The 57,671-nt window shown below is 40.9% G+C and carries 48 protein-coding genes (2 of these 48 cut by a window edge); 28 read left to right on the top strand and 20 right to left on the bottom strand.

The features are described 5' to 3' along the window. From rbsC to FBF75_RS07690, 8 genes are all read right to left on the bottom strand, one after another. Positions 1 to 265, bottom strand: the beginning of a protein-coding gene (gene rbsC, locus FBF75_RS07725; RefSeq protein WP_008343271.1) for a ribose ABC transporter permease RbsC. 689 nt of this gene lie to the left of the window's left edge; 265 of the gene's 954 nt are visible here — the first part of the coding sequence; the start codon lies at positions 263 to 265; its stop codon lies off the left edge, out of view. 1 nt (position 266) lies between these two features. Then, complete coding sequence (locus FBF75_RS07720; protein WP_136944598.1) at positions 267 to 1,748, bottom strand: sugar ABC transporter ATP-binding protein; 1,482 nt, start codon at positions 1,746 to 1,748, stop codon at positions 267 to 269. 15 nt (positions 1,749 to 1,763) lie between these two features. Further along, positions 1,764 to 2,156: a D-ribose pyranase gene (rbsD, locus tag FBF75_RS07715; protein WP_007497529.1), complete on the bottom strand. Its 393-nt coding sequence runs from the start codon at positions 2,154 to 2,156 to the stop codon at positions 1,764 to 1,766. Next, a complete protein-coding gene (gene rbsK, locus FBF75_RS07710) occupies positions 2,153 to 3,031 on the bottom strand; it encodes a ribokinase (protein ID WP_129547925.1) in 879 nt (292 codons plus the stop codon). The genes rbsD and rbsK overlap by 4 nt, the downstream gene beginning before the upstream one ends. Then, a complete protein-coding gene (locus tag FBF75_RS07705; RefSeq protein WP_008343265.1) occupies positions 3,028 to 4,014 on the bottom strand; it encodes a LacI family DNA-binding transcriptional regulator in 987 nt (328 codons plus the stop codon). Before FBF75_RS07705 ends, rbsK begins: the two co-directional genes overlap by 4 nt. A 117-nt stretch (positions 4,015 to 4,131) precedes the next feature. Continuing rightward, positions 4,132 to 5,274: a Ger(x)C family spore germination protein gene (locus FBF75_RS07700; protein ID WP_025208103.1), complete on the bottom strand. Its 1,143-nt coding sequence runs from the start codon at positions 5,272 to 5,274 to the stop codon at positions 4,132 to 4,134. Further along, a complete protein-coding gene (locus FBF75_RS07695) occupies positions 5,264 to 6,361 on the bottom strand; it encodes a GerAB/ArcD/ProY family transporter (RefSeq protein ID WP_136944597.1) in 1,098 nt (365 codons plus the stop codon). The genes FBF75_RS07700 and FBF75_RS07695 overlap by 11 nt, the downstream gene beginning before the upstream one ends. Further along, a complete protein-coding gene (locus FBF75_RS07690; protein WP_046344641.1) occupies positions 6,351 to 7,832 on the bottom strand; it encodes a spore germination protein in 1,482 nt (493 codons plus the stop codon). The genes FBF75_RS07695 and FBF75_RS07690 overlap by 11 nt, the downstream gene beginning before the upstream one ends. Positions 7,833 to 8,579: 747 nt before the next feature. Here FBF75_RS07690 and pgsB point away from each other — a divergent pair. From pgsB to FBF75_RS07670, 5 genes are all read left to right on the top strand, one after another. Then, positions 8,580 to 9,761: a poly-gamma-glutamate synthase PgsB gene (gene pgsB, locus FBF75_RS07685; protein WP_007497522.1), complete on the top strand. Its 1,182-nt coding sequence runs from the start codon at positions 8,580 to 8,582 to the stop codon at positions 9,759 to 9,761. A 15-nt stretch (positions 9,762 to 9,776) separates the two neighbouring features. Continuing rightward, positions 9,777 to 10,226: a poly-gamma-glutamate biosynthesis protein PgsC gene (gene pgsC, locus FBF75_RS07680; protein ID WP_007497520.1), complete on the top strand. Its 450-nt coding sequence runs from the start codon at positions 9,777 to 9,779 to the stop codon at positions 10,224 to 10,226. Between the two features lie 18 nt (positions 10,227 to 10,244). Then, positions 10,245 to 11,411, top strand: a complete 1,167-nt coding sequence (locus FBF75_RS07675; protein ID WP_024718710.1) for a CapA family protein — start codon at positions 10,245 to 10,247, stop codon at positions 11,409 to 11,411. Then, complete coding sequence (edmS, locus tag FBF75_RS19650; RefSeq protein ID WP_008343253.1) at positions 11,408 to 11,578, top strand: extrachromosomal elements maintenance protein EdmS; 171 nt, start codon at positions 11,408 to 11,410, stop codon at positions 11,576 to 11,578. The genes FBF75_RS07675 and edmS overlap by 4 nt, the downstream gene beginning before the upstream one ends. 106 nt (positions 11,579 to 11,684) lie before the next feature. Beyond that, a complete protein-coding gene (locus FBF75_RS07670; RefSeq protein ID WP_017360003.1) occupies positions 11,685 to 12,908 on the top strand; it encodes a C40 family peptidase in 1,224 nt (407 codons plus the stop codon). A 56-nt stretch (positions 12,909 to 12,964) separates the two neighbouring features. Here the strand turns inward: FBF75_RS07670 and FBF75_RS07665 are convergent, their stop codons facing one another. Together FBF75_RS07665 and FBF75_RS07655 are read right to left on the bottom strand one after the other, a co-directional pair. Further along, positions 12,965 to 13,846 carry a Cof-type HAD-IIB family hydrolase gene (locus FBF75_RS07665; RefSeq protein ID WP_169476078.1) on the bottom strand — a complete coding sequence of 294 codons (882 nt, stop codon included), beginning with the start codon at positions 13,844 to 13,846 and terminating at the stop codon, positions 12,965 to 12,967. Between the two features lie 364 nt (positions 13,847 to 14,210). Then, the gene (locus tag FBF75_RS07655; RefSeq protein ID WP_017360001.1) at positions 14,211 to 15,176 is read right to left on the bottom strand and encodes an LCP family protein; all 966 of its coding nucleotides are present in this window, start codon (positions 15,174 to 15,176) and stop codon (positions 14,211 to 14,213) included. A 270-nt stretch (positions 15,177 to 15,446) separates the two neighbouring features. Between FBF75_RS07655 and FBF75_RS07650 the strand changes: the two genes are divergently transcribed. Further along, on the top strand, positions 15,447 to 16,811 hold the full coding sequence (locus tag FBF75_RS07650) for a sugar porter family MFS transporter (protein WP_136944595.1): 1,365 nt from the start codon (positions 15,447 to 15,449) through the stop codon (positions 16,809 to 16,811). Positions 16,812 to 16,947: 136 nt separating this feature from the next. Further along, a complete protein-coding gene (locus FBF75_RS07645) occupies positions 16,948 to 18,345 on the top strand; it encodes a bifunctional glycosyltransferase family 2 protein/class I SAM-dependent methyltransferase (protein WP_136944594.1) in 1,398 nt (465 codons plus the stop codon). Positions 18,346 to 18,544: 199 nt separating this feature from the next. Here FBF75_RS07645 and FBF75_RS07640 read toward each other — a convergent pair whose 3' ends face one another. The 5 genes from FBF75_RS07640 to kduI all read right to left on the bottom strand — a co-directional run bounded on the left by FBF75_RS07640 (position 18,545) and on the right by kduI (position 23,967). Beyond that, positions 18,545 to 19,690 carry a Ger(x)C family spore germination protein gene (locus FBF75_RS07640; protein WP_136944593.1) on the bottom strand — a complete coding sequence of 382 codons (1,146 nt, stop codon included), beginning with the start codon at positions 19,688 to 19,690 and terminating at the stop codon, positions 18,545 to 18,547. Continuing rightward, the gene (locus FBF75_RS07635) at positions 19,687 to 20,787 is read right to left on the bottom strand and encodes a GerAB/ArcD/ProY family transporter (protein ID WP_017359997.1); all 1,101 of its coding nucleotides are present in this window, start codon (positions 20,785 to 20,787) and stop codon (positions 19,687 to 19,689) included. The genes FBF75_RS07640 and FBF75_RS07635 overlap by 4 nt, the downstream gene beginning before the upstream one ends. A 3-nt stretch (positions 20,788 to 20,790) precedes the next feature. Continuing rightward, entirely contained in the window at positions 20,791 to 22,257 is a 1,467-nt protein-coding gene (locus tag FBF75_RS07630) for a spore germination protein (RefSeq protein ID WP_017359996.1), read from the bottom strand. 104 nt (positions 22,258 to 22,361) lie between these two features. After that, on the bottom strand, positions 22,362 to 23,135 hold the full coding sequence (gene kduD / locus FBF75_RS07625; RefSeq protein WP_039165356.1) for a 2-dehydro-3-deoxy-D-gluconate 5-dehydrogenase KduD: 774 nt from the start codon (positions 23,133 to 23,135) through the stop codon (positions 22,362 to 22,364). A gap of 4 nt (positions 23,136 to 23,139) precedes the next feature. Next, the gene (gene kduI / locus FBF75_RS07620) at positions 23,140 to 23,967 is read right to left on the bottom strand and encodes a 5-dehydro-4-deoxy-D-glucuronate isomerase (protein ID WP_017368169.1); all 828 of its coding nucleotides are present in this window, start codon (positions 23,965 to 23,967) and stop codon (positions 23,140 to 23,142) included. A 258-nt stretch (positions 23,968 to 24,225) separates the two neighbouring features. Between kduI and FBF75_RS07615 the strand changes: the two genes are divergently transcribed. The 12 genes from FBF75_RS07615 to FBF75_RS07560 all read left to right on the top strand — a co-directional run bounded on the left by FBF75_RS07615 (position 24,226) and on the right by FBF75_RS07560 (position 38,477). Next, positions 24,226 to 25,236: a LacI family DNA-binding transcriptional regulator gene (locus FBF75_RS07615; protein WP_136944592.1), complete on the top strand. Its 1,011-nt coding sequence runs from the start codon at positions 24,226 to 24,228 to the stop codon at positions 25,234 to 25,236. 86 nt (positions 25,237 to 25,322) lie between these two features. After that, entirely contained in the window at positions 25,323 to 26,339 is a 1,017-nt protein-coding gene (locus tag FBF75_RS07610) for a sugar kinase (RefSeq protein WP_017368167.1), read from the top strand. Beyond that, complete coding sequence (locus tag FBF75_RS07605; protein ID WP_050826670.1) at positions 26,311 to 26,919, top strand: bifunctional 4-hydroxy-2-oxoglutarate aldolase/2-dehydro-3-deoxy-phosphogluconate aldolase; 609 nt, start codon at positions 26,311 to 26,313, stop codon at positions 26,917 to 26,919. The genes FBF75_RS07610 and FBF75_RS07605 overlap by 29 nt, the downstream gene beginning before the upstream one ends. Positions 26,920 to 27,028: 109 nt before the next feature. Then, positions 27,029 to 27,484, top strand: coding sequence for a GNAT family N-acetyltransferase (locus tag FBF75_RS07600; RefSeq protein ID WP_017368165.1), 456 nt, complete (start codon positions 27,029 to 27,031; stop codon positions 27,482 to 27,484). Positions 27,485 to 27,554: 70 nt separating this feature from the next. Further along, complete coding sequence (locus FBF75_RS07595) at positions 27,555 to 28,556, top strand: sugar-binding protein (RefSeq protein ID WP_058213534.1); 1,002 nt, start codon at positions 27,555 to 27,557, stop codon at positions 28,554 to 28,556. After that, positions 28,553 to 29,995, top strand: a complete 1,443-nt coding sequence (locus tag FBF75_RS07590) for a sensor histidine kinase (RefSeq protein ID WP_058213535.1) — start codon at positions 28,553 to 28,555, stop codon at positions 29,993 to 29,995. Before FBF75_RS07595 ends, FBF75_RS07590 begins: the two co-directional genes overlap by 4 nt. Next, on the top strand, positions 29,989 to 31,410 hold the full coding sequence (locus tag FBF75_RS07585) for a response regulator transcription factor (protein ID WP_058213536.1): 1,422 nt from the start codon (positions 29,989 to 29,991) through the stop codon (positions 31,408 to 31,410). Before FBF75_RS07590 ends, FBF75_RS07585 begins: the two co-directional genes overlap by 7 nt. 99 nt (positions 31,411 to 31,509) lie before the next feature. Then, positions 31,510 to 32,778, top strand: a complete 1,269-nt coding sequence (locus tag FBF75_RS07580) for an ABC transporter substrate-binding protein (protein WP_052320924.1) — start codon at positions 31,510 to 31,512, stop codon at positions 32,776 to 32,778. A gap of 58 nt (positions 32,779 to 32,836) precedes the next feature. Further along, complete coding sequence (locus FBF75_RS07575; RefSeq protein ID WP_169476076.1) at positions 32,837 to 33,808, top strand: carbohydrate ABC transporter permease; 972 nt, start codon at positions 32,837 to 32,839, stop codon at positions 33,806 to 33,808. Beyond that, complete coding sequence (locus FBF75_RS07570) at positions 33,805 to 34,626, top strand: carbohydrate ABC transporter permease (protein ID WP_007499907.1); 822 nt, start codon at positions 33,805 to 33,807, stop codon at positions 34,624 to 34,626. The genes FBF75_RS07575 and FBF75_RS07570 overlap by 4 nt, the downstream gene beginning before the upstream one ends. Before the next feature lie 146 nt (positions 34,627 to 34,772). Next, positions 34,773 to 35,723 (top strand): mannose-6-phosphate isomerase, class I, encoded by a 951-nt coding sequence (gene manA / locus FBF75_RS07565; RefSeq protein WP_007499909.1) that lies wholly within the window; start codon positions 34,773 to 34,775, stop codon positions 35,721 to 35,723. A 123-nt stretch (positions 35,724 to 35,846) separates the two neighbouring features. Next, positions 35,847 to 38,477, top strand: a complete 2,631-nt coding sequence (locus FBF75_RS07560; protein WP_136944591.1) for an N-acetylglucosaminidase — start codon at positions 35,847 to 35,849, stop codon at positions 38,475 to 38,477. A 17-nt stretch (positions 38,478 to 38,494) separates the two neighbouring features. Here the strand turns inward: FBF75_RS07560 and FBF75_RS07555 are convergent, their stop codons facing one another. Next, positions 38,495 to 39,682 carry a CDP-glycerol glycerophosphotransferase family protein gene (locus FBF75_RS07555; RefSeq protein ID WP_136944590.1) on the bottom strand — a complete coding sequence of 396 codons (1,188 nt, stop codon included), beginning with the start codon at positions 39,680 to 39,682 and terminating at the stop codon, positions 38,495 to 38,497. 11 nt (positions 39,683 to 39,693) lie between these two features. Beyond that, on the bottom strand, positions 39,694 to 40,464 hold the full coding sequence (locus tag FBF75_RS07550; RefSeq protein WP_007499915.1) for a WecB/TagA/CpsF family glycosyltransferase: 771 nt from the start codon (positions 40,462 to 40,464) through the stop codon (positions 39,694 to 39,696). A gap of 368 nt (positions 40,465 to 40,832) precedes the next feature. Here FBF75_RS07550 and tagD point away from each other — a divergent pair, with 368 nt between their 5' ends. From tagD to FBF75_RS07535, 3 genes are all read left to right on the top strand, one after another. After that, positions 40,833 to 41,222, top strand: coding sequence for a glycerol-3-phosphate cytidylyltransferase (gene tagD, locus FBF75_RS07545; RefSeq protein WP_008343212.1), 390 nt, complete (start codon positions 40,833 to 40,835; stop codon positions 41,220 to 41,222). 97 nt (positions 41,223 to 41,319) lie between these two features. After that, positions 41,320 to 42,786, top strand: a complete 1,467-nt coding sequence (locus FBF75_RS07540; protein ID WP_017368157.1) for an alpha-glucosyltransferase N-terminal domain-containing protein — start codon at positions 41,320 to 41,322, stop codon at positions 42,784 to 42,786. Between the two features lie 47 nt (positions 42,787 to 42,833). Next, positions 42,834 to 45,110, top strand: coding sequence for a CDP-glycerol glycerophosphotransferase family protein (locus FBF75_RS07535; RefSeq protein WP_136944589.1), 2,277 nt, complete (start codon positions 42,834 to 42,836; stop codon positions 45,108 to 45,110). A gap of 109 nt (positions 45,111 to 45,219) precedes the next feature. Here the strand turns inward: FBF75_RS07535 and FBF75_RS07530 are convergent, their stop codons facing one another. Then, positions 45,220 to 47,757, bottom strand: a complete 2,538-nt coding sequence (locus FBF75_RS07530) for a glycosyltransferase (RefSeq protein WP_017368155.1) — start codon at positions 47,755 to 47,757, stop codon at positions 45,220 to 45,222. 291 nt (positions 47,758 to 48,048) lie between these two features. Here FBF75_RS07530 and FBF75_RS07525 point away from each other — a divergent pair, with 291 nt between their 5' ends. Further along, positions 48,049 to 48,876 carry an ABC transporter permease gene (locus FBF75_RS07525; RefSeq protein WP_017368154.1) on the top strand — a complete coding sequence of 276 codons (828 nt, stop codon included), beginning with the start codon at positions 48,049 to 48,051 and terminating at the stop codon, positions 48,874 to 48,876. A 19-nt stretch (positions 48,877 to 48,895) separates the two neighbouring features. Beyond that, complete coding sequence (gene tagH / locus FBF75_RS07520) at positions 48,896 to 50,500, top strand: teichoic acids export ABC transporter ATP-binding subunit TagH (RefSeq protein ID WP_017368153.1); 1,605 nt, start codon at positions 48,896 to 48,898, stop codon at positions 50,498 to 50,500. 27 nt (positions 50,501 to 50,527) lie between these two features. Here tagH and galU read toward each other — a convergent pair whose 3' ends face one another. Continuing rightward, on the bottom strand, positions 50,528 to 51,409 hold the full coding sequence (gene galU, locus FBF75_RS07515; protein WP_008343198.1) for a UTP--glucose-1-phosphate uridylyltransferase GalU: 882 nt from the start codon (positions 51,407 to 51,409) through the stop codon (positions 50,528 to 50,530). A gap of 263 nt (positions 51,410 to 51,672) precedes the next feature. Here galU and wecB point away from each other — a divergent pair, with 263 nt between their 5' ends. Then, positions 51,673 to 52,812, top strand: a complete 1,140-nt coding sequence (wecB, locus tag FBF75_RS07510) for a non-hydrolyzing UDP-N-acetylglucosamine 2-epimerase (protein ID WP_017368152.1) — start codon at positions 51,673 to 51,675, stop codon at positions 52,810 to 52,812. Between the two features lie 33 nt (positions 52,813 to 52,845). On the opposite strand, the gene tagU is transcribed toward wecB, so the two are convergent. Beyond that, entirely contained in the window at positions 52,846 to 53,766 is a 921-nt protein-coding gene (tagU, locus tag FBF75_RS07505; RefSeq protein ID WP_035389693.1) for a polyisoprenyl-teichoic acid--peptidoglycan teichoic acid transferase TagU, read from the bottom strand. 182 nt (positions 53,767 to 53,948) lie between these two features. Here tagU and FBF75_RS07500 point away from each other — a divergent pair, with 182 nt between their 5' ends. The 3 genes in view from FBF75_RS07500 to FBF75_RS07490 are tightly spaced (at most 25 nt apart) and all read left to right on the top strand, a layout consistent with a single transcriptional unit that may run on beyond the window. After that, positions 53,949 to 54,272: a hypothetical protein gene (locus FBF75_RS07500; RefSeq protein ID WP_035701604.1), complete on the top strand. Its 324-nt coding sequence runs from the start codon at positions 53,949 to 53,951 to the stop codon at positions 54,270 to 54,272. A gap of 25 nt (positions 54,273 to 54,297) precedes the next feature. Next, a complete protein-coding gene (locus FBF75_RS07495; protein ID WP_008348301.1) occupies positions 54,298 to 56,406 on the top strand; it encodes a SpoIID/LytB domain-containing protein in 2,109 nt (702 codons plus the stop codon). 22 nt (positions 56,407 to 56,428) lie between these two features. After that, positions 56,429 to 57,671, top strand: partial view of an N-acetylmuramoyl-L-alanine amidase gene (locus FBF75_RS07490; RefSeq protein WP_008348299.1) — the 5' portion only. It continues 248 nt past the right edge of the window; the window shows 1,243 of its 1,491 coding nt (coding positions 1-1,243); the start codon lies at positions 56,429 to 56,431; its stop codon lies beyond the right edge, outside the window.

The raw sequence follows: 57,671 nt of genomic DNA, 5'->3' as shown, positions 1-57,671 counted from the left end.
CAATAAAGCCGGCAGTCAGAGCACTAGACAGCGCTAGAATGGCACCGACAGACAAATCAATTCCTCCGGTTAAAATAACAAACGTCATGCCAAAGGCAATGAGGGCGTTAATGGAGATTTGTCTGAGTAAGTTTAAAATGTTTAATGGTTCTAAAAAGGCCGGATTTAAAATAGAAACAATGGCAACAAGGATGATGAGTCCTAAGAATGGCCCAAGCTTTTGCATGATGTGATCAAATCGTCCATTTGAAGTAAGTGGTTTCATGTTACTTCCCTCCTGTAGCTAGTGTCATAATTCGTTCTTGTGTAGCTTCTGTTTTACTTAATTCGCCGCTGATAGTTCCTTCATGAATGACAAGCACTCGATCGCTCATCCCAAGAACTTCTGGGAGCTCAGAGGAGACCATCAAAATCGCAACGCCTCGATCCGTCAGCTCGTTCATGAGCTGATAAATTTCTCGTTTCGCCCCAACGTCGACACCTCTTGTCGGTTCATCTAAAATCAGCACCTTCGGCTGAATGCCGATCCATTTGGCGATGACGACCTTTTGCTGATTTCCACCGGACAGGCTGCGTGCAGAGATTTCAGATGAAGCGGTTTTGATCGTGAGTCGTTTGATGAGCAGGTCAACAAAGTCCTGCTCGTTTTTCTTATCGATCAGCCCCTTTGGAGAGAAGCTGTCTAAGTTAGGCAAGCCGATGTTTTCCCGGATGGATGCATCCAGCATCAGTCCTTCATCTTTACGATCCTCCGTGATAAAACCGATGCCAAGTTTGACTGCATCACTTGGTTTTTTAATGACAGCCTTTTTCCCATGAACCCAAATTTCTCCTTGATCCAGGGGATCGAGTCCAAAGAGCGACCGCATCATTTCCGTCCGGCCAGCACCCATTAGGCCTGCAACACCGACAATTTCTCCAGCTTTGACGGAAAAACTGACATCTTGAAAGCGGCCTTTCCTCGTTGCTTGCTTCACTTCTAGGACGGTATCACCAGTAGAAGGTGTGCGTTCAGGGTAACGATCGGTTAATTCGCGGCCGACCATTTTTTTGACGACTTCATGGAAATTCGTGTCCGGTATCGCTTTCGTATCGACCGTTTTCCCGTCACGCATGATGGTTATTCGGTCACAGATGGCGAAGATTTCTTCCATACGGTGAGAAATGTAGACGATGGAAACGCCATCTTTTTTGAGTGATTCAATGACCTGAAATAGCTTTTCAATCTCACGGTCTGTGAGAGCAGCTGTTGGTTCATCCATAATAATGACCTTTGCATCGGTCATTAACGCTTTCGCAATCTCAATCATCTGCTTTTGGCCGACAGAACAGCTTCCTGCCTCTTGATCGAGCGATAGGTTGACAGACAATCGGTCGAGCTGCGCTTGGGCGAGGGTTTTCATTTTCTTGGTGTCTAGGAGACCAAGTTTTGTATAGATTTCTTTCCCGATAAATAAATTCTCGAGTACCGTCATATCAGGCCATATATTCAGCTCCTGATGAATGAAGGCAATCCCGTTCTGCTCGGCTTCTTTCGGGTTTTTGAAAGCGGTTTCTTTTCCGTCGATTTGAATCGTTCCTTGATCCAGTGAATAGAGTCCTGTCAGCAGATTCATTAACGTTGATTTTCCTGCCCCGTTTTCACCCATTAGTGCATGGACTTCACCTGTGACGAGGTCAAAGGAGACCCCGGCGAGAACGGTGTTTTTTCCAAAGGCCTTATGGATGTTATGCATTTCAATGTTCATAAGTGGCTCCTCCTTTTAAAAGATGACACCGGCATGAAGAATGCAGTTTGCGTATGGGGTGGCTTCACCCGTGCGAATCACTGCTTTTGCCTGTTTGGTCATGTCTTTGAACGTCTCGTGATCGACTTCATTTAACGGATGTGAGAACGCTTTCTTTAGAAATAAATGATCTCTCTCATTGGCTTGTTTGATTTCACTGGCGATTGTGATGTGTTCAACGGCCATTTCCTCAAGAAGGAGGGAAGTAACCTCCTGAAAGGATGGTGTGCCGATGGATAATGCAAGGTCGATTTTGACCGGGCCTTCTGGAATGGGCAGGCCGCAGTCTGCAATGACAATCGTATCTGTATGACCAAGGTCAGCAAGCACCTTGGCGATATGACTATTTAAAATACCATTTTTCTTCATTTCTTATTCTCCAATTCTTCTCTTGCTGGCATGCCGCCTTGGGCACCAAATTTTGTGACTGAGATAGATGCGGCTAAGTTAGCAAAGGCAAGTGCGTCGTATAGGGATTTTCCTTCTGTTAGTGCTACAGCTAAAGCGCCGTTAAAAGTATCGCCAGCGCCTGTAGTGTCGACGGCTTTCACAGGATAGCCCGGTACCAACACTTCTTTTGATCCGTCAAAGTATCGAACACCACTTTTTCCTTCTGTAATGAGTAATTTGTTTGGATATTGGCGCAAAGCCTCTGCTATGGTGAGTCCATCAAACATAAGAGCTGCTTCGTGTTCGTTTGGCGTGATATAGGCAGCTTGATCTAATATTTGCTGAGAGACTTTGCGAGCTGGTGCGGGATTTAAGATGACTGGAATCCCTTTTTCGCTGCAAATGGCGCAGACGGCTTCGACTGTTTCTTCAGGAATTTCCTGCTGGATGAGGACGATTCCGATATTTTCAATAGAAGAAAGAGCATCTTTTACATAATGAGGTGTTACCTCATTGTTTGCTCCTTTGACGACAACAATGCTGTTATCTCCTTCAGCTAAAATGATATGAGCTGTTCCGCTTTCCATTTCGGTAACCGGTTTCATATAGGTGGTGCGAACACCTTGTGCTTGCAAATTGCTCATAATGTCCTGACCATACGCGTCATCACCAACTCGGCCGATCATATATACATCTGCACCGAGCCTTGCGCTTGCTACTGCTTGATTGGCTCCTTTTCCCCCAGGAACCGTTTTAAATGATTCGCCTAGGACGGTTTCTCCTGCACTAGGACGTTTATTCGATGTGACAACTAGATCCATGGAACAACTTCCTACGACAACTATTTGACTCATTGTGAATCCACCTTTCTTGTGGTCTCTCGTTCAATAAAAGAGACGGGCATTTGAATAACTGCTTGATCTATAGGCTGTTTTTGAATGGCTTTAATGATCAGCTTTGCGGCTTCTTTCCCCATATCATAGGCAGGCTGCCGGATCGTTGATAGAGATGGGAAGAGCAGTTCGCTTTGCGGAATATCATCAAATCCAATGATTTGGACGTCTTCTGGAATGGCTTTTCCAATTCGAAGTGCTTCGTGTACGACGGCTGCTGCGACGATGTCATTGCTGGCAATGATGCCATCTGTTTCAGGGTACAGCTTGAAAAGAGCCTTGGCGCTTTTTCGGGCTTCCTGAAAAGAAAAAGAAGCGTTAGACATCACATGAAAGTTAGCACCTTCTTCAGTCAGAACATCAAGTGCGCCTTTGAATCTTTGCCGCGCCGTTTGAAGATGAGCGGGCCCTTTTAGCAATGTGATCTGCTGACTGCCGCGTTTGATTAATTCCATTGCAGCCATTTTCCCGCCTGCCGTAGCATCTGCAAACACAGAAGGCGCATTTGGAACGGTACGATCTAAGAAGACAACAGGCAGTTCATCATCATTGTACAAATCCGATTCAGGTTCGTTTGTGACAGCGATGACACCGACCACCTGGTTTTGCTTAAAGGTTTGTAAATAGGCCATTTCCTTCTCCCGATCTTCATCACTGTTTCCGAATAATAAGCGAAAACCGTTTGCATGAATCTCATCCTCAACGCCTCTAGCTAGCTGAGGGAAGAAGGGGTTTGTGATATCAGGTAAGATGAGACCAACTAATCTTGATTCTCTTTTAAAAAGGGATCGTGCCACTTCATTGGGGAAGTAGTTTAGCTCCTGCATCGCTTGTGTCACACGGGTTTTCGTATCAATATGGACGTATCCAGTATCGTTAAGCACGCGTGAAACAGTCGCAACAGACACTTGAGCAGCTTTTGCAACATCTTTAATTGTAGCCAATGGAGTGCCTCCCTTCTTTGATGTGTAACCGTTTACATAGATAGATTATCACGAAAGCATTAAAAAGACAATCTTAAAAAAATAAAAAAAGAAAAGAAAGAGGGCGTCTTCCTTTTCTTAACTAATAATGCCCGTTTGGGTAATGTTCACTTTGATTTTTGGGATGATCTTCACTTTTGGATAATCGGTGACCCAATTCATTTTCATATACTCATCATAATGTCTGACTCTGTATTTTCTGCCGAGGCTTAGCACATCGGAATTCGCATCTTGCAGGGCAGCGATAATTTTTTCTGCTTCTTTTGTCAAAATGACTGATAGCTTTTTGTTGAGCATTTCAATTTTTTTGTCAGTATCAAGGTTATCTTTTGGGTACTCAATGACAGAAGTATTAAATTCAAATTTGAGTGAGTATGTTAAGTTTCGATGATCAGGATTTAGAATCTCGATGTCTCTCTTTACATCAGTGACTTGAATCGTAATGTAATTGTTTTCTTTTGACTTCATGTCGCTTCTCACTTTTTTTGTGAAGTTGGCATACTTGCCCATTTTTCCGTCCATGATGGTGAGCAAGATCGCATCTTGACCGTACAACTCGCCTTTCTTTTTCTCATTATCAAATAGGGCAACACCTTTTACACTGATTAATTTCTTCGATTGATCAAAATGGATTAAGGGCAATGTGAAGTCCTCTCCAGTTTGGAGCATTTTAGATCGAATACTTTGAATGTTTTTAGGTGCTACTTGGGATGAGCGTGATGCGGTTGTGATCAAGTTATTTAAATAGTCACTCACAATGAGCTTTTCCTTCAGCAGCGAGTTAATCACTTCTTCACAGGTCCCTCCTTGAACAACGGCGAGATTTGCGAGGAGGGGGCTTTTTGGATCACGATAAAACATATCTAAGTAGGGCAGAAGACGATTTTGGGCAAATTCATCACCGATCAGCATCACCCGCATTTTCGACATGTCTATTTTTTGATCCACAATCCGGCTGAAGTTGGTTCTTGCTTTCCTTAAAGTAGGTGCTTCCGTTGTGAGAAGAGTGGTTAAAAAGCTGCCTGTATTTCCTTGTTCCATACTTTGAGACTGCTGCACTTTTCGATAAGTGATTGAGTACTTCGCATTGTCATCCTCTCCTTGATCAACAGCGGAGGTTAAAACAAGAGAGATATTCTTTAATAGGTTCTGATCCCAGCAGCCAGGCATGAATATGAGAGACACACACATGAGCAAAGTCAGTATGTACTTATGACGCATGTGATTTCACCTTCCCTTTACGATGTTTGATAAAGATGATAATGGCCATAAAGATTGGGAGTGTGTAAATAAATGAATATTGAGCGATGGTGGTAAAATCATTAAAACGCTGAATTCTAAAATTATCGGTTGCAAGGTAACAGCTAGCCGCATAAATCAAAATGGCAAAATATAACACATATTTTTTGTGTTCTTTTTTCTTAAGAATACTTGCTACGCCATTTGCACAGAAGTAGAGATAGTTACTGAGTGTGGCTAAAATGACAAATACCCAGAAACTAAGAAAAATTAAATCTGTCCGTTCAATCACACCGAACGAAATGGTTTTTAACAGATAAAGAACAGGATTTGGAATGATATTGAGCTCAATCGGGCTGAAGAACATAAAACAAATCACTGTGATAAATAGGTAGTAAAGTGTCGTGCATATATTGGCAATGGTCATGACCTTGTATCGCGCTTTAATGGTGCCTTTCATCAGTGGAGAGATGATCAGAATCATCTCAAATCCATTCATAGATAATACAACATCCTTTAATCCGAGCTGAAATTGAGAGAAGTCCGTTTGGAAAAAGGGCATAAGGTAGTCGATATTGGTTCCTTTTAATGAATAGAGCATGATGAGAGACAACAAGAGTAAAAAAGGAGTCAGAATAAAGTTGAATCTGACAATCGCTGTAATCTGTTCCTTGGCGATGTAAAGGATGGATATCATGAGTAGTAGGTTGATGACCCAATTGGGTGTAAGTGGTAAAACCCATATACCCAGAATTCTCGTGAAAATAGATAGAACGACAATACAGACTGAGGCGAAATAAATTGTATAAAGAGCCACTAAGATTCGCCCAACCCATTTTCCAAAAACCTCAATTAATGCCTCGAAAAATGATGTCTCAGGATATTTGTGAATGATATATATAAAAATGGTATTGATGATTTGGATAAAAAAACAGGCCAAAATGATAGCCATCCAGCCATCATGCCCCATATCTTTCATGAGCAAATGAGGCAGGGCTAAAATACCGACACCAATTTGAGATTGAATGATAAAAAAGACAGCTTGAGATGGAGATATTTTATTTTTCATCTTGATTTTTCCATCCTCTCAAATTTTCAATTTGCCCTTTCTTTTTTGGGTTTAAGTAAACAGGGCGATTTTTATACATCCACATTGGTAATCGAATCACAGTGTCTTTTAAATCCTGCCAGTTAAATGGAGTTACTGGAGATAAATACGGGACACCTAGTGATTCAAGGCGGCATAAATTCATCAGGACGATCGACAGACCGAATGAAATGCCAATAAACCCAAACATCGATGCCATGAACATGAGCGGAAAACGCAGCATCCTGATGGTAGACGTCATTTCAAACGAAGGAAGAACAAAGGAAGCAACAGCGGTCACGGCGACCACAACGATAAGAACATTGGAAATGAGCCCAGCTTTTACTACCGCATCTCCAATGACCAAACCGCCTACGATCCCAATGGTCTGTCCAATTGGTTTTGGCAGACGCACCCCAGCTTCGCGTATGAGCTCAATTGTAATCTCCATCAGCATAGCTTCTATTAAAGGCGGAAAAGGAATGCCGATAATGGAATTTTTCATCGTAATCGCTAATTCATCCGGGACTACCTCATAATGAAAGCCGATGACTGCAATATAAAAAGAAGGCAAAATCACAGCGATGATACAGGCAATATAACGAAGAATACGAATAAACGTAGCTGGAATCCAGCGACTATTGTAGTCATCTGGTGATTGAAAGAAGCTAAAGAATGTAATAGGCAGAATGATAGCCATTGGACTGCCATCCATCAGCACAACAATTCTCCCCTCAAGAATGGCAGATCTCACTTTGTCAGGTCGTTCTGTATCAATGAGCTGCGGGAAGATGGAATATGAATCATCCTCAATCGCCTCTACAATAGAACCGGGGCTAAGCAGCGTGTCTACTTTAATAGAAGAAATTCGTTTGTTAACCTCATCTATCTTTTCTTGATTGGCAATATCAGAAATATAAACCGTCGCAACCTTTGTTTCAGATTTTGTACCGACCTTATGATACTGGATTGCAAGTTTTCGATCATTTAAGTGTGAACGCAGCAAATATAAATTGGTATCTAAACTCTCAACAAACCCATCATGTGCGCCTGCAATAATACTTTCAGAAGAAGGTTCAGAAATGGAACGCAGCGGCGGCTGCCCAACAGCAAATATTTTGATCTGTGCGGATTTTTCATCAAGGAAGGCAATACTTCCGGCAATAATGCTGTCGACAATCAGCGTCAAGTCACCTGTTTCGAGTGAACTAAGAGATTTTGCATAGTCCTGTTTTCCAGGAGGACCGAGCAAGTTGCCGATAATGAAGTCGTTTAATTTGCTTTCATCGACTCTAGTTTTAATAAAAAACAGCACTGATTTCGTTTCATTCACCATCAATTCCCGGTATTCAAAATCAGCGCTTTGTTGAAATGCTTTGTTCAGAATCCGAATCTTTTCCTCAAAACCGCCTGATAAAAAGTGTAAGCGTGTTTGCTCATTCGTATTTGGCATCTTTAGCCTCCTCTCACAGATTTTTTAACCATAGTGTAAGCCGAGAAGATGATTTTATGCGTCATCTTTGGGGAAAGCATGACACGAACCGACAACTTTCAACTAAAATCACATTAAAAATGTTAAGAAATGATGAATCTTGATAAAAAGAAATGAATAATGTTTCATTGTTTAGGTCATAAGGAGTGAATATCGTAAAGAGAGGCTATAACAAAATGATTAATCTTTGACATCTTATCCCAATTTTTTGTGACCTGAAAATAAGCAGATGACTTGATTTTTTGACAGGTGACCTTTGTCATAGGTCAACACATAGCGTTCTGACCGATGAGGATGACTTTCTAACCTGTTCATTTAAAAATATAAAATATTCTAAAACACGCACTATTCATTTAAAGCGCTGATATGACTGATTTCGTAGAGATGAAAGGGCTTTAAAACATTGATTCAAAATACATCTTAATAATTGTCGAAAAATTTAGGGAGAAAAGGACAAAAGATTTTTCACTGTTTGATGGTAACGCTTTCTCTTATTCTGAGCAGAAATTCAGTCGTCATTTTGTCCGTCTTTTGGCCTTTTCATTTGAGCGTGAGATAGGCAAATACGCCTTCTGATTAGAGGAATTTGGCATACGAGGAAGTGAAAGATTATGTTACATAATACCGATTGTGATTTTATGCTGAACCTATATACTGTTGATTGAATTTACATATCACACTCATAAAAAAAGGAGATGTAGATAAGCGATGTGGTTAATCGTTATAGCCTGTGTCATCATGTTAGGGATTGGCTTTATTGAAAAGAAGCGTCATCAGAAAAATATCGATGCCCTGCCGGTACGCGTCAATATTAATGGTATACGCGGAAAGTCTACCGTTACAAGATTGACAACCGGTATCTTAATGGAGGCAGGTTATAAAACTGTCGGCAAAACAACAGGAACGGATGCAAGAATGATTTATTGGGATACGCCAGAAGAGAAACCGATTAAAAGGAAACCGCAAGGACCAAATATCGGAGAGCAGAAAGAAGTTATGAGAGAAACCGTTGAAAGAGGAGCAAATGCCATCGTCAGTGAATGTATGGCGGTGAATCCAGATTACCAAATTATCTTTCAGGAAGAGCTGCTTCAAGCGAATATTGGCGTGATCGTAAACGTTCTTGAAGATCATATGGATGTGATGGGGCCAACTCTTGATGAAATAGCTGAAGCCTTTACAGCGACAATTCCTTACAATGGGCACTTGGTTATTACGGATAGTGAATATACAGATTTCTTTAAAGAGATTGCGAAAAAACGCAATACTGAAGTGATTGTTGCAGATAATTCCAAGATTACCGATGAGTATTTACGGAAATTTGAGTATATGGTGTTCCCGGATAATGCTTCACTTGCACTTGGTGTCGCACAAGCATTGGGAATTGATGAAGATACGGCATTTAGAGGCATGTTAAATGCGCCGCCTGATCCAGGAGCGATGAGAATTCTTCCATTAATGGATGCAAAAACACCTGGACATTTTGTAAATGGATTTGCGGCTAATGACGCAGCATCTACATTGAACATTTGGAAGCGTGTGAAGGAAATTGGGTATCCAACAGATGAACCGATTATTATCATGAACTGTCGTGCGGATCGCGTAGATAGAACGATCCAGTTTGCGGAGGATGTACTTCCTTATATTGAAGCAAGTGATCTTGTCTTAATTGGTGAAACGACAGATCCAATTGTGAAGGCATTTGAGGATGGAAAAATTCCGGCTGACCACTTACACAACCTTGAATATCAATCTACAGAACAAATTATGAACATGCTTGAGAAAAAGCTTCATAATCGAGTGGTTTATGGAGTCGGCAATATTCACGGCGCCGCTGAACCTTTAATCGAAAAAATTCAAGAATACAAAATTAAGCAGCTTGTCAGCTAGGAGGAAATATAGAAAATGTTCGGATCAGATCTTTATATCTCGTTAATTTTAGGTGTTCTACTCAGTTTAATTTTTGCAGAAAAAACAGGAATCGTACCAGCTGGGTTGGTTGTTCCAGGTTATCTGGCACTCGTCTTTAACCAGCCAGTCTTCATTTTAGTTGTTTTATCTGTCAGCTTGCTGACATATGTGATCGTTCGTTTTGGACTATCGAAATTTATGATTTTGTACGGACGTAGAAAGTTTGCGGCGATGCTGATTACAGGGATTGCCTTAAAGCTCATATTTGATTTCTTCTATCCAGTAGTTCCGTTTGAAATAGCAGAATTCCGCGGAATCGGAATCATCGTGCCTGGATTGATTGCGAATACGATTCAAAAGCAAGGTCTTACGATTACCCTTGGAAGCACATTACTTCTAAGTGGTGCAACATTTGCCATCATGTATGTTTACTATCTATTTTAAGATAAGGTGTGTCCAATGATGAATAAAAAATTGAGCTTTCAGGAAAAGCTGCTGAAAATCACAAAGAACCAAAAGAAAAAGACGAATAAACACGTACTGATTGCTTTACCGATTGTCATTGCTTGTACATTTCTATTTACATTTATCGGGAAAGCACAAGTACCAACTGTAGAAAAGAATCCAGAAAACATCCTGACCGCTTCGTTTGTCGGAGATATTATGTTTGGAAGAAATGTAGAGAAAGTAACAGACCGCTATGGAAAGCAGCACCTGTTCCGCTATGCGAAGCCGTATTTTGATGTATCAGATTATGTAACTGGGAATTTTGAGCATCCAGTGGCTTCAGATAAGGAACAGGCAGCACAAAAGAATATTCATTTGAAAACAGATGAAGATTCTGTACAAGCGTTAAAGGATTTGAATTTCTCTGTACTAAACTTTGCGAATAACCATGCAGCAGACTACGGTGAAAAAGGCTTAAATAACACGATTGATGCCTTTGAAAAAGCTGACATGGATTATACAGGGGCAGGGCGCAACGTCAAAGATGCGAAGCAGAACATTTCATACAAAGAAGTGAATGGCGTTAAAATCGCTACCCTTGGTTTTACAGATGTATATGGAAAAGATTTTAAAGCAACAAATCGCAAGGCAGGTATTCTGCCAGCTGATCCATCTATCTTTATTCCGATGATTTCACAAGCTGCTGAAAAGGCAGATATCGTTGTTGTTCATGCGCACTGGGGACAGGAATATAACAATGAAGTAAACGACAGACAAAGAGAGCTGGCAAGAGCGATGTCAAAGGCTGGTGCTGATATCATTATCGGTGCACACCCGCACGTTCTTGAGCCGATGGAAGTCTATAACGGAACAGCGATTTTCTATAGCTTGGGGAACTTTATTTTTGACCAAGGCTGGTCAAGAACACGTGATTCTGCCATTGTTCAGTATCATCTGAATGAAGATGGAAAAGCGACATTTGAAGTGGTTCCAATGTACATCAAAGAAGCGACACCTGCTCCAGTCAAAGCAGGATCTCTTGAATCAAAATCGATTATCCGTATGCTGACAAATGGCACGAATGCGGATTGGAAAGAAAAAGACGGACATATTTTCTTTGAAGTCGATCATTCTGATAAAGTTCAAACATTAAAAGAAAACGAGGGGAAGGATAAAAAATGAAATTCCTTAAAGCAAGCTGGCCGTTTGTTGCGTTAATTTTAGTCTTTGTCTTTATGTCTGCTTTTAAATTTAGTGATAGCCTCACAGATCATGAGAAACAAAAGATCTCGGTTGAAATGCAGAAAATTGAACAGCAAAAGCAGTCAAAAGCAGAAGCAAGTAAATAAAGAAATGATGATGAAAAGAGCACGCGAGGCGTGCTCTTTTTTGACGGAAAAAGGTGTAAAATGAAAGGGGTCATGTCGAAACTATAAAAGAAAGGAGGAAGAGAGGATGAAATGGAAAGGAATACTGCTTGGAGGATGTGCCATTGTAGGACTCATGTTTATGTCCCAAACAGAGGTGTCTGCTCAAACAACATCTCCTTTAAAACAAGCGGAAACGCTGATAGGCACGCCTTATCATAAAGGAGGAATCAATCCGAAAACGGGCTTTGATGCGTCTGGCTTTATACAATATGTATACAAAACAACAGGTGCATTTGATTTGCCGCGAAAGGTGATTGATCAATACCAAATCGGTGAAAGCGTATCATGGGAAAAAGCGAAGCCCGGAGACCTTGTCTATTTTCGCAGTCTTGAAGAAACAAAAGACATCCCAACACATGTTGCTTTGTACGCTGGAAATGATCAGGTGATCCACATCACACTCAGTCAAGGGGTGGTGAAAACAGATGTCAGCAAAAGTAAATATTGGACCGATCGGTTCTATGCGGTCAAACGGCTGCCTGTCTCCCAAGAGATGTCGGATGATCAACTGGTGAAAGATGCGATGAAATATTTAGGAATCCCTTATGTATTCGGGGCATCAGATCCAAAAGTAGGATTCGATTGTTCAGGTTTTTTACAATATTTGTTCGAAAAATCACTTGGGATTTATTTGCCAAGAAGTGCTGAGCAGCAATGGATGGTTGGAGAGAAAGTGGCACGAGACGATATTCGCCCTGGAGATTTTGTTTTTTTTAGCAACACGTATAAAAAAGGAATTTCACATGTAGGCATGTACATCGGAGGAGACCGCTTTATTCATGCGAGCCGTTCGGAAAGTGTGACGATTTCTTATTTGTCTGAATCGTATTGGCGTGAGAAATGGACAGGTGCGAAACGATTAACTGAGCTGAAACTAGCGAAAGAAGACCCAGTCGTATCAAAAGCTGCCACATATATTGGAGAAGTACCCTATGTAAAAGGTGGTGCGAGCCCAAAGCAAGGCTTTGATACAGCAGGATTCACGCAGTATATCTATCAAGAAGTGCTTGGAATGGAGATGCCTCGCTATGCGCCGGGACAAGTTAAAGCAGGTACACCTGTGAAACGATCGGAACTAAAGCCAGGAGATCTTGTCTTTTTTAAAGGGACTTCGTTGATGCCAGCCATTTATGCTGGTTCAAATCAAGTCATTCATGTGACGGTTTCAAATGGCGTTGTCATTACCAATATGAAAACAAGTACGTATTGGAAGGATAAATATGAGACGGCTGTTAGAATTAAAAAATAAAGAAAAAGCCCGATCAATGCTCAGATCGGACTTCTCGACTTCTCACTAGGCGCTGATCAGACAAGCGTCTTTTTTTCTTGAAATTGATTCTGCAAAAGCAGATCAATAAAATAGGCGACGCCATCTTCATGGTTGCCTTTTGTGATATAGGTGCTTTTTTCTTTAATGACATCCACCGCATTCCCCATCGCTATCCTGTGTCCTGCTTCATCGAACATGGATAGATCATTAGGGCTGTCACCGATCGCATAAATATTGGATCGGTCTACGCCATAATGGGCTGCAAGTTTCTTGAGGGCATGTCCTTTGCCTGACTCTTTTGGCAGTACCTCAATGATATGTTCTCCAGATGAGGTCAAGGAGAGCTCAGGCATCTTAGAAAGAAGATCTCGTGCTTCTTGCAGCTTATTCATATCAAATGAGAAGCATAGTAATTTATAAGTTGGTTCATTCGACTCAAAAATTTGACGGATGTCATCGACAGGTTTGATGCCAAACTGTTTAAATTGAGTCATCGCCCCTTCCCATAAATCAGCTACATCTTCATAAGGATTGGCGCTTTTGATCATATCAAATTCAGCTTTGAGCTTTTCTTTTCCATCAAATGGGGAAAGGAGGGCATCGTCTGTATAGACCTCGAAATAAATGTTCCGTTCCACTAATTCCTTTGCAGCACGTCTTCCAGCTTCTTGATCAAGGGTGATTCTGCTGAAGAGCTTGTACCCTTCTGTATGGACAGTTCCTCCATTTGCCGCAATGATGGGAATATCCAAATCCCCAAGAAGCTCTTTTACATCAAAAGTCGCGCGCCCTGTACAAATGGTCACAATATATCCAGCTTCCTTCGCACGAATCAATGCTTGCCGGTTTTGAGCGGATATTTCACTTTTCGTATTTAAGAGTGTACCGTCTAAATCAATCGCAATCATTTTTTTCATTGCTGTTATATCCTCCTTCATTCATGCAATAGCCTCTTCAAAGTATGTACGATTTCCTTCATTCTCATGAAAGAGTCGGATCGTGGATTCCTCTCTTTAAGGCTAAACAAAAATGGTCAATTGATCAAGGATATAAGAAAAAGCGCCCAAAACGACGCTTTTAGCGTGTAGACAAACCCTCGCATTCTTTGTCAGTCCTGCGTGCTGGTGCTCACGAATGACAAATTCGCTCCGCGCCAGTACTCGTTCTTCCTAGGGCTGCAAAGGTTTTCTATCACGCTGAAAAGAAGACAAAGGGCTAAAATCAAGTTCATTTTAGCCCTTTGTCAACAATCTGAAAGCGCCCAAAGGACGCTTTCTGTTTTTATGATAATTCAAGCTGTTTCTTCAATTCTGTTTTGACTTCGTTCAGTTGGTTTTGATCCAATTGGTAATAATAAACGCCATTTGGCTGGTAATCAGATCCTTTTAGTTGAATCGTATCAACAGATTTCAATGAAGTGAGTAGTGGGAAAAGACCAACTAGTTCTTTCATTGACAGGTTAGTTGAGACGTTATCACCTAGAGTATCTATGATATTGTCATAAGACGGAATAGACGTTACTGATTTTGATTTATCGAAAATGGCTTTTAAAACTTCCATTTGACGCTGTCCGCGCATGAGATCACTGTCTGCTTTTCTTGTTCTCACATAAGCGAGAGCTTGATTACCATCTAGTGTGTGAGTACCCGTTTGCAGCTGAACTTTGCCCTTTGTATCTTTAAGAATCTGTTTCACAACATATTCATCTTTAATGTTAACGGAAACACCGTTTAATTCGTTCACAATTTCCTTAAACGCTTTGAAATTACTTTCAATCACAAAGTCGACAGGGATATCTAGTAAATTCTCAACTGTACTCACCGTGAGGTCTGCATCACCAAATGCGTGTGCATGTGTAATTTTGTCATAACCATGACCTGGAATATTAACATATGAGTCCCTTGGAATACTTAATAATTTAACGGTTTTATTCGTACGATTTACTGTCGCTAATACCATTGCATCGCTTCGTGCTTGTTTGACGGTTTCGCCTGGTCTGCTGTCAATGCCAAGCAGCAAGACAGAAAAGCTGTCTTTCCCAGGATCAAATGCTTCAATCCGTTTGACAGATTGCGCACCGCGGTCTAGAGAGACTTGTGCTTTTTTCGCAGCCGATGTCACTTTATAGTAGGCATAGCCGGTGACAGAAGCGGTTGTCAGTAAAAGAATACCAAAAATAAAAAGAGTGACTTTCACCCATGGTTTTAAACGCTTTTTGCCTTTGCGTTTACTTCTTGTTTGATCCATATATTTAAACCCTCGCTATGATTTTATAGTAAAGATGTCCTTCTTCCTGCTTACAAACTAAAACAAATATACCTTAAAACGGGATATAGTGCGACATTTTTTTCACTAACGCTTAATTGACGTTTCCTTATCTAAAAAAGTTTCAATGATACGCAAATGAAATATATTTGTCATAAAACATCGAAATGTTTGAAATGACAGGAAGTGAGGAAAATGATTTTTCATAGAGAAACATCTAGTCATTACATAGATAAAAGAGGGGTTATGATCATGAAAAATCGGAATGGGTGGCTTTATTTCTTCGGCGCACTTGGCGGCGCCTTATATGGTTACGATACAGGTGTCATTTCTGGCGCTATCTTATTTATGAAAGAGGATTTGGGTTTAAATGCATTTACAGAGGGACTTGTGGTCAGCTCGATTTTAATCGGGGCGATGCTCGGGTCTTCTCTTTCTGGAAAACTGACAGATCAATTCGGACGGAAAAAAGCGATAATCGCCGCAGCCATTTTATTTATTTTCGGTGGATTTGGAACAGCCCTTGCGCCGAATACGGAGGTTATGGTTTTATTCCGAATCGTGCTAGGACTTGCTGTCGGATGCTCGACGACGATTGTTCCATTGTATTTATCTGAACTTGCGCCAAAGGAATCAAGAGGGGCACTTTCCTCATTAAACCAACTCATGATCACATTTGGTATTCTTCTTGCCTATATTGTGAACTACGTTTTAGCAGATGCAGAGGCATGGCGTCTGATGCTTGGAATTGCCGTTGTTCCTTCTGTGCTCTTGTTATGTGGTATTTTGTTTATGCCAGAAAGTCCTCGCTGGCTGTTTGTCCAAGGACAGGCGGACCGGGCGAAAGAAATATTGTCAAAACTTAGACAAAGTAAGCAAGAAGTTGAAGACGAGATTGCGGATATTCAAAAAGCAGAAAGTGAAGAAAAGGGCGGTCTTAAGGAATTACTCGAACCATGGGTGCGCCCGGCTTTAATTGCTGGTGTCGGTTTAGCCTTTTTACAGCAGTTTATTGGGACAAATACGATCATTTATTATGCACCAAAAACATTCACAAGTGTCGGCTTTGGCGATTCAGCAGCCATTTTAGGAACTGTAGGAATTGGTGCAGTCAATGTTGTCATGACGTTTGTTGCGATTAAAATCATTGATCGTGTCGGGCGGAAAGCGTTACTCCTATTTGGAAATGTAGGGATGGTTCTTAGTTTGATAGTTCTAGCAGTGGTCAATCGTTTTTTCGAGGGATCAACAGCTGCAGGGTGGACGACGATTATATGTTTAGGACTTTTCATCGTCATTTTTGCTGTCAGCTGGGGCCCGGTCGTATGGGTGATGCTGCCGGAGCTGTTCCCAGTACATGTCCGGGGAATCGGTACGGGGGTATCGACCTTCCTACTGCATACAGGGAATTTGATCATCTCGCTCACATTCCCAGCCTTGTTAAGTGCAATTGGCATCAGTAACCTTTTCCTTATTTATGCAGCCATCGGCATAGGTGCCTTCTTATTTGTGAAATATTTAGTCACAGAAACGAAAGGGAAAAGTCTTGAAGAGATTGAAGAAGATTTAAAAAAGAGAAACCGTGCCGTCGTGAATGACGAAGGGGAAACGGTATGAAAAAAGACCAGCTGCATGAGGCCGCTGGTCTTCCTTTGTTAAACAAACGTTTAATCAAGAAAGGACAATCACTCATCTTCTGAACGTGCTGCCTATGACATACATATGGAACAGGCGGGCGAAAGGTGGAAATGAGATGAAAGGAAAAACGAGCATTGTGATGCTGACGTACAATGAACTGCACCTAACGAAAAAATGTATCGACAGTATCAAGAAGCATACTCGGCGTGATGAATATGAACTCATTATCGTGGATAATGCTTCATCAGACGGAACAAAGGAATATGTGAGACAACTGGAAGATGTCGTGTTGATTGACAACGAGAAGAATCAAGGCTTTGCCAAGGGCTGTAACCAAGGGGCGAAAAAGGCAACAGGAGATAGTATTCTTTTTTTAAATAACGACACGATTGTGACCGAAAACTGGCTTTTGCCTTTAAGAGAAGCCCTTTTTGCATCAGAGCGTATTGGCATGGTAGGGCCTGTCTCCAATTATGTAAGTGGTCCTCAGCTCGTTCAGCCATCTTACACAGATGTGAAGGAGCTTCCTGCCTTTGCAAAGGCATATACGGCTTCGAGAAAAGGTCAAAGAACATATGTGCATAGACTTGTTGGTTTTTGTTTGCTGGTCAAAAGAGAGCTGATCGAGGATGTAGGGTTATTTGATGAGCGGTTTGTATATGGATCATTTGAGGATGATGACCTTTGTCTGCGTTCTTTGCTAAAGGGATACCAGCTGCAAATCGTCCATGATTCATTTGTACATCATCACGGTCATGCCACATTCAATGCCAATGAAGAAACGAATATCTCTACATTGTTTGCGGAGAACAGGCTTCGATTTTTAGATAAATGGGGTATTGATTTAAACCTGATCTCCCCCCATCCATATTTTGCAGCACTGCTCCCTGAGGATGCCGTATGTGTGCTGGATGTTGGCTGCGGTGCTGGGGCGACAGGGCTTGAACTGATCAACCGGCAGTCCGTTGACATGTACGGAGTAGAGGCGGATGCATTAAAAGCAGAGATGGCAAAGGCGTATTACAAAGAAGTGATTGAGACAAAAGCGGAGGCGTATCCTTGGTCAGAGAAAGAAGCTTTTTTTGATGCTGTGATCTTTTCTGATGTGTTAGAGCATGTGTCAGATCCATGGCAGATGATTGCTCAAGCGCATGCGTCTTTAAAACCAGGTGGCGTGATCATTTGCTGCTTACCTAATATGATGCATGCGGAAGTACTGCTGCCTTTAATGGCAGGTGATTTTACGTATCAAGATGTGGGGATTTTAGATCGAACACATATGAGATTTTTCACACCAAATACAATGCGGGCGCTCTTTCCAGACCATTTGTTTCATCGCGTGATTGAACAGCCCATCAATGTGCCAATTGATCAAAACGTTCAATTGTTTTTTGACGAAGTGGCGAGAGTAGGAGAGTCACTTGGCTTTCAAACAAAAGAATTATCTGATCAAGTGACGCTCTATCAGCTTTTGATCGTTGCACGTAAAAAAGGCGGTTCCCCCTCCGGGTAATCCGCCTCAGCGTGTAGGCAAACCCTCGCATTCTTTGTCAGTCCTGCGCGCCGGTGCTCGCGAATCCTTCATTCGCTCCGGTACTCGTCCTTCCTAGACTGCAAAGGTTTTCTATCACGCTGAAAAGAAGACAAAGGGCTAAAACAAAGTTCATTTTAGCCCTTTGTCAACCATCTAAGGCGGATGACCGCCTTTTGTGCTACCATTTAAAGCTTTTTGTTGCGCCTTCTGCACCAAAGTTCAAAATGCTCACTTTGACGTCATATGCAATGTCTACTTCTTGAAATAGTGTATCCCATTCATTGCGGTGCTGATCCCAAAAGTCTGGATACTTGATGCGCACCTGCCGATTTAAAAGGATCGGGTCAACACCCACATCTTTTTGCATGTGATTGACAGCTTTTTGAATGCGCTCTTTGATTTTGCGTTCAAAAATGCGCTCAAATCGTTTGATGTATTGCTCATCGTATGAGTTTTCAGGGGGATATTGATCTTCTGATAGTTTCCCGTTTGTTTGTACACTAATTTTAAAGGAGATCTTTCCGTTCTTCAGATAGGGTTCAATCTTGGACTTTGCTTTCTTGATTTCATACGTAATCGGAAAGCCTTTGTAGGTGGCAGGTACGACTCCGCCTGAGATGCGATTCATGACCCAGTTTAAAGATTGGACATCTTTTGCTGGTATGAATCCTATCAGCTTTCGCGTTTTCCCATGGATAATGCCTGCACCATCATAGGTGAGTTCTCCGTTTACGACATCCACACTTTGGACAAGAAAGCTTGTACCCATCTGAAAGTAATCCGACGCTCGGCCAATACGTGTTGGCAGTAAAATCTTCCCGTTAAAGCTCCGGTTTTTTGATGTTTCAAAAATATGCTCAACTGGAACCTTTTGCTGTGATTTTAATTTTTGGTTGATGACTTTTGATGCTTCGTGCCGTGACACTAGGAGGTAACTGCTTCTTCGAACCTCATCATCTCGTATAAAGTGGTTGAGTGTCCCTTGAATATCATGATGCTCGGCTTGATCTTTGCCAAACAAAAAGATTTTGAGGTGATCACTGTAAATCGGCGGGTCCTTCAAAGCGACATTGCTGACTGCTTCCAGTACATTTTTCCCCTTTGAGACGACATTCACATAGCCAGGGGAATCTGCTTCTTGTGTTCCGCCCATTTTAGGGACAAGGTTTTGATAGGTAAGTTTGACTCCGTTATCATCTTCCTCGTCAATGCCAACACCGCGCACAAACGATAATTTCTCAATATCCTTTAAGTCCCAGCAGCCTGTCGATAAAATCAAAAGACAGCAAGACAGAAAGGTGAGCCATAAACGCCGCACTTTCATGCAGATCGACCTCCCCATTTTTTACGTATCATGAGCAGAACAGCTGTTATAAAAGGAATCGCTAACACAACGAATAATGCATAGCCGAGTAAAGTCGAATAGTAAAAGACTTCATTGATATTTCTCGGAAAAAGAGAGAGAGCTGAGGTCAGCAAAAACAGCAACCATAGCAGTCTCGTTAAATTGGTTGTTTTAAAAACCGTTTGACAGCCTTTAATAGCAAATTGGAAAAAGCCAAGCATACAAATAAACTGCTGGCACGTCCAGATCGTCAGTAAGAAAATATCAAAGCGTTCAATGAAGACCCCTTCTAGTTCTAGCGCTTGAATGAGGGAGACAGTGGGCCAGGTGAGTGATTTCGTTTCTCCAACCGTCATGGAACCAATTACAATAAAGAGCGTGAGGGAGTAAATAAGTGTGGTGATTCCCACCCCGATCGCTGCGGCCCATTTCGCTTTTGACCATTTGTCTTTATAGACAAGCGGTACGACAAACAAAATGACTTCAAAGCCTGTAAATTGAATAAATGTTTGAGAGAACAAATTACTAAAATCTTTAAACCCGTGAGCCATTACCGGGCGTAAATAATCAAAATCAAATATTTTCAAACTAAACAGCATGAGCCCAATGTAAATGATCATGGTCATTGGATAAATGTATGTCACCATTTTTACTACTGGAAAAATTCCGCTTTTTAAATGATAGGTGGCCACCAGTAAAAAAATCATCACAATCACGGTCATCGGGGTCGATTGCAGCAGGAAAAATTGAACCACTTCCCCCAGTACACGCGCCTCAAAACCAACAATGGCTAGTAAATAACCGATCAGCATTAGGTTAAAAATCGTGCCAAAGAAGGCACCGGCTCCTTTTGTATTCGATTCAAAAATGGTATCCGGTGCATTTTTCTCCGCAATCCAACCTAGCAAAAAAGCAACGAAAGCAAAGATGACTCCCTGTATCAATACAATGATCCAGCCATCAGGGAATCCTGAATTGGCAGAACTGCGTGGAATGGTTAAAATTCCAGCGCCTATCATTGTAGAACTGCACAGAATGGTGACTTGTAACAATGATAGCTTCTCAGCTCTGTACATCGTTTAATCTCCTTGTCTTTTGAGATTTTTTGTCTTGGCTGTTTTCGGTCTCGATTTAAATAGCCCTATTGGTAAACGAACGTACGTATCTTTTAAATCTGAAAACGGTGAAGACAAAACAGGTGTGAAATAGTCAAAACCAAAGGTCTTGAGCTGCATCAAGTGACAAAGTACAAATAAATAACACATGATGAGGCCGTATAATCCAAACATGGCTGAACTGAAGATCGCCATAAACCGCAGGATGCGTAAGGGAAAGCTGAAATCATATGATGGAGCAGTGAAATCGGCTAGTGCCGTCAGAGACACAATAATGACCATTAAGGCACTGACGATATTGGCTTGGACAGCCGCCTGTCCAATAATGACGCCGCCAATCAGTCCAATCGTCTGCCCAATCGCCCTAGGAAGACGAAGTCCAGCTTCCCGCAGCAGTTCAATCGTAAACGACATCAAAATGGCTTCCACTACAGGAGGAAAGGGCACATTTTGCCGGCTGCCTGCGATGGTCAGTGCCATTCGTGTTGGTAATAAACCAGGATGATAGGAAACAAGGGCGATATAGAGTCCCGGTAAAAAGATCGTCAAAAGCACGGCAATATAACGGAGCAAACGCAAAAGAGTCGCACTTGTCCATCTTTGATAATAATCCTCCGGTGATTGCATCAAGGCAGTGAGAGTCATCGGCATAATGAGGGCAAACGGCGTCCCATCGAGCAAAATAGACACCTTTCCTTCGAGCACAGAGGCAATCACCCGATCAGGACGTTCTGTATTTTGAATCTGTGGAAAAATAGAGACATGACTGTCTTCAATCAACTGTTCAATATAGCCGGACTCAGGAATATCATCCATTTTGATTTGCTTCATACGAGAGAATACATCATCTACTAGTTTGGGGTCTGCGATATCACGAACATACACAAGAGCAGCAGATTTCTTGTTGCGAGTTCCTATGTTTACCTTTTGAATGACAAGGTTCGGATCATTTGCTCTTTCACGAAGCAATGCCGTGTTTTTTTCAAGATTTTCAATAAATCCAATCCGGGGTCCTCTTACAAGGACTTCTGATTGCGGCTCCTCTACTTCTCTAAATTGAAAAAGATTCGTATGGAGCGCAAGCGCTTGAGTGGCCCTATCCACAAATAAAATAGCCCTGCCGCTGTATAACTGCTCGATGGCAAGGTTCATATCTTCCAGCACATCATTTTGAATGCCAAAGAACGTTTTAGAAAGGGAAGAAAGTGTGGTGTGGTCGACCTTGGTGATGGTCAGTTCCTTTTGCATAGGTGAAATGATTTGTTTGGAAAGCATCTCAAATTCTGTGAGTCCTTCAACGTACACGAGACATGCAGAGACAGCGGAAGGACCAAATGAAAAAGAGTGGAACACGATATCATCACTTTTGCCGGCAAAGCTTTTGACACGCTGAATGACGGACTCTATATCTTGTTCAATACGACTTTTCATAATACCTCACCCTCATGTCTTTTTTTATAGAGTGACTCGGAAGGAGAAGAATTATGCAAATAGAAAAAAGAGAATCCCCTAAAATAGGAATTCTCTTCACATGTTTATCTCGCCAGCCAGCCGCCATCTACGGCTAAAATATGCCCGTTCATATAATCAGATGCAGGGGAGCTGAGAAAGACGGCGGCACCTGCTAGATCTTCAGGCCTTCCCCAGCGTCCAGCGGGGATTCGTTTCAGAATCTCTTCATTCCGGTTCGCGTCGTCACGAATGGCTTGCGTGTTATTGGTTGCAATATAACCAGGCGCGATCGCGTTCACCTGAATATGCTGACTTGCCCATTCATTTGCAAATGCTTTCGTCAAACCTGCGACAGCATGCTTACTTGCTGTATAAGCGGGAACAAAGACACCGCCTTGAAATGATAGAAGGGAAGCGATATTGACGATTTTCCCTTGCCCTTTATTCAGCATCTGCTGTCCGACCTTTTGCGTGAGGAAAAAGAGACTGTTGATATTCACATCCATCACAGTATGCCAGTTTTCCTCTGAATATTGAGCGGCCTCTTCTCTTTTAATGGTCCCAGCATTATTGATCAAAATATCAATTGAATGCTGCTTTAAAAGGGCATCAACATCCCGCTTTGCGGACTTAGGATCTGCAAAGTCTACTTGAATCGCATGAAATGATCTGCCGGTCTGTTCGACAAGTTCTTTTGTTTCATCAAGCGGCGTATGGTGGTAGGTGCCGATGATATCTGCACCTGAACGGGCAAGCGCTACGGCAATACCTTGCCCAATACCAGTTCCAGGACCTGTGACAAGAGCTGTTTTGCCTTCGAGGGAAAAGAGGGACGCTACATATGATGTCGTCGTCATCTCATTACCTCAGCTGGTCCATCGGGACAAAGTCCATATCTTTAAACGTATAGTTTTCTCCCGCCATTGCCCAAATAAATGAATAATTTGCGGTACCTGAGCCTGAATGAATGGACCAGGCAGGTGAGATGACGGCTTCTTCATTTGCTACAACGAGATGTCTCGTTTCAGATGGCTCCCCCATAAAATGAAAGACACGTGCGTCTTCCTCTATATCAAGATATAAGTACACTTCCATCCGCCGGTCATGTATATGAGCAGGCATCGTGTTCCATGTGTTATTGGTTTCAAGCTGAGTGATGCCCATCATAAGCTGGCAGCTTTGGATGCCGTCTGCATGAATGACCTGATACAGATTCCGTACGTTTGAGGCGGATGCTTCCCCTAAATGATTCGGTGTTAATTCAGCAATCGCAGCCTTTTGTGTCGGATACGCTCTATGAGCTGTGGCTGACACAAGATAAAATTTGGCCTGCTCACCTGATGAACTAGCAAACTGTACATGTTCGTGTCCAAGTCCAATATATAAGAAATCTTTATGCTCCAGCACAAATGACTCACCATCGACTGTAACCGTACCTTGGCCGCCGACATTCACAATGCCAATTTCCCGTCTTTCAAGGAAATATTCTGTACGTAAAAAGTCGCCGGCATCTAGCTTGATCGGTTCTGATGTCGGCATAACACCGCCAATCACCACACGGTCCTCATGCGAATAATATAGCTTCAATTCACCACTGACAAAGAGTGTCGGAATATGAAAATGACGACGAAGTTCCTCTGTTGTAAAACGCTTGACCTGCTCAGGATGTACAGCATAACGATTTTCCATTTGAGATAAGCCTCCCTTTCCATCTGAAACATATGATTGTTTTATTTGGTATCGGTTTCAAGGAAAATTCTAGAGGAAAAAGAGAGCGGCGTCAACCGTTAATTTGAAATCGCTTTCTTTAATTGTATAAAAGCTTTTTTTTCTTCATGTTCATGAAAAAAATCTTCTGATACAGTTCAACTTGTGGTATGCTTTTTTTAAGTTTATTTGAAATCGGTTTCGAAACAAATGAGAAGATCGATCTTGGGAGTTTTTTGTATGAAAGAGAAAAAGCAAACGAAAGTCACCATTAACGAAGTTGCTGCATATGCAGGTGTCTCAAAATCAACGGTATCCAGATACATCAATGGCAGAACAAATGAAATTTCTCCTGAAAAGGTAAAAAAGATTAAAAAAGCCATTGAGGAGCTCCATTACCGTCCGAGTCAGCTTGCCCAAGGATTGAAAGTAAGAAAGAGCAAGGTCATTGGTTTTATTGTGGCTGATATTACGAACCCGTTCTCTGTTGCGACACTTCGTGGTGTGGAAGAGATTTGTGATGAATATGGATACAGCATCATGGTGTGCAACACAGATAATCGTCCAGAAAAAGAACGAGAAATGCTTCTGAAGCTGAATGCGCATTATATTGAAGGGCTGATCATTAATACGACGGGTCAAAACAATGACATTTTGCAAGACTTTAAGCAAAACGGTGTACCGATTGTTCTTGTTGACCGTAAGTTACCTGAACTCAAGGTCGATACCGTCACAACGAATAACCGTGACATCACGGCTCGTCTACTTCATCAAATGATTCAAAAAGGCTACGAGCATATCGCTTTCTTTACTGAGCCGGTCGATGGGATTAGTCCTCGTGAAGAACGAAAAGAAGCCTATGAACAGACGGCCATGAGTCAACATAAGACACCCATGATTGCAGAAATCAATTTGAAGCAAAAGGAACAAATGCGAGATGAGATTTGTCGTTTTTTACAATCAAACCATCAGAAAAAAGCGATTTTAGCAGGCAATGGATTACTCATGCTGAAGCTCATCAGTGAACTCGTCGATCTTGGGGTGAAGATTCCTGAGGAGATAGGCATTGCCGGATTTGATGATACAGAATGGTATAAGCTGATCGGGCCAGGCATCACTACGGTGGCGCAGCCATCTCATGAGATGGGGAAAGCGGCGATGCAAAAAATCAAGACGCGTCTTGAAGGGGATAAGAGTGCACCCCAGACCATTCAACTTGATGGAGAAATCATTGTGAGAAAATCTTTATAAACGTTAGGCAGAGAAGAGTATACATACGTGCATGCTCTCTCTTTTTCAACTGTTTTGAAACCGGTACCAAGAAAGGGGAGAAATCAGTGAAAGCATTGGATGTGATCACATTTGGGGAATCAATGGCGATGTTTTATGCAAAAGAAATTGGCGAGCTTCACCAAGTGCATACGTTTCAAAAAGCACTTGCTGGTGCAGAGAGTAATGTTGCGGTCGGCTTGGCAAGATTAGGCTTTAGCGTTGGCTGGATGAGCAAGGTCGGGGCGGACTCACTTGGTACATTTATTTTAGAAGAGCTTCAAAAAGAAGGGGTCGATACGAAGGCAGTACTCCGTTCAAATGATGGAGCCAAAACAGGGATATTGCTTAAATCAAAAGTCATCGATGGAGACCCTGATGTGACGTACTACCGAAAAGGCTCTGCTGCGAGCACATTGAACGCAAGCGATTTCCCGTCCACTTATTTTCAGCAGGCAGGACATCTTCATATGACCGGAATCCCGCCTGCTGTGTCTAGTGAAATGAGAGCGTTTTCTTTTCATGCCCTTAAAGAAATGAAAGAAGCAGGAAAAACCATTTCCTTTGACCCGAACCTGAGACTTCAACTATGGGAAGAGGAAGAAGACATGATTCATACGGTGAATCAGATGGCTGCTCAAGTAGATTGGTTTTTCCCTGGGCTTGCAGAAGGTCAAAGACTCACGGGGTGTCATGAGCCGGAAGCGATTGCGGATGTTTATTTACAAAAAGGTGTCAAGCTTGTGGTCATTAAACTGGGAGCGGAAGGAGCCTATTTCAAAAGTGCATCCGGCCAAGGTGTAGTGGATGGTTTCCATGTGTCTCATGTCGTGGATACAGTCGGAGCTGGTGATGGATTTGCAGTGGGAGTGATGAGCGGTCTGCTGGACGGTTTATCATATGAAAAATCGGTAGCAAGAGGCAATGCCATTGGAGCACTTGCAGTCATGTCCCCAGGAGATCACGAGGGACTGCCGACTCGTGAAGAGCTTCAGGCATTTATAAAAGAAGCCAAACGATATCAAAGGCGACACGATATGAAGGGAGATGAGAGGTATGGGAAAGTCAGCAAGTATGAGTGTTAAAGAGAAGCTCGCAGCTTGTAAACTCATTGCGGTGGTCAGAGCAGGTAGTGAAGCAGAGGGGATAGAGATGATTGGTCGTTTAAAGAAAAAAGGGGTGCGGGCCATCGAAGTGACATATACCACGCCCAATGCAGAGCGGATCATTGCATCTTACCAGCATGACCACGACTTGATTGTCGGAGCCGGAACGATTACAACGCTTGAGCAGGCACAATCAGCCATTGAAGCCGGCTCTCAATTTATCGTCAGCCCGGGATATCTTCCTGTCATCGGAGAGCACCTATCTTTTCATGATACACTTTACGTTCCAGGTGTTTTGACCCCGAGTGAAATTATGCAGGCAAAAGCAAATGGATACAGCGTGTTAAAGCTTTTTCCGAGCGGCGCCTTCGGTTTGTCCTATATGAAAAATTTGCAAGGCCCGTTTCCAGAGATTGAGTTCATCCCAACAGGAGGCATTCATCCAGTCGATGTGCCAAAGTGGCTTGAAGCAGGAGCCGTGGCAGTAGGTGTCGGCAGCCAGCTTGAAAGCAGTACAGCAGAAGAATTACAGGCTGTTCTTTCTTCCACCATCATGTAGTTCACATAAACAACCGGCGGATGACTGCCGGTTGTTTGTTCGTTTATCTGACAAAAAAGCTCAGAAGACGCATCTTTTCACGTAAAATGAGCATAAAGGAGAGGTCGATATGTACATTCAACAAGATGAACTAAAAGATGGTCAAATTGAACAATTGATTCAAGCTCATTTAGAAGAGATGAAAAAACATTCACCGCCAGAAAGCATTCATGCCCTTCCGTTAGACGATCTGAAAAAACAAGATGTCACAGTATGGAGTGCAAGGGATGGCGAGGTGCTTCTTGGCTGCGGAGCCATCAAGGAGCTATCGAGTGAACATGGTGAACTCAAATCGATGAGGACGGCAGCAGCCCATATGCGAAAAGGCGTGGCGAAGCATCTGTTGACCCACCTTCTCCAAGAGGCGAAGCGGCGGGGGTATAAAAGAGTGAGCCTTGAAACAGGTGCGATTGCTTTCTTTGAACCAGCAAGAAGATTATATGAAAGCTTTGGATTTCGATATTGTCCGCCTTTTGGTTCATACCAAGAAGATCCGAACAGTTTATTTATGACAAAGGAATTATAGAGGTCGAGAGAGTATGCTTTTATAAGCAGCTCTTTTTTTATGCGGCAACAATGGAAGGAGGGGAATGTGAATGAAATGGTCGAAGTTGTTCGGAATGGGCGCATTTCTCACATTTTGTGTCGTATCTGTTCTTTTTTTATCTGTATTAGGTCAAGATTTAGTTAAAATTGAAAACGCTTCCGATGAGGCGGTATCAACTTATCAATATCACTTTGTTCTTGTACCGGAGGAACTTGATAATGAATATTGGCAATTGGTGCAAAAGGGAGCTGCTGATGCGGCGGAAGTACATCGGGTGTATCTTGAATACCTAGGTCCAAAGCAGGCTGATTTGGATGATCACCTGAAAACCATTGATATGGCGATTGCTGGTCATGTGGACGGCATTATGACACAAGGGCTTGATGCAAAGAAATACAAACCGCTCTTTCAAAAAGCAAGAGAGAAAGGTATAGATGTTGTCACAGTCGATACCGATGCAGAGGGGAGCAAGCGTCAAGTGTATGTCGGAACAGATAACTATTATTCTGGCTTTATCGCCGGACAGGCACTCATCGCCGATACAAAAGGCGAACAGTATGTGGGCATTGTGACGGGACGGCTTGATGCGATTCACCAGAAGCTTCGCGTGAAGGGGTTTCGAGATGCCGTTTCTGGTGAGAAACGCATTCATATTGCTGGAATAGAAGAGTCGGCGATTACGAAATCAGGTGCTTCCGGTGCTGCGTATAAATTGTTGAATGATCATACGCAGCTCACCGCATTTTATGGAACAAGTGCATTAGATGGTGTCGGCATTATTCAAGCAACAGAGCAATATCATTCATCTAAAGATGTTTATGTGCTCGCATTTGATACTCTGCCTGATACGATTCAAGCGCTGGATGATGGGAAAATTGATGCAGTGGTTGTACAGCACCCTTATGAAATGGGCTATCAAGCGGTTGAATCTCTTGTTCGTTTGCAACAAGGGGATAAACAAGAACCGCTTCAGTACACAGGGACGAGTGTGATTCGGCGAGGAGACCTGCCCCTTCATCAAACAGAAAGACCACAGGGGGTTCAGCCATGAGAAAAATACGAAGTAAATTATTATTGGCATTTTTAATTCTTGTGCTCCTTGGTAATGTGGCCGCTTTTTTTGTGTATTGGAGCAGTTCAAAAATCACATCAGAATATAGCAAGAGCTTTCGTTCCTTTCTCCTGCTGAATGATATTTCGACAGAGGCAAAAACGATGTATGAAAAGGTCAACGCCTTTGCCATCGAAAAGGATCAGGCGTTTGCCAAGGGCTATGCTAAATCAAAACGGAAAATGACATCATATGATCAAGCATTACTCAAAGATGCTGGGCTTCATGCCGCCATCCCGTCCATTGAAAAATATCAATATATGATGCGGACGCTCATAAACGAAAGTGATGCGACAATGAATCATGTCAAAAAAGGGAAAATCAAAGAATATGCTGCAAGTGTGAAAGAAGTAAGAACCGTGTCCTCTTATATCCAAGAACAGACAATGACTCTTTTGGATGATGAATTATCTGAGTATCAAGTACTCTACCAATCCCTTCAAAAAAGACATCAAACGTATGCGCTTTTTACTCTATGTCTGTTTACATTATCGATAGGAATCGCTTTATGGATGGCCTATATCATTGCGGGTGGAATTTCAAGACCGATCGTTCATCTGTCTCGAAGTGCCAAAGAAGTATCAGAAGGAAATTTTGATGGTCCGAATTTGCATGTGTCATCAAAGGACGAAATCTCTGTGTTAAATCATGCCTTTGAGCGAATGCGGCGAGAGATGAAGGTCATGATTGAAGAGATGAAACAAAAGGCTGCTTTAGATCAGAAAATTAAAGACATGAAGCTGAAAACACTACAAAACCAAATGAATCCACATTTTTTATTTAATACATTAAACATCGTTTCACGTATGGCGTACTTAGAATCAGCTGATGCGACATCGAGATTGATACAATCCGTTTCTACACTGATGCGGTATTCGCTATCTCCTCTCAGCGCATCTGTTACGTTAGAACAAGAAGTGAAAGTGGTAAAAGAATATTTTCATATACAAGAAACAAGATTTTCCGATCGTATTACATGCAAAACGACCATAGATGAGTCGTGTCTATCTGTTCACATTCCGAGCCTTACATTGCAGCCGCTTGTCGAAAATGCCTTTATTCATGGGGTAGAACCAAAAGAGGAGGGGGGGCTTGTAGAGCTCTCTATTGATCGAGATGATGGCTTTGTCATGATTCGGATTCGGGATAATGGACTTGGCATCAGTGATCAAGAGAAAAAGAGGTTGCTATCGCAAGAGGAAGAAGATCATCCAGACACACGTAGTAAAGGTCACTCGACAGGAATTGGTCTTCGAAATGTGATGTCGAGGCTGCGTTTGTTTTACGGAGTGCAGGATGCCCTTCAAATTGATTCAAAGCCAAACGAAGGGACCACGATTCAATTGACAATACCAATCAAGGAGGAACGAGCATGCTGAACGTGCTGATTGTGGATGATGAAAAAATTGAACGAATGGCGATGCGTAAGTTCATGACCGAATGGCTGCCAGACTGTCATATTGCAGGGGAAGCAGCGAATGGAAAAAAGGCGGTGGAATTGGCGCGGTCTAAGCCAATTGACCTTGTGCTCATGGATATTCAGATGCCAGGCATGGATGGACTCACAGCGATCAAACAGATCAAGGCAAGCTGTCCTCATACTAAATTTATTATGCTGACAGCCTACGATACGTTTGATTATGCCAAGCAAGCCATGCAGGAAGGGGTCAAACAATACCTTGTCAAACCAGCTGATAAAGACGAAACCATTACAGCGATTCGTTCTGTTGCGGCAGAAATTCAGCAGGAGGTCTCCCTGCGGCAGGCGGAGAAAGTCAATCAGCAGTCAAAATGGCTGGAAGCTCATGTGTTGAACGGTCAATCTTATTCCTCCACAGCGTTTAAGCGGCTGTTTCAGGATTTTCAAGCAGGTCTAGTGATCGCTGTTCAGCGGACAGGCGGGGATCAACTCCTGAATCATTTGCAGGAGTCTGCTCTTTTTCAAGCAGTGCCTATCCAAGTGAGCGGTGAGCTGTTTACATGCTTGATTTACAGCTGTCAATCACCTGGTCATCTAAAGGCGAATGTACTGCAAGCGATTCGCGCTGCTATGACAAGCGAGCAGGATTCCCCTGTCATTGTTGGCATGGGTCATCCTGTCTCAAATCCACTTCAACTTCAGAAAAGTGCGGCAGAAGCGAAGCTTTCCTATTATCAGCGAAAAAAAGATGACGGTGCGGTTCGTTATGGCTTTTACTATACAGATAGACAACCTTACGTATTGATCAACTTGCCTGAGCTTGCCGATGACATGATGCTGGCACTAGAAGAAGGGAGAAGAGATGATGCTCTTGCTTACTATGATGCCTTCCAATTAGAAGGGGCAACCATTTCTCATGTGAAAGAGCTGCTCATTTTACTCAAATCACGACTTCGTGCAGATGTGCCTATCCTGGCTATCACTACAGAAACAGAATGCCGCCAATGCTGTGAACATTTATTTGATCTGTATGAAGCAAGAACCCAGACGGTGAATGATATAGAACGGGCGAAACGATACATTCAAACACATTTTTGCGAACATATTACGCTGGAGCAAACGGCCGCCTATGTTGATTTAAGCCCGACGTATTTCACCAAACGCTTTAAGGATGAGACAGGTCTGACGTTTAAAGAATATGTGACGACCTGTAGGATGGATAAAATGAAGAAGCTACTGAAAGAGAGTTCGCTTAGTTTAAAAGAAATCACCTATCAAGCAGGATATACTGATCCGAATTACGTCAGTCGTGTGTTTAAAAAAATGGTTGGCTGTTCACCGAAGGAATATCGAAAACAGGTCGTAAAAAAATGAAGAATTTCATAAAAAAGTGAAGAAGTTTGCCTGAAAAAAGGCAAGGATCTGCCAGTATACTTATTTTGATAACGCTTACAAAATAGGGATGGGGGATCCATGATGAAGTTTAAATTAGGCTTTACTTTATTGGCACTCAGTATGCTGGTCGTCTCTGCTTGCAGTTCATCGACGAACTCAGATGCAAAAAAAGAGGGCGGAGCGGAGAAACTAGAAATTTTCTCTTGGTGGACTGGTGCAGGTGAGGAAGACGGGCTGAAGGCACTCATTCAATTGTTTGAAGAGAAAAATAAAGACATTCCAATTGAAAATGCAGCTGTCGCTGGTGGCGCTGGTACGAATGCAAAGGCTGTTCTAACAAGCCGGATGCAAGGAGATGATCCGCCAGCTACTTTCCAAGTACACGGGGGAGCAGAGCTGAATGAGAGCTGGGTAGCCGCAGGTAAAATGGAGCCGCTGGATGACCTTTATGAGAAAGAAGGCTGGAAGGATAAATTTCCAGAATCACTGATTGACCTTGTGAGCAAAGACGGGAAAATCTATTCCGTTCCAGTGAATATTCATAGAGGCAATGTGCTTTGGTATAACAAAAAAGTATTTGAAGAACAGGGCTTACAGCCACCAACGACGTTTGATGAATTTTTCAAAACAGCCGATGCCTTAAAGAAAAAAGGGATTACTCCACTTGCGCTTGGGGATAAAGAACCTTGGGCAGCGACTCATTTGTTTGAGAGCGTTCTTCTAGGAGTACTAGGTGCAGATGACTATCAAAAACTTTGGGCGGGCGACTTAAAAATGGATGATGCAAAAGTGAAGGAAGCGGCAGACATCTTTGGACGTATGCTCGAATACGTCAACGACGATCATAGCTCGCGTAACTGGCAGGATGCCTCACAGCTCGTGGCAAAAGGGGAAGCTGCAATGAATGTCATGGGCGACTGGGCAAAAGGATATTTTGTGAATGATTTAGATTTGAAGGTGAATAAAGACTTTGGATACGTGGCAACTCCTGGTACGGAGGGCAGCTTTATGGTCATCACGGATACATTCGGACTGCCGAAGGGTGTCAAACAACCAGAAAACGTGAAAAAATTCTTATCTGTCTTAGGGTCTGTGGAAGGACAGGATGCGTTTAATCCGCTGAAAGGGTCCATACCGGCTCGTGTGGATGCAGATGTATCAAAATATGATGAATACGGAAAATCGGCAATGAAGGCGTTTAAAGAGTCAAAGCTGGCACCGTCTCTTGCGCATGGCTCAGCTGCTGAAGAAGGTTTTGTCACGAAGGCGAACCAAGCCGTCAATATTTTCGTGACACAAAAAGACAGCAGCCAGTTCGTTTCTTCTTTAAAAGATTCAATGAAATAAAGATGAAAGAGGCGGCCGTTAGGCACCGCCTCTTTTTTAAAAAAAGGAGTGTAGCTTCATGCGCATGGACACATCGCCGATCACAAAAACACCAGCAGCAAAAGTGAAACGTGTTCGGAAAAAATGGAATGGAGACCAGCTGCTTGCCCTGCTATTTTTAGCACCGTCAGCTGTTTTATTATTCATTTTTGTTTATGGATTTATTGGCTGGACAGGATATGTTTCATTATCGAACTGGACCTCGCTTGTTCCTGATTTTTCTTTCGCAGGTATGAAAAATTATGTCATGCTGTTTCAAGATTTTCGCTTTCAGTCAGATCTTCGAAACACGGTCTTTTTTACATTATTCTTTATTGGAGCAGTCATTGCTTCTGGGCTTGTACTGGCCATTTTACTAGATCAGAAGATCAAGAGGGAATCACTTTTTCGGAATCTCTTCTTCTTTCCGATGGCCCTTTCCTTTGTTGTCACAGGCGTTGTGTGGCAATGGATCCTAAATCCATCAACTGGGGTGAATCTGTTTTTAAAAACACTCGGCATCCAGCCCAAGTGGTACACGGATACGAACATTTTAGCTGGATTTGTCTGGGGGAAAATTGAGTTTGGTGTACCGGCAGCAATGATTGCAGTTGTCATCGCTGCTGTATGGCAGATGACAGGATTTTCACTTGCGATGTATTTGGCTGGTCTTAGAGGAATTCCAGAGGAAGTGAGAGAGGCTGCTAGAATGGATGGCGCAACCGAGTGGCAAATCTACTGGAAAATCATTTTCCCGCTGTTAAAACCAATCACAGCGAGTGTCGTCATTATCATGGCACATATCTCTTTAAAGATCTTCGATTTGATTTACTCGATGACAGGACCAGGTGCAAACTTTGTCACCGATGTGCCAGGTGTTTATATGTTTGAAATGACCTTTAGAGGAAACCATTATGCAGGTGGTGCCGCCATTGCGATCGTTATGCTGATTTCTGTTGCAGTCTTTATCGTGCCGTATCTCCTGTCTAGTCGGAAGGGGGCTTCATCATGATCGCAAGAGGGTTTGTCCGTCCAGTTCTTTATGCTTTATTAATACTGTGCAGTTTGTTTTTTCTCATGCCTGTTTATGTCATGCTCGTCACAAGCTTAAAGCCATTAGGTGAAGTGACCCTTGAGCGAATGTGGTCGCTCCCATCTACACTAGATTTCTCAAGCTACAAAATCGCTTTTGAAAAGTTATCACCCAATTTAATGAATTCTCTTTATCTAGTCATTCCTGCTACCTTATTGTCAGCTGTATTAGGTGCGATGAATGGCTATGTGCTGTCTAAATGGCGCTTTAAAGGATCAGAAGTGGTGTTTACCTTCATGTTGTTTGGTATGTTTATTCCATATCAAAGTATCCTCATTCCACTTATTCAATTTTTGCGTGAAATCGGCTTGTATAACTCCATTCCGGGACTTGTGCTTGTTCATGTCGTATATGGCCTGCCAATCACAACACTCATGTTCCGCAATTTTTATGTAAGCATTCCTGATGAAATGATTGAATCAGCGAAGATGGATGGTGCCGGATTTATCGGGATCTTCAGACATATGATTCTGCCGCTTTCCATCACAGGGTTTGTCGTGGTTGCCATTTGGCAATTCACAAATGTGTGGAATGAGTTTCTATTTGCGGTCACTATGACCACGGCAGAGAATCAGCCGGTCATGGTTGCACTGCAAAATTTATCAGGCAGTCAAATTGTGCAATGGAATGTTCAAATGGCAGGTGCCATCTTGGCTGCGCTGCCAACACTTTTGGTCTATATTCTACTTGGAAAATACTTTGTGAAAGGGCTTCTTGCAGGCTCTGTCAAAGGGTAAATTGATTTTCTTGTTATCGTTTTCATTCGGTGTACTGAAAGGATTGACTTCTCTTTAGATAGCGTCATAATAAAAGTTGAGACTTGCTAGTTTTCATCTTGCTAGGCAAGGATTATAAAGGGTAGCAAAGGGAGGAGTCATCCTGAATGAAGCAGTCACCAATTTTTTTACTGCCTGAATTGAAGGAGAGAATATGGGGAGGTACAGCCTTAAGGGATCAATTTGGCTATGATATTCCTTCTGATCAAACGGGAGAATGCTGGGCAATTTCTGCTCATCCAAACGGACCAAGTGTCGTGCAAGATGGTCCATATAAAGGGAAAACGCTGATCGAACTATGGGACAATCACAGAGAATTGTTTGGGGGAATAGAAGGCGATCGCTTCCCGCTCTTAACAAAAATTTTAGATGCAAACCAAGATTTATCCGTTCAAGTTCATCCAGATGATGATTATGCGGAAAGACATGAAAATGGTGAGCTTGGGAAAACAGAGTGCTGGTATATCATTGACTGCAAAGAAGGCGCAGAAATGATCTACGGTCATAATGCAAGGACGAGAACTGAGCTTGTGACCATGATGAACAGTGGAGATTGGGAAGGCCTTTTGCGGCGAGTGAAAATTAAGCCGGGCGATTTTTATTATGTGCCAAGCGGTACCATTCATGCACTATGTGAAGGCACACTGGTTCTCGAAACGCAGCAAAGTTCAGATACGACCTATCGGGTGTATGATTATGAACGAAAAGACCAAAATGGCCATGAACGTGAACTTCACTTCACGCAGGCCATTGATGTCACAACGGTTCCTCATGTAGACGGTTATGCAGATGAATCAGTAGAAACTCGTCCAGGGGTGACCATTAGAACATTTGTAGAAGCAGAATATTTCTCTGTGTATAAATGGGAAATTGATCAAAAAGTAGAGCTATCGCAAGATTATCCGTTTTTGCTGTGCAGCGTTATTAATGGGGAAGGGTCCTTAGAGCATAATGGACATACATATCCGCTGCCAAAAGGAGCCCATTTTATCCTGCCGGCTGAAACTGGGAACTTCACCATTGAAGGATCTTGTGAACTGATTGTGTCACATATATAAAGGTAAAGAGGACTTCGAGAGGTCCTCTTTTTTTCTAATGCATAAATGACTTGAAAGAGACTTGTTTTTGTCGATAAAGAGATTAGTAGACTATTATGCAAAGTTAAGAGAGGGACAGGGACCGTGAAAAAAACCATCAAGATTATGTTACTCGCAGCTGCCTTTGGTATGACATTACACACAGGCAAAGAAGTGCAAGCAGCCTCCTATGTCGATCAATCCATTTATACGATTAGCACCTCAAAAGTATTTACAACAGAAGCAGAAGTGAAAAAAGCGGTTGACACGTTGAAAAAGGATAAGAAGTGGACAGCCACTTATCAAACGTCAGGAAATACATCGACCTATCAGCTAACTGCCTCAGGATATGACTCACAAGTAGCAGCTAATGCAAGTGCCGCTGCATTAAAAAAAGAGTTAGGCATGAGCGGTACGGTGTCTCCAGTAGGTGACCGCCTTCCTTTACAGAAAATCGTATCTGATCCAATCAACGATGAAAGTCAGGCGAAAAAACTGACGCTCGAGCTGACGAAAACATCAGGACTCAATAGCACGTATGAAGCTATCAATCAAAGCAGACCATCTTATCAGGTCATTTCAGGAGCCATTGATTCTGAAACGAAAGTCAAAAATATTCAAACCGAACTACAAAAACAGGCCGGAGTCACGAGTACATACCAAACTGAAAACAAGGCCGGCACCGTGTATCAGCTGATCTCAGGCAATATTGTTGGACAGAGTAAGGCAAATACCATCCTGCAAGGTTTTCAAAAGGAATCTGGTTTAAAAGCAGTACTCCAAACGGTAGCAGCAGGCAAACCGTATTACATCGTCACATCTGCTACACAAACGAATCAGTCTAAAGCGCAAACCCTTCTGACCCAGCTGCAAAAAGAAGCGAAAATTAGCGGAAAGATTCAGAAGGCTGGAGCTGTTAAAAATGTATATAGCATGGAATCAGGCTATTTCAAAGACAGTAAGCAAGCAGCCTCAGCGGCGTCTCAGATTAAAAAACAAGCTGGTGCGTCAGGTACTGTGCAGCGAGTAGGAAAAACGAAAAATTATATCGTAAAGCTCAATCAATTAAATGACACAACTTACGCAAAAACAGTTGCCTTTTTCAAGAAAAAGAAATGGCGCTATACATCTAAAAAGATCTCCTCTACACAGCCATATCAAGTAGTGACTGGGAATCTTTTGGGCGATGATCAAGCGAAAAAAGCAACGGCATTTTTCCAAAAGAAAAAAGTATCCGCCACAACGAAAAAAACAGGCAAAGCATCTGACAGCACGTATCGACTAGTTGTGAATCAAGCAACGGATCAGACAAAAGTAAATAAAGGTGCTGCATACTTAAAAGCACAAAAGGTGACAAGCAGCATCACAACAGGCAAGGGGCAAGCAGTCAGTAAAGCATACAGCCTGATGACAACTCCTGTATATGATCAAAGCAAAGTAAAGCAGGCGCAAGAGATCATGAAAAAAAATGGAGTTGCCAGTAGTACAAAAACATTAACAGAAGCTGTTAAGCAATACCGTATTACGACAGAGGCGACTGTGAATCAGACAAAACTGAATCAAGCCTTAAGTTATTTAACCAAACAAAAAATGAAAGCAGCCGCTCAAAAAACGGGAGCAACTGATTATGGTCAATATCAGATCAAAACAGGGGTTATTTCGACTGCTGCCTTAAGAGATCAAGGCATGACATTCTTCAAAAAACGAAATGAACCAGCTGCTTATACAACAACGACAAAACCGGCATATAAAATCAACATCACACAGCAGTTTACAGGGTTACCAAATGCGAATGCGGCCATTGCTTTTGTGAAAAGCCAATACGGCTGGACAGCCACAGCGACAAAAATCAAAAACGGTCCAATGGTGATGCAGACGAATTATAACCTCACTGTCAATGAGATGGTAAACAAACAAATGAAGGTATCGCCGCAGACAGATGGTGCAGCATATGTCTATGCGACATATGTAGACCCAGCGACATCCACAGTGAATACAGACGGGCTAAATGTACGTTCTACACCTGATTCAAGTTCGGCTAGCAACATCGTCGCACAGCTGAACAAAGGAACAAAAGTGAAGCAGCTTGGAAAAGAAGGCAACTGGATCAAGATCAGCCTCGGCTGGAGAAATGCGAGTTCAGCAGAAGTATTAAAATATGTAGACCCAGCGAATATCGCGGAGGGCACTCAATCTTATTTTCAATTTCTCAAACTCTCTGAAGCTGCAAACCTCAACCCGACTGAAGTGAATACGAAGATTTTAGCAGGGAAAGGCATTCTTGCCGGAAAAGGACAAGCCTTTATCACAGCAGCGAAAACGTATCATATTAACGAAATCTATCTGATTTCACATGCATTGCTGGAAACAGGCAACGGCAGTTCCATTTTAGCGAACGGTACGAAGTTTAATGATAGAATCGTGTACAACATGTATGGCATTGGTGCATATGACAGTAACCCGAATTACCTCGGTGCAAAGTATGCGTATGAACAGCAATGGTTCACACCAGAGGCAGCCATTATTGGCGGGGCAAAATTCATTGGCAACAGCTATATCAATAACGCCACATACAAACAAGATACCATTTACAAAATGCGGTGGTCTGCGACAGCGACTCACCAATATGCAACAGATATTGGCTGGGCTTCTAAACAGGTCACTCGTATGTATAGTTTGTATAACTTACTTGATAACTATACGCTGTATTATGATATCCCCGTGTATAACAAATAAAAAAACGTCCGTGCTTCTTAATGAGAAGCCGGACGTTTTTTGTGTAAGAGCTGATGTTCAATAAAGGAAAGAAGCTGCTGACTTGATTTCCCTTTTGAATATTGGTTCCATTCCTCAGCAAAGGTTTTCAATAAGTCTTGATTGGCTGATTCGTTTAGCCCCTTAAGCTCCTTTAAGAGCATATCTTGTGTGACGCAAGCCTTTCCTGGAATAATGTCTTCATAACGTTCGACTAAGCCGCGTTTTGTGCGATAAGTCTCTAGATCGTAAGTGAAGAACAACACAGGCTTTCGGAGCAGCGCATATTCAAACACAATGGACGAATAATCTGTAATCAGGACATCGCATACAGAGAGCAATGGAAAGAGCGGCTGATCGGACACATCAAATATCCACTCACCATCTGTTTCTGCTTTGGCTAAATGTTTCACTGCAGGATGAAGTTTGACGAGCAGGATATAGTCACCATTCAGCTCTCTATGCAATTGTTCTTTAGAAAAAGGTAAGACAAGACCGTCCATTGCAAAGTCCCGGTAGGTCGGCGCATACAGCAGCACTTTTTTGCCTTTTGGAAAAATATCCGTCTGAAAGGAAATAGGGCGCTCATCATAGTACGCATCTGTGAATGGTACACCTGTTGGCAGAAAACGATCGTCCTTGACGCCAAATGAAGTTTTGAAAATCTCGCGCATGTGATCTGAGCCAGTAACGATATAATCGAAAGACGCATAGACCCGCTTGAAACGCTGCAGATCACGAGAACTCCGGTGATGATTTGAAGCATCTTCAAGACCAAACTTTTTCAAAGCACCATTGGCGTGCCACACTTGAATACAAGTGGTAGAAGGTCTATTTCTTAGCACACTTGTCATCAGAAAATAATTATCTGTGACGACAACTTTGCTTTTTAGCATCGTATAGATACATTGAATGAGATGGAAGGGATTTTTTTCATGAAAATAGCGAAATGACACATGAGGCACGTCCTTTTCTATCACGGAAGCATGCTTCGTATAGAGGACAGTGAGCTTCATTGTCATATTCGCCTGTTGTTGATAAGTATCAATGAGAGCAGCTGCATTCTCTTGGAATGAAACAAGCAGCGTCACCTGATTGTCACGAGGTTTCACGCCGCTCATGAGCCATCCAGCAAAAGAAACAAAAGCTGCATAGCATGAGATGATCATTGAGCGTATATTCATCATGTATCAGTCTCTCACAGCTGCTTCGTCTGATCTTTTACTTGCTCAGGATAGTAGCGCTTTTTCCCTTTGTTTTCTTTTAATACGGCAAAAGCGTACTTTGGGATATTCAGCATTCGTTTCCATCTCCACGGATTGACAATGAGTCTGTACAGCCATTCCGTATTTGTTTTAATCATCCAGCGTGGTGCACGCTTCACCGTACCGCTAAATACATCAAAGCTTCCACCTAAACCGATGCAAACAGCTTGCGGGAACAAATGACGGTATTCATAAATAAAGTTCTCTTGGTTTGGATAACCTAAAGCAACAAACACCATATCTGCTTTTGAACGAGCAATTTGTTTTGCCACAAATCGTTTATCCGCTTGATAACCATCACAGCTGCCTGCAATCACCACATTTGGATATTCTGTATCAATTCGCTGTTTGACAGCCTCGAGCACTTCTTCTTTCGCCCCATATAAAAAGATACTTTTAGATTGCTTGTTTGCGAGATCAAGCATAGACATGAACACATCAAAACCTGCAATTCTTGATTTCAATGGACTTTGCGTCATGCGTGACATCAACACAACACCTACACCATCCGGCAGTACATAATCCGCGGAAGAAACCACTTGATGATATGCATCATCCTTCATGACAGCATAGCCGATCTCTGGATTCACTGTCGCAATCATGGCGCCTCTTCTCTGGGAAATATGATGCTGGTTGATATAGCTAATAAATTCATCTAAGTCACCATTTACATAAGAAAGGTTAGAGACCACTTCTGTTTGCATTGTTCAGACCTCCTTTTTCATTTTGTTATCTATGAAACGTTCATTGTAAATTCATTCTTCGCCTACTCATCATTTTATCACAGTTGCTCCATGAAATATTAACAATAACTTTACAATCCTTTAAATTTCGTGACATTTTCATTAATTCATATGGACGATCCTTTGTGAAATATTGATTTCTCGGTCTTCTCCTCCTGCACCCAATAAATTGGAAATAGTTTGTCTTTACATTTTCTTAACCTTTCATAGGCGTTGTGATATAATGAAGTTCCGAAGAGCGAAAAAATGATCGATGATAATAGGATTACGGATAACATTACTGCTTGAAGCAGACGAATAAGGATGAAAGAAAGGAGTTCATGTTTGCAATGAAGAAAGTTATTACTTACGGTACATTTGATTTATTACACTGGGGGCACATTAAGCTGCTAGAGCGTGCAAAGCAGCTCGGAGATTACTTAGTGGTGGCCATCTCTACAGACGAGTTTAATTTACAAAAATCAAAAAAAGCTTATCATAGCTACGAGCATAGAAAGCTGATTCTTGAAACCATTCGTTATGTAGACGAAGTCATTCCAGAAAACAGCTGGGATCAAAAAGTCCGTGACGTGCAAGAGCACGATATCGATGTGTTTGTCATGGGAGATGACTGGGAAGGTAAATTCGATTTCTTAAAAGAACATTGCGAAGTCGTATACTTGAAGAGAACAGAAGGCATCTCGACAACACAAATTAAGGAAGAAATTGCGGGACTTTAATAGATCGAAAAAAAGTACTTCTTATCTTTTGGTGAGAAGTACTTTTTCATGTAAAATACAATGAGCAAGTCATCATTATTTTTAAGGAGAGCTTCCTTTGTTTCAAAATTGGATGAAGAAAAAAGTTGAAGATACATTGGATCAATCTGAACAACATGAAACAATGGCATCAGTGGACATGCCTGATATGGATTACTACTTTATTATGGGTGATGTGCCAAAACAGGATGAGAGCTTAACGAAATCTTTAAAGACAAGAATTAAGCCCTTGGCTGATCAGCATAAGCGTACTGCAATTTTAACTTTAAATTACGATGCAAATGTGAAAGAACGTATTCACCGCATGGAAGAGATCTTTTCTTCTGAGGTTGACATCTTGAATGTGTATGAACACTATATCCTACCGGAAAGCGGTAGTAAGAGACGTTACTCGGAATTTATTGTCGGTGAATCATCGCATTCGATCAATGAAGCAGTGACTCCAGCAGATGAATCCACGATTCAGGTGACGAGATATGAACGGTCTTCTTCTCCCATTTGTTATATTGAACAATATAATGAAGAGAAGCAATTGGTGAAAAGGGAAGAATATAATTTTCATGGCGTTTTATGCAGAGTACAAAGTTTTGTTCCCCATACAGGTGCACTATACTTGGAGGAATTGATCAATGACGATGGCAGCATTTTTATGGAGATCATCTATGCTGGTGATGCAAAAAAGAATCCAGTCCGTCACATTAATTGGTATAAAAAAACAGGAATTCAAACATTTACAAAGAAGACGGATATAAAACAACAATGGCTATCCAGCATTCAATTACAAAATGACCGGTTAAAACTGATGGTCACAGAGGACCGGGACCAGGACCGCCATTTGTTTAAAATAGATCAACCGGAATCAACTTATTATGCTGCTTTTGTGCATGAAGCCCATTATGAGGAAAATCCGCACCATATCAATTCTCAATATGGAGAATTATTTAAACAAATAAGAAAACAGCAAGTGGATGCCGTCTTCTTTGGCGATACTAAGCATAAAGAAGATGTTGAGAAGGTTTTAGGAGAACAAACTTATTTCTACCATGTGCCTTCTGATGAAATGTCAGCTTGGAAAACAGTACTTCATCAGATGCTAGAAAACCGTATACGTAAAGATGAGCTGAGAAAGATCGTGGATCGCACGAAATGGGTGCTGCATGATCTTAGCTCTGAACACCATGTTCTTCATCTTCAGCTTAAGATGACAGACGAAATGAGCCAAGCGGATCATGTGGAAATTGATTTTGCAGGATATGATCGAGTGAATGGAGCTGAAATCATTTCTCAAACAATTGATGAGAATGATCAAGTCAGTTTCCCAATTGGTCATTTTCAAACAAAGAAAAACATCGAAACCAACCAAACAAAATTTGTGGATTTTTACATCCGCTTTAAAACAGAAGAACTTCAAGAAGTTTTGCAACGTCTAGAAGTAGAGGGAGAGCTCCTTACCAATAAACCATCTTCAATTGATGGTTGGTCGTATCAAACGAAACAGGGGAACTATTCTTGGAAAGTAAAATAATGATACAAATAACGGTAAGATTTTTGAACAGAGGAGATTAACGATTAATGATTGAAGAGGGAATCCATAAGAAGAGTGTCGTTGAAGGTTTAAAAAATCATCATGAAAAATTGGAAATGCTCGTTCGCATCTACGATGACATGCCATTAGCAGATAGAGAGTTTTATCTGTTTATGAGGGAAAGGGTCTCAAAACAAGAACTATTCCTCCCGCTTGTTCATCAAGAAGAGAATCTATTCAAATTGGTACTGAGTGAAGCATCGCTTCCGCTTGCGTTAGAGCAAGGCCAGACATACAACTTGTATGTCACGGACTATCTGAGCGCAAACAAAGAAGAGGACGAAGACGAGCTTGAAGACTCAGCCTATGATTCTGATTCGGAAGAAGAGGATGAAGACGCAAAAGAAGCGGATACCAGCGCGACTTCCGAAATAGAAGAAAAAACACCATATTATAAACGTCGTTTGAAAATGGAAATTGAAACGCCAGAGCTGACATTTTTAGAAAATAAAGAAGCGCTGTTGTATGTTATTCCATATCGTACAGACAAAGGCAATGCTTCATTGAAAATCAAACGGGAGCTCAAAGTTGTGAAATTCCATCATATCGAGCTCAACAAAGAATGCACGCTATCTTTATCTGGGTATGCAGGCGTTCTAAGTGCAGAGCATCCTTATCAGATCAAAGAAGTAAAGCTTCTATTGAAGAAAAATGGTGAGGAACCAGTTGAGCATCGTTTTCCTGTCAAGATGACACATAAAAAAGATGAAGTCATTCAATATCGTGACGACCATCAAACACCACAACTGTATCAATTTTCAGCAGAAGTTCCTTTAGAGGAGTTAACCTATTCCTTAAACAAACGGTTTGTCTATCGCTTCTATTTTGAGTTTATTTGCGATGTTAACGGAGTGGAAGAAACGTTAACAACAACTTCTTTAGTGCTTGGAGATCGTTCAAACAAACTCAAAGGACTTGTTCAAATTCATAAAAGAAACGATGTACCGATTCGATATGAAGTGTACAGAAAGAAAAAAAGACAAACTTTAGGCATCCGAATTAATGATTACACCATGAAGACACGTGCTAAGTACTACGTAAAAAGCAAGTGGAAGAAATTCAGGAAGCAAGTGGGTAAGATTAAAAAAGTTCGCAATCGCCTTGTGACAAGTACTTTCCAAACGACCTTTACACTGGCGAGTAAACTGTCCGTCAAAAAGAAAACCGTTATTTTTGAAAGCTTTAATGGGAAACAATTCAGCTGTAACCCGCGTGCTATTTATGAATATATGAAAGAAAATCACCCTGAATATACGCTGATCTGGAGTGTTAAAAAAGGTCATGAAGCACCATTTAAAGAAAAAGGCATCTACTATATCAATCGTCTGTCATTGAAATGGATTTTTGCAATGGCAAGAGCTGAGTATTGGGTCGTAAACAGTCGTTTGCCGCTATGGGTTCCAAAACCAGAACACACCCAATACTTACAAACATGGCACGGCACGCCATTAAAACGACTGGCGATGGACATGGACGAAGTGCATATGCCTGGAACAAACACGAAGAAGTACAAAAAGAATTTCACGAAAGAAGCATCGAATTGGGATTATCTCATCTCTCCTAATGCCTACTCGACTGAAATCTTTACACGTGCGTTCCAATTTCAAAAGACCATGATTGAGTCAGGATATCCGAGAAATGACTTCCTTCACAATCAAAACAATGAAGAAACGATGAGAGCACTGAAACAAAAAATGAACCTGCCACTTGATAAAAAATTGATTTTATATGCACCGACATGGAGAGACGATCAATTTTATAAAAAAGGGCAGTACAAATTTGATTTAGATCTTGATCTGCATGAGCTACGAGCATCTATCGGAGAAGAATATATCATCATCCTTCGTATGCACTATTTAGTAGCGGAAAACTTTGATCTCGGACCATATGAAGGCTTTGCCTATGATTTCTCTCATTACGAAGACATTCGAGACCTTTATATGATTTCCGACCTACTCATTACAGATTACTCTTCCGTGTTCTTTGATTATGCAAACCTTAAACGTCCGATGCTGTTCTATGTACCAGACATCGAAACATATCGTGACAAACTGAGAGGCTTCTATTTTGACTTTGAACAAGAAGCACCAGGACCACTTGTAAAAGAAACATCACGCGTGATTGAATGGGTAAGAGAAACAGAACAACCGACATTTACACTACCAGAATCATTTGCACCGTTTTATGAAAAATTCTGTTACTTAGAGAGCGGGGAGTCATCGAAGCGGGTGGTTGAAGTAGTTTTTAATTCGCACCGCTTTTAATTGTTTTCTTATAGATGGAAAAACACCTTTGGAAGGTATCAAGTTCAATACTTGACCATTATCCAAAGGTGTTTTTAAATACATATAATTTTATTCTGTATATAAGTGGTTAATTAGTTTTAGTACAGACATTTTTGTAGAAGAGGTCTAGCGCCTCGCTATTATACTTTTCATAATCAAAGGATTTTTGTTCCATACTATTCTGGATAAAATCAGACATACCATTAAATAGCGCAGTTTCATTATTATCAACTAATAATCCGTATCCACCCTCTAAGACGGAATGTACTCCAGTTACATCGGTAGCTATAATTGGTTTTTTCAGAATCATTGCTTCCATTAGAACCAAGCCTTGCCCTTCATACTCTGAAGATAAGACAAAACAATCACATTCATCTAGTAAAGAAAATGGATTTTCGAGTTGTCCAACAAAAAACACGCAATGTTCTAGATGTAATTTTTTTGTGTGATCCTTTAACTCTCTTTTTAAAGGCCCTTCACCCACAATATACAATACAGCTTTTGGGTATTGTTTGTGTAATTGTGAAAAAGCAGAAATTAATTTCTTTTGTCCTTTTTCAGGGGATAATCTTCCAATAGTTATAAAGTTGATATAATCCTTATTAGGAAGTGGTATCCCAGATAAATTAAGACCGATGGATTCGTTTTTATCATTTTGGTGAGTAATTAAATATCTCTCATTATTAAATTCTATAATCTCTTTATTTTCTTTCATTTGAAGTACTTTGTTAGGCGAGATTACATTATTAACAAAAACCATTTTCTCTAAAGCATTAGGAACAAAAGGGCTTAAATTCAAGTGATTTTCTATGTTAGTCGATTCGGCAACTGAAACAATTCTATCGAAGAACTTGTAAAGTGAGAAAATGACTTTTAGGTTACCACGATGTTTATATTTGTGGTTCACTTTCTTGTTATATTCTTTCATCATGTCAGCATGAAGGAAAATACTTTTGACTTTAAAATCTCCGAATGCGAAAAGAAGAGTCCAGAACTTGTTATATCCTCCAAAATCTATTCCTACATCAAATTTCGTATTACCAATAATTCTCTTTAATTCTCTTTTATATGAGTTTACTGGAGTGTATTTTAACATTTTGTTATTGTATATACCACGGCGGAAAATTAGATTCTGTTTATATGTTTCTACTAATGTTCTATTAACAAAACCTGGTCTATAAATAATATGAACATTAGGATGAAGCTTCTGTATGTTCATCCATTTATCCTTATGATAATTTGAGTTATCAATGACGACAACTTCATATTTGTTGTAATCAATCTGATCAAATAAATTAGTCGCTGAAACGGTTATACCATTATTGTAGAAGCCCCCACAATAAAAAAGTAATTTTTGTTTATTGCTTTCAACCTTGATTAATTCATCTTGATTTTTCCCTTTAAATATTATGTCAATGAGTCGATCAGTAGCATTTCCGTCATCATAAGAGCAATATTCATCTAAAAACTCTTTGTATTGACTTTCAAACTGTTTATTGAAGTTATTTAAACTGTTTAGTTGACCTAAGCTGTCAATTAAATCAACTATACTTTCACAGATAGGTCCTGGAAGTTTTGTTATATCTAAATAAAAACCTCTCTCTGCTTCATATTCATGTAAGTCAGGCATATAGAAAAAGACAGGTCTTTTTAAAGGTAGGAAATCGAAAAAGATACTTGAATAATCTGTAATCAAAATGTCTATAGCTGATAAAAGTTCATTTGTATCAATCCAGTTTGGAACACAAAGATGTTCAAGACCACTCTGTTTAAAAAATTTATAAGAAAAGTAATGAGATTTTAAAAGTACTAAATAATTATCACCAAGCGCCTGCTGAATTTTCACAACTTCACTATGCAATGTATAGCAAGTATCCTCTTCGGCACCTATTGTTCCTCTCCATGTTGGAGCATAAAGTACAATTTTTTTATTAAAAGGTAGGTCTAATCTTTCTTTCACACTTTCACTGCTAGTGTTTAATGTTAAATCTACTCTAGGATAACCGATATTTGCAATTTTCCCGGCAAATATCCCAAAAACATCATTTGATTTTAGTAACTTTTCATACGTAAAAGTATTCGGGCTAATAAGGTAATCACAATGAAGCAAATTTCTTTGTATATTTTTATGACCAGACATTGATCTTTTATTAATATCTTTCCCTAAAGTTTTTAAAGGAGTTCCATGCCAAGTATTGATATAAACTTGCTCTTCTCTTTTAATAAAATAAAAAGGAAATGACGTATCATTAACTAAATATTTAGAAGTTGCTAAATATTTTAGATATTCGTCACTATCAACTTTAACAAAGGAAATATTAGAAGTTTTCTGCTTTAATTCTGTAATCATTGGATCATTAAAATCATTAATGACCCAAACGTGATGTAAATCTTTAAAAGTACTATCTTTCATCAATCCTAGAAAAATTGCATAACAATTTCCAGAAATACTTTTTCCATGATAAGCTTCATATAGAATATAATTACTTCTAACCGGATTTTTCTCTAAATAGGAGGTATATTTACTTCTGATACGAAGTCGTGAATCTCTGGAAAATTCAATTAGTGGATTTAAAATAAATTTAATCTTTCTTGTAACAATTTTTTTGAATTGCTTGATTCTCATTAATGTTAAGCCCCTTCATGTAATATATATAATAGGAAAATGATATTTATTTCGGAAATGCAATTATCCTGATAATTATATTCTAATGGCAATTATAAAGCAATGATATAATAAGGTAATTAGTAACCTAGAATAGCTGAATATACCAGCGTTTGTTTTGATCGAATTTCCCTACTAGTTAATATACTCATTCGATTTGAAAAGTGAAATATTTCTCAACATCTGTTACAATTATGAGCGGTGATTTTTTTAAAGAGGTAATCCCAAAACTAATATCTAAGGAAGATTAGAATGAACGCATTGTTTACAATATTAAGAGAGCAAATCAGCTCACTTCCGCTGATTATACGACTTGCTGTTTATGAAACAAAATCAAAATATCAGATGAATTATTTAGGTGTTTTGTGGCAGTTTTTAAATCCATTAATGCAGATGCTAGCTTATTGGTTTGTTTTTGGTATGGGTATTCGCGGAGGACAGCCAATTGCCATTGGAGACATGGAGGTTCCATTTATCATCTGGATGCTTGCCGGTTTAATCCCTTGGTTCTTCATTAGTCCAACCATTCTTGATGGATCAAACAGTGTGTTTAAACGCATTAATATGGTATCGAAAATGAATTTTCCGATTAGTGCGCTGCCGTCTGTGGTCATTATGTCCAACTTGTTCAGCTATTTTGTCATGATGGGTGTCTATCTTATTGTGCTGATTTCTTATGGCATATATCCTGACGCGCATTGGCTACAATATATTTACTACCTTATATGTATGATCGCGTTTATGTTTTCGTTTAGTTTGTTTAATTCAACAATTAGTGTACTCGTAAGGGACTATCAATTTCTTTTACAATCAGTGACACGTTTACTTTTCTTTTTGCTGCCGATTTTTTGGAATATCTCAGAAAAGCTCACTGGAGACAAAGCATGGATAGGAGATATTTTAAGATTAAATCCTCTTTTCTACATTATTGATGGTTTCAGAAATAGCTTGTTAAAGGGAGAATGGTTCTTCCATGATGTGAAATATACGCTTTATTTCTGGCTGATTACGCTTCTTCTTTTAACAGTCGGTTCATTACTGCATATGAAATTTAGGGATAAATTTGTCGATTTTCTTTAAAAAGTAAGGAGATTATACGATGAAACTAAAGGTTTCGTTTCGAAACGTATCCAAGCAATACGTCCTATATAAAAAACAGTCGGACAAGATTAAAGGGCTGTTTTTACCTAATAAAAATGAAAAAGGTTTCTTTGCCGTTCGTGATGTGTCTTTTGATGTCTATGAAGGAGAGACGATTGGTTTTGTAGGGATCAACGGTTCTGGGAAATCCACGATGTCGAACCTTCTAGCGAAAATCATTCCACCGACAAGTGGTGAGATTGATATGGACGGCCAGCCATCGTTAATTGCCATTGCGGCAGGGCTGAACAATCAGTTAAGCGGTAAAGACAACATTCGTTTAAAATGCTTAATGATGGGTCTGACAAATAAGGAAATTGACGATCTTTATGAAAAAATCGTAGAGTTTGCGGATATTGGAGACTTTATAGACCAGCCTGTAAAGAGCTATTCAAGCGGAATGAAATCCCGTCTTGGTTTTGCTATTTCAGCACATATAGATCCAGATATCCTCATTATTGATGAGGCACTGTCTGTAGGAGACCAAACCTTCTATCAAAAATGTGTGGATCGCATCACCGAATTCAAAGAACAAGGAAAGACGATCTTTTTCGTCAGTCACTCCATTAGTCAAATCCAAAAAATCTGTGATCGGGTTGCTTGGATGCATTATGGTGAACTTCGTATGTTTGATGATACGAAAAAGGTTGTGAAAGAGTATAAGGAGTTTGTTGATTGGTTTAACAAGCTTTCTAAGAAAGAGAAAAAGGAATACCAATTGAAGCACAAGGAAGGTCGAAAAGGCGTACAAACGACAGAGAAAGTCACGAGGTATAATGACACTGGAAAACGACGTTCCTTTTTCGGACCGGCGTTTCAAGTCACCATAATAGCTGTTTTAACCATCTTACTTGCCCTTTCTATGTTTTCGGATCGTCCGCTGCGTACACTGGCGACATTTGGTGCAATTCCTTCAGGTAAAACAGAGACGCCCCAGTCAACAAACCATGAGACGAAAGGTGCCCCTGATGATATGAAAAAGATTGACCAACAGGCCATAGTTAAGGCAGATCCAATGACGGTTTATACAGACAGGGCCATGAAAAAAAAGGCAGACGTCACATTATCGTTTGGACAAGAAGTAAAGGCTGTGGCTAAAAATAAAAAAGCCATTCAAATCGAAACAGCATCAGAGACGTATTATGTGCAACCTGATGCGCTACAAAACGCAGATGAATTGAAGCCGTTATCCATCGGACCAGCACAGTTCAATTCCTACGTATCACCCGCATCTGCAGGTTCGTATGAGTACTTACTTTCTTTCCTTGGAAAAGAAGAGTCTGTGCTGAAGCAAAGAATGCAAACACTTAGCTCGGTCAAAAGTGAGCAAGGTGATACCGTTGAGCGGCTGACCACTGAGAAAACCGATTATGTGATTCAAAATGGTCTGGCGAATACGATGGTGTTCCGCGAGATCATGCCTATCTCTCTTTCAACACTTGGACTAACAGAACAGAATGTCTGGATGAATGAGAAACAAACGAAGTTCGCAGTAAAGGGCGAACATAACCTGTTTGTCATTGATAATGAACAGCATACGCTGACCGTTTCAGCGACCAAATAAAAAAGCTGCCGATGCCGGCAGCTTTTTTTAATTCACTTCTTCTTTTTCAAGAAGTTGTTTCATAAATGGAATGAGTTTTTTCTTGAGCTCTTCATCTTGAAGGGCAAACTCTAGCGTCGTTTCAATGAAACCTTGCTTCTCTCCGACATCATATCGTTTTCCTTCAAAATCATAGGCAAATACACGCTGGATGTCATTGAGCTTTTGAATGGCATCTGTCAGCTGAATTTCTCCGCCTGCACCAATTTCTTGTTGATCAAGGTACATAAAGATCTCCGGCGTGAAAATGTAGCGCCCTAAAATGGCTAAATTGGATGGTGCGGTTCCTTGCGGCGGCTTTTCAACAAAGTTTTTCACTTGGTAGCGGCGCCCTTCTTGGGTAAGAGGGTCAATGATCCCGTAGCGATGCGTATCGCTGTCCGCTACCTGCTGAACGCCGATCACGGACGAAAGGGTTTTTTCATATTCATCCATCAGCTGGCGAAGTCCAGGTGTTTCGGCTTGGACAATATCATCACCTAATAAAACAGCAAAAGGTTCATCACCGATAAAGTTGCGTGCGCACCAAACGGCATGTCCGAGTCCTTTAGGTTCCTTTTGGCGGATGTAATGAATATCAGCAATATTAGAGGACTTTCTCACTTTTTCTAAAAGTTCACTTTTCCCTTTTTCTTCAAGGTTACGCTCAAGCTCTGGCGCAAAATCAAAATGATCCTCAATGGCTCTTTTCCCTTTTCCAGTGACAATAATAATGTCTTCAATTCCTGATTCTACAGCTTCTTCAATAATATATTGAATGGTTGGTTTATCAACGATTGGCAGCATTTCTTTAGGCATAGCCTTTGTGGCAGGGAGGAAACGTGTTCCGAGACCTGCAGCTGGTATTATGGCTTTACGTACTTTTTTCAATGAACTTTGCACCTTCCTTACATATAGAAAAAATGATGTGATCTTCATTTTTCATCTTTCATAAAGTGTAACTTACAAATGATAGAAATGACAAATGATTTACGAGAAAGATTTAAAACCAATTGTAAAGAACTTCTGTAAATATTCATGTTGAAAAGAGTAAAGGTGCTGTAAAGATTAAGAATAGAATGATTAGGATTCGTTCTTATTCTTTTGTATAATGAACAACATACAATAATTGAGAAGGAAAGAGGCATCGACTATTGAAAACATTACATGTAATGACTGTATTCGGGACGAGGCCTGAAGCGATTAAAATGGCACCCCTTGTCCTTGAGCTAAAAAAACATCCGCAAATCAAATCCTCAGTCACTGTGACTGCACAGCATCGGCAAATGCTTGATCAAGTGTTGAAAGCCTTTAACATTCAACCAGATCATGATTTAAATATTATGAAAGAACGCCAGACATTATCTGAAATCACATCAAATGCACTATTAAAACTAGATCAATTATTCCAAGAGGAAAAACCTGATATTGTCCTTGTTCATGGAGACACCACTACAACCTTTGCAGGAAGCTTGGCCGCATTCTACCACCAAATTTCTGTCGGCCACGTCGAAGCGGGTTTAAGAACTCACAATAAATACTCACCGTTCCCTGAGGAATTGAACCGCCAAATGACAGGCACTATTGCTGACATTCATTTTGCCCCTACGGCTGAGGCGAAGCAGAATCTTTTAGTAGAAAATAAAAAAGAAGAGACCATCTGTGTGACAGGGAATACGGCCATTGATGCCCTGCAAACAACAGTCACAGAACAATATCAACATCCAATTTTAGAGAAGATCGGTTCAGATAAAATGATCTTATTAACGGCTCATCGCAGAGAAAATCTTGGTCAGCCGATGAAGAACATGTTTAGAGCGATTCGCCGTGTTGTCGAAGAATTTGAAGGTGTTCAAGTCGTATACCCTGTCCATTTAAATCCTGCTGTTCGTGATGCGGCTCAGACAGAATTCAGTGATCTTGATCGTGTGCACTTAATTGAGCCGCTCGAAGTAGTTGATTTCCATAACTTCGCTGCTGCCTCGCACTTTATTCTAACGGATTCTGGCGGTGTACAAGAGGAGGCGCCTTCTCTAGGGAAGCCAGTACTAGTGCTGCGCGATACAACAGAACGCCCTGAAGGTGTGAAAGCTGGTACGCTGAAGCTCGCAGGTACAGATGAAGAGACCATTTACAACATGGCAAAACAGCTTCTAGTCGATCAGAAAGAGTACGACAACATGTCAAAGGCGTCTAATCCATATGGTGATGGACAAGCGTCAAAACGAATTGTCGAAGAGCTTCTCCATCGTTATGGTTTAAGTGATGAAAAACCAGCCCCATTCCAATCATAAAAAAAGAAGACTACATTCCTGTAGTCTTCTTTTTTACTGCTCCAAACTATCCTTCAATTCCTTCTTCACTTTCGCTAAACTGTTGTCATCAAGCTGATAGTAATAAATATTATTGATTCGTGCGCCTGTACCTTTCAGCTCGTGCTGTTTCACATTTTGTCTTGCATCACGATAATCATTCATCATCGTCCACATGTCGTCAAAGGACATATTCGTTTTCATGTTGTTTTCAACGACTTTAAACATATCGCCGAATTTCGTAATAGATGAAATGTTAGCGCCTTTTGCAATGATGCCTTCAATGACTTGACGCTGTCTTTGCTGACGGCCGAAATCACCTTTAGGATCTTGCTTTCTCATTCTTGTATAGGCAAGGGCTTGATCGCCGTTCAGGTTAATTTCTCCTGTACCAAATGAATGGCCATCATAGCTGAAAGCAAACGTGCTGTTCACCGTAATGCCGCCAAGTGTATCGACAATGTCTTTAAAACTTTCCATATTCACTTTCACAAAGTAATCCACAGGTACATCAAGCAGTTCCTCTACTGTATCTGCAGCCATTTGTGTACCACCGAAAGCATAAGAGTGGTTGATTTTATCCATTGTGCCTTTTCCGACAATTTTTGTATACGTATCACGGGGGATACTCACCATTTCAGTTGTTTTCGTTTTCGGATTCACTGTCATGTATATTAATGTATCTGCACGGCCTCGGTCATTCTTTCTTTCATCGACACCCATGACTAAAATGGAGATCGGGTCTTTTTTACTTAAATCGACATCTTTGTCACGCTTATCTGACTTCTTTAAGTTCTCTTGAATGCCTGCGACAGTGGATGCGGCTGTATTCCAAAGATGATACGCGTATCCGCCAGTGGCTAATACGAATAAGCCAATAATCGATAAAACAATCCAAAGAACCTTCTTTTTCTTTCTTTTTCTCTCAGCTCTCATAATGTCCCTCACCTTTTCTATCATTCTTCCATGATTATAGGTTTACGAATCTTGATAAACAAGTTATTTTTTTACTCTGAACCTAGATATAGACGTTGTAACAAAAAAAAGGTTTCAAAAAACCTTAAATTTACCTTAAAATATTAAGTTATAAGACGATACAAAGACATGAGGTGAAAAAAATGAAGAAAATCGTCGTTTTACCGTTCTTAATACTACTACTAGGTATCGTGCTCACAGCATGTGGAACGGCTGAGCAATCCTCAGGAGAAAACAAGACAAGCAGTTCAACTCCTCAGGTGCTGGAAGAAAAAGCTGAATTTATTGGAATGGCTGATGCACATACAGTCGAAGTGAAAAAAGTGAATACGACTTTAAGCTATGAATTTACGGATAATTTTAAAGATGTATTAAATGAATTTAAACCAGGTGACAAAGTAGAAATCTCTTACTTTATCAATGACAGTGGTCAAAAAGAAATTCAGAAGATTGAAAAACAGAAGTAAAAAAAGATGGGCGGGATGAACAAAATTGAAGAAAACAGGCATTACACTTATCGTTCTCATGACACTGACACTACTAATTGCACCTTTTCAGTCTGCCATGGCCAGCTCGACAATTTCAGTAAAACTGTCTAACTATATCGGAAACAAAAACAGCATGGATTTCTCAACAACGGGGGAATACAAACTATCAGGATCAAATGTCGCTGTGACGAAAAGATACGACGGCAAAAATCGTTACGAAGTAGCCAATAGTATTGCTTCTGCAGGATGGAAAAATCCTTCAACCGTTGTGATTGTGAGCCGAGATGCTTTTGATCATGCCATTTCTGTATCGCCGTTAGCATACAAATTAGGCGCCCCAATTTTGTACACGAACATTGAAAAGCTAACGAAGACAACCGAAAATCAGTTGAAAAAGATGAATCCTGATAACATCTTAATTGTCGGGAATACGAAAAGTATTTCAACAGCTGCTGAGAAATCAATCAAAAAGTATGGAAAAGTGAGACGCATTAGTGGGAAAGACAAATTTGAAATTTCCCAAAAAATCGCCAAAGAAATGGGTAACTATAAGCAAGCAATTGTTGTCGGCGGGAACTCATTCATGAATGGGATTGCAATTGCATCCTATGCATCGAGAAAAGGATACCCAATCCTATTAACAAAAAAAGATTCCATTCCGTCTTATAAAATGCCAAGTAAAGTCATTATCATCGGCAGTACAAAAAGTACGGGACAAAAAGTAGAAAATCAAATCAAGAAAACCTCACAGGTGACACGAATCAGCGGTGCCAATCGCTACGAATTATCTGTGAATATCATTAAAAAATTAAACATTAATGCAGATAAAGTGTACTTGGCAAAAGCCTCTAGCTATATTTATGCAATGCCTTTGTCGCAATTGGCTGCAAAATCTAACAGTACCGTTGTGTATGTGAAGCCGGATTCTGTCACAGCGTCATTAAAAGCATTGCTGAAAGAAAAAGGTACATATGCTTACCATCTTGCTGGTAGCACAAGTGCGATTACAGATAGTTTAAAAAATTCTTTAGCCAAACAAGTCTATCTGAAAAAAAATCAAAACTACCAATTGAATATTTCTAACGGAAAAATTTCATTAAAAGGCATTAAGACGTATAACACATTAAGAGTTGTTCCTGAGAAATATTCAACCAAAAATGTCCTTCAAATCGCAGGGAAGCCTTACTTAGGTAACGTCAACTTTGCCATTGAATCAGGATATATCAGGCCGACTAATGAAAATATTCCATTTGAAGACTATCTAAAAGGTGTTGTGCCAAACGAAATGCCTGCGAGCTGGCATGTTGAGGCATTAAAAGCACAAGCTGTTGCCGCTAGAACGTATTCAGTGAAAAGTATTGGAAAAGTCGTACCTGATACAACAGCCTTCCAAGTATATGGAGGATATAACTGGTACACAAATTCGACAAAAGCTGTGGATGCCACAAAAGGCAAGGTTCTGAAATACAACAATCAACTTATTTCAGCCACCTATTATTCTAGTAATGGCGGATACACTGAGGCGAGTGAAGAAGTATGGGGGAATGCACTGCCATACTTAGTCGCCAAAAAAGACACAAAAGATCCTGTCAATGCGTGGACACTGAAGTTGTCTAAAAAGCAATTAGGCACTACGTTGACTGCAAGTACAGCAGCTTCTGAGTGGTCTAAGGCAAAAGAAGCCAATGCTGCCGACCTTGCTGGTCTAAAATCATGGCTGTTGAAAAATAAAGAAACAGCTGCATCTGACATGAGAATTGCATCTATTTCAAGCCTGACATTCTCAGGAAAAACAAAAGGTCAGCGTGCGAAGACCGTTTCAATCAAGCTGAATTACCATCTGAAAAACAAAACAGGTACGTATACAGTGAACAAAAGTACAACGGCAAGTATGAAAATGACAGAGTTTAGAACAGTCATGGGCGCAACAAAGGTGAAAAGTACGTTTGCGTCAGTAAAGAATAATACAAATGATTTCACGATTTCAGGAAAAGGCTATGGTCACGGCATTGGTATGAGTCAATACGGCGCCAAAGCTAGAGCTGAATCTGGAAACTCGTATTCTTCCATACTTTCGTTCTACTATCCAGGTACAAAACTAACAAACTATTAAGAATAAAAGGAGGACTTAGAAGATGCGCTCAATGATCAAAACAGCCATCCTCAGCCTCATCGCCATTTTCGTTATTGTTCCAACAGCTTCAGCAGATAACTCGGTCTCCCGAATTGATGGTGGGAGCCGGTATGCTGTAGCAGCAAACGTAGCGAAAAAAGGATGGGGAACAGCAAGTACAGTTGTTTTAGTGGGGAAAACTGCATATGCAGATGCAACAGCAGGAATTCCACTGGCACATCAAAAAAATGGACCAGTTCTTTACACAAATAGTACAAGCCTTTCTGGAGATACAAAAAAAGCCTTAACGGCTTTAAAAACGAAGACAGTTATTGTTTTAGGCAGCACATCAAGTGTGTCAAACAACGTGGTCAATCAAGTAAAGAAAATGGGCATCTCTACACAACGTATTTCAGGAAAAAACCGATATGAGCTATCGGCAAATATCGCGAAAAAAATGAAAACGCCAGCTGGCGTCGTTGTGGTTGAAGGGTCATTCTATGCACATGGAATTGCCATTGCACCTGTAGCGGCACAAAAAGGGTTCCCAATTCTATATACAGATAAAAAGGGCCTTCGTTCTGAAATCGCTTCTGTTGCAAAAGCAAGCAATGTGAAACAAACCATTGTCGTAGGCGGAGAGAATTACGTCACAAAAGCAGCTTATAATCAATTAAAATCTCCAACGCGAATCAAAGGCTCTACTCGTTATGACGTGGCTGCGAATATTGTGAAAAAATACAATATGAGCACAAATAATACCTATGTAGGAAGAGGGTTTGGCTATGCCACTTCATCTTCTGCGGCAGGAATTGCAGCAAAGCAAAACAAAGCATTGCTCCTAACGAATGAAAAGACGCTGCCAAAGGTAACAAGAGCGACGATTAGCAGCAAAAAAATCACCAAATTTACTGTCGTTGGCAGTACAAATACAGTGACACCAACTGTCGTGAATCAATTGAAAAATCCTGTCGTTGGCAAAAAAGTATTCATTGACCCAGGTCATGGCGCTCATGATTCAGGAGCGGTAGGCTACGGATTATATGAGAAGAACTTAAACTTAGATGTAGCCAAACGTCTAAATACAAAGTTAAACAACGCAGGTGCACTTGTGACGATGTCAAGAACATCAGACACATTCGACAGTCTTCAAACACGGGTGAGCAAAGGTGCGTCAGCAAATGCAGATATCTTCATCAGTGTCCATGCGAACTCAAATGATAACAGCAGTGCAAATGGAACTGAAACGTATTATGACAAAACAT

The organism is Bacillus sp. S2(2019) (genome assembly GCF_005144805.1).
GTDB classification, from domain to species: Bacteria; Bacillota; Bacilli; order Bacillales; family Bacillaceae; genus Bacillus; species Bacillus altitudinis.
The sequence above is the reverse complement of the archived record's forward strand: the minus strand, read 5'-3'. Positions and strand labels throughout refer to the sequence as shown.

Coding starts and splice junctions, on each gene's coding strand:
- FBF75_RS07605 (WP_050826670.1), top strand. CDS start 26,311: ATGGGAAAGTCAGCAAGTATGAGTGTTAAAGAGAAGCTCGCAGCTTGT.
- FBF75_RS07525 (WP_017368154.1), top strand. CDS start 48,049: ATGAACGCATTGTTTACAATATTAAGAGAGCAAATCAGCTCACTTCCG.
- tagD (WP_008343212.1), top strand. CDS start 40,833: ATGAAGAAAGTTATTACTTACGGTACATTTGATTTATTACACTGGGGG.
- FBF75_RS07645 (WP_136944594.1), top strand. CDS start 16,948: ATGAAAGGAAAAACGAGCATTGTGATGCTGACGTACAATGAACTGCAC.
- FBF75_RS07635 (WP_017359997.1), bottom strand. CDS start 20,787: ATGTACAGAGCTGAGAAGCTATCATTGTTACAAGTCACCATTCTGTGC.
- FBF75_RS07670 (WP_017360003.1), top strand. CDS start 11,685: ATGAAATGGAAAGGAATACTGCTTGGAGGATGTGCCATTGTAGGACTC.
- FBF75_RS07630 (WP_017359996.1), bottom strand. CDS start 22,257: ATGAAAAGTCGTATTGAACAAGATATAGAGTCCGTCATTCAGCGTGTC.
- FBF75_RS07690 (WP_046344641.1), bottom strand. CDS start 7,832: ATGCCAAATACGAATGAGCAAACACGCTTACACTTTTTATCAGGCGGT.
- FBF75_RS07600 (WP_017368165.1), top strand. CDS start 27,029: ATGTACATTCAACAAGATGAACTAAAAGATGGTCAAATTGAACAATTG.
- FBF75_RS07580 (WP_052320924.1), top strand. CDS start 31,510: ATGATGAAGTTTAAATTAGGCTTTACTTTATTGGCACTCAGTATGCTG.
- FBF75_RS07720 (WP_136944598.1), bottom strand. CDS start 1,748: ATGAACATTGAAATGCATAACATCCATAAGGCCTTTGGAAAAAACACC.
- FBF75_RS07585 (WP_058213536.1), top strand. CDS start 29,989: ATGCTGAACGTGCTGATTGTGGATGATGAAAAAATTGAACGAATGGCG.
- FBF75_RS07590 (WP_058213535.1), top strand. CDS start 28,553: ATGAGAAAAATACGAAGTAAATTATTATTGGCATTTTTAATTCTTGTG.
- FBF75_RS07575 (WP_169476076.1), top strand. CDS start 32,837: ATGCGCATGGACACATCGCCGATCACAAAAACACCAGCAGCAAAAGTG.
- FBF75_RS07535 (WP_136944589.1), top strand. CDS start 42,834: ATGATTGAAGAGGGAATCCATAAGAAGAGTGTCGTTGAAGGTTTAAAA.
- kduD (WP_039165356.1), bottom strand. CDS start 23,135: ATGACGACGACATCATATGTAGCGTCCCTCTTTTCCCTCGAAGGCAAA.
- FBF75_RS07530 (WP_017368155.1), bottom strand. CDS start 47,757: ATGAGAATCAAGCAATTCAAAAAAATTGTTACAAGAAAGATTAAATTT.
- FBF75_RS07640 (WP_136944593.1), bottom strand. CDS start 19,690: ATGAAAGTGCGGCGTTTATGGCTCACCTTTCTGTCTTGCTGTCTTTTG.
- edmS (WP_008343253.1), top strand. CDS start 11,408: ATGAAATTCCTTAAAGCAAGCTGGCCGTTTGTTGCGTTAATTTTAGTC.
- rbsK (WP_129547925.1), bottom strand. CDS start 3,031: ATGAGTCAAATAGTTGTCGTAGGAAGTTGTTCCATGGATCTAGTTGTC.
- FBF75_RS07595 (WP_058213534.1), top strand. CDS start 27,555: ATGAAATGGTCGAAGTTGTTCGGAATGGGCGCATTTCTCACATTTTGT.
- pgsB (WP_007497522.1), top strand. CDS start 8,580: ATGTGGTTAATCGTTATAGCCTGTGTCATCATGTTAGGGATTGGCTTT.
- FBF75_RS07570 (WP_007499907.1), top strand. CDS start 33,805: ATGATCGCAAGAGGGTTTGTCCGTCCAGTTCTTTATGCTTTATTAATA.
- tagU (WP_035389693.1), bottom strand. CDS start 53,766: ATGAGAGCTGAGAGAAAAAGAAAGAAAAAGAAGGTTCTTTGGATTGTT.
- kduI (WP_017368169.1), bottom strand. CDS start 23,967: ATGGAAAATCGTTATGCTGTACATCCTGAGCAGGTCAAGCGTTTTACA.
- FBF75_RS07695 (WP_136944597.1), bottom strand. CDS start 6,361: ATGAAAAATAAAATATCTCCATCTCAAGCTGTCTTTTTTATCATTCAA.
- manA (WP_007499909.1), top strand. CDS start 34,773: ATGAAGCAGTCACCAATTTTTTTACTGCCTGAATTGAAGGAGAGAATA.
- FBF75_RS07555 (WP_136944590.1), bottom strand. CDS start 39,682: ATGATGAATATACGCTCAATGATCATCTCATGCTATGCAGCTTTTGTT.
- FBF75_RS07700 (WP_025208103.1), bottom strand. CDS start 5,274: ATGCGTCATAAGTACATACTGACTTTGCTCATGTGTGTGTCTCTCATA.
- FBF75_RS07675 (WP_024718710.1), top strand. CDS start 10,245: ATGAATAAAAAATTGAGCTTTCAGGAAAAGCTGCTGAAAATCACAAAG.
- tagH (WP_017368153.1), top strand. CDS start 48,896: ATGAAACTAAAGGTTTCGTTTCGAAACGTATCCAAGCAATACGTCCTA.
- FBF75_RS07665 (WP_169476078.1), bottom strand. CDS start 13,846: ATGAAAAAAATGATTGCGATTGATTTAGACGGTACACTCTTAAATACG.
- pgsC (WP_007497520.1), top strand. CDS start 9,777: ATGTTCGGATCAGATCTTTATATCTCGTTAATTTTAGGTGTTCTACTC.
- rbsD (WP_007497529.1), bottom strand. CDS start 2,156: ATGAAGAAAAATGGTATTTTAAATAGTCATATCGCCAAGGTGCTTGCT.
- FBF75_RS07550 (WP_007499915.1), bottom strand. CDS start 40,464: ATGCAAACAGAAGTGGTCTCTAACCTTTCTTATGTAAATGGTGACTTA.
- FBF75_RS07650 (WP_136944595.1), top strand. CDS start 15,447: ATGAAAAATCGGAATGGGTGGCTTTATTTCTTCGGCGCACTTGGCGGC.
- FBF75_RS07500 (WP_035701604.1), top strand. CDS start 53,949: ATGAAGAAAATCGTCGTTTTACCGTTCTTAATACTACTACTAGGTATC.
- FBF75_RS07615 (WP_136944592.1), top strand. CDS start 24,226: ATGAAAGAGAAAAAGCAAACGAAAGTCACCATTAACGAAGTTGCTGCA.
- FBF75_RS07655 (WP_017360001.1), bottom strand. CDS start 15,176: ATGGATCAAACAAGAAGTAAACGCAAAGGCAAAAAGCGTTTAAAACCA.